General features: G+C 61.8%; 42 protein-coding genes and 3 tRNA genes (2 of these 45 cut by a window edge). 17 read left to right on the forward strand and 28 right to left on the reverse strand.

What is annotated here, in order from left to right; all coding sequences use genetic code 11:
* Positions 1-96, reverse strand: partial view of a hypothetical protein gene (locus FFA61_RS00235; protein WP_131247197.1) — the start only. It extends 171 nt beyond the left edge of the window; only the first 96 of its 267 coding nucleotides appear in the window; the start codon lies at positions 94-96; its stop codon lies beyond the left edge, outside the window.
* 753 nt (positions 97-849) lie between these two features.
* Between FFA61_RS00235 and FFA61_RS00240 the strand changes: the two genes are divergently transcribed.
* Entirely contained in the window at positions 850-1434 is a 585-nt protein-coding gene (locus FFA61_RS00240) for a hypothetical protein (protein WP_005962519.1), read from the forward strand.
* Between the two features lie 247 nt (positions 1435-1681).
* Here FFA61_RS00240 and FFA61_RS00245 read toward each other — a convergent pair whose 3' ends face one another.
* Positions 1682-2827 carry an acyl-CoA dehydrogenase family protein gene (locus tag FFA61_RS00245; RefSeq protein WP_005962518.1) on the reverse strand — a complete coding sequence of 382 codons (1146 nt, stop codon included), beginning with the start codon at positions 2825-2827 and terminating at the stop codon, positions 1682-1684.
* Positions 2828-2952: 125 nt separating this feature from the next.
* On the opposite strand from FFA61_RS00245, the gene FFA61_RS00250 reads away from it, so the two are divergent.
* Complete coding sequence (locus FFA61_RS00250) at positions 2953-3624, forward strand: LytR C-terminal domain-containing protein (RefSeq protein ID WP_005962517.1); 672 nt, start codon at positions 2953-2955, stop codon at positions 3622-3624.
* An 812-nt stretch (positions 3625-4436) separates the two neighbouring features.
* Here the strand turns inward: FFA61_RS00250 and FFA61_RS00255 are convergent.
* The 6 genes from FFA61_RS00255 to pgm form a co-directional block, all read right to left on the reverse strand.
* Entirely contained in the window at positions 4437-5825 is a 1389-nt protein-coding gene (locus FFA61_RS00255) for an App1 family protein phosphatidate phosphatase (protein ID WP_005962516.1), read from the reverse strand.
* A 75-nt stretch (positions 5826-5900) separates the two neighbouring features.
* Positions 5901-7118 carry an MFS transporter gene (locus tag FFA61_RS00260; RefSeq protein WP_005962515.1) on the reverse strand — a complete coding sequence of 406 codons (1218 nt, stop codon included), beginning with the start codon at positions 7116-7118 and terminating at the stop codon, positions 5901-5903.
* Between the two features lie 337 nt (positions 7119-7455).
* Positions 7456-7812 carry a DUF2283 domain-containing protein gene (locus FFA61_RS00265; protein WP_131247195.1) on the reverse strand — a complete coding sequence of 119 codons (357 nt, stop codon included), beginning with the start codon at positions 7810-7812 and terminating at the stop codon, positions 7456-7458.
* A gap of 26 nt (positions 7813-7838) precedes the next feature.
* Entirely contained in the window at positions 7839-8078 is a 240-nt protein-coding gene (locus FFA61_RS09555) for a DUF4258 domain-containing protein (protein ID WP_131247193.1), read from the reverse strand.
* 6 nt (positions 8079-8084) lie between these two features.
* Entirely contained in the window at positions 8085-8483 is a 399-nt protein-coding gene (locus tag FFA61_RS00275) for a DUF6941 family protein (protein ID WP_005962513.1), read from the reverse strand.
* Positions 8484-8846: 363 nt separating this feature from the next.
* Positions 8847-10517, reverse strand: coding sequence for a phosphoglucomutase (alpha-D-glucose-1,6-bisphosphate-dependent) (gene pgm / locus FFA61_RS00280; protein WP_005962512.1), 1671 nt, complete (start codon positions 10515-10517; stop codon positions 8847-8849).
* Positions 10518-11087: 570 nt separating this feature from the next.
* Between pgm and FFA61_RS00285 the strand changes: the two genes are divergently transcribed.
* From FFA61_RS00285 to FFA61_RS00295, 3 genes are all read left to right on the forward strand, one after another.
* A complete protein-coding gene (locus FFA61_RS00285) occupies positions 11088-12428 on the forward strand; it encodes an AGE family epimerase/isomerase (RefSeq protein WP_005962509.1) in 1341 nt (446 codons plus the stop codon).
* A 368-nt stretch (positions 12429-12796) separates the two neighbouring features.
* Positions 12797-12886: transfer RNA gene (locus FFA61_RS00290), tRNA-Ser, on the forward strand.
* A gap of 114 nt (positions 12887-13000) precedes the next feature.
* Positions 13001-13088, forward strand: a tRNA-Ser gene (locus tag FFA61_RS00295).
* Positions 13089-13250: 162 nt separating this feature from the next.
* Here FFA61_RS00295 and FFA61_RS00300 read toward each other — a convergent pair.
* The 6 genes from FFA61_RS00300 to FFA61_RS00325 form a co-directional block, all read right to left on the reverse strand.
* Positions 13251-14417, reverse strand: a complete 1167-nt coding sequence (locus tag FFA61_RS00300) for an IS1249 family transposase (RefSeq protein ID WP_131247423.1) — start codon at positions 14415-14417, stop codon at positions 13251-13253.
* Positions 14418-15314: 897 nt separating this feature from the next.
* Positions 15315-15911, reverse strand: a complete 597-nt coding sequence (recR, locus tag FFA61_RS00305) for a recombination mediator RecR (protein WP_005962507.1) — start codon at positions 15909-15911, stop codon at positions 15315-15317.
* A 3-nt stretch (positions 15912-15914) separates the two neighbouring features.
* A complete protein-coding gene (locus FFA61_RS09560) occupies positions 15915-19400 on the reverse strand; it encodes a DNA polymerase III subunit gamma and tau (protein WP_005962506.1) in 3486 nt (1161 codons plus the stop codon).
* A gap of 496 nt (positions 19401-19896) precedes the next feature.
* A complete protein-coding gene (locus FFA61_RS00315; RefSeq protein ID WP_005962505.1) occupies positions 19897-20697 on the reverse strand; it encodes an ABC transporter ATP-binding protein in 801 nt (266 codons plus the stop codon).
* Positions 20697-21644 carry an ABC transporter permease gene (locus FFA61_RS00320; RefSeq protein WP_005962504.1) on the reverse strand — a complete coding sequence of 316 codons (948 nt, stop codon included), beginning with the start codon at positions 21642-21644 and terminating at the stop codon, positions 20697-20699. Before FFA61_RS00320 ends, FFA61_RS00315 begins: the two co-directional genes overlap by 1 nt.
* Positions 21645-22214: 570 nt before the next feature.
* Positions 22215-23210: an ABC transporter substrate-binding protein gene (locus FFA61_RS00325; protein ID WP_005962503.1), complete on the reverse strand. Its 996-nt coding sequence runs from the start codon at positions 23208-23210 to the stop codon at positions 22215-22217.
* A 359-nt stretch (positions 23211-23569) separates the two neighbouring features.
* Between FFA61_RS00325 and FFA61_RS00330 the strand changes: the two genes are divergently transcribed.
* Both FFA61_RS00330 and FFA61_RS00335 read left to right on the forward strand, forming a co-directional pair.
* Positions 23570-24886 carry an aspartate kinase gene (locus FFA61_RS00330; RefSeq protein ID WP_040313833.1) on the forward strand — a complete coding sequence of 439 codons (1317 nt, stop codon included), beginning with the start codon at positions 23570-23572 and terminating at the stop codon, positions 24884-24886.
* A 197-nt stretch (positions 24887-25083) separates the two neighbouring features.
* On the forward strand, positions 25084-26133 hold the full coding sequence (locus FFA61_RS00335) for an aspartate-semialdehyde dehydrogenase (protein WP_005962501.1): 1050 nt from the start codon (positions 25084-25086) through the stop codon (positions 26131-26133).
* A gap of 364 nt (positions 26134-26497) precedes the next feature.
* Here FFA61_RS00335 and FFA61_RS00340 read toward each other — a convergent pair whose 3' ends face one another.
* The 10 genes from FFA61_RS00340 to FFA61_RS00380 form a co-directional block, all read right to left on the reverse strand.
* Positions 26498-27790, reverse strand: coding sequence for an ABC transporter ATP-binding protein (locus tag FFA61_RS00340; protein WP_005962500.1), 1293 nt, complete (start codon positions 27788-27790; stop codon positions 26498-26500).
* The gene (locus FFA61_RS00345; RefSeq protein WP_083879453.1) at positions 27783-29918 is read right to left on the reverse strand and encodes an extracellular solute-binding protein; all 2136 of its coding nucleotides are present in this window, start codon (positions 29916-29918) and stop codon (positions 27783-27785) included. The genes FFA61_RS00340 and FFA61_RS00345 overlap by 8 nt, the downstream gene beginning before the upstream one ends.
* A complete protein-coding gene (locus FFA61_RS00350; RefSeq protein WP_005962498.1) occupies positions 29816-30286 on the reverse strand; it encodes a type 2 periplasmic-binding domain-containing protein in 471 nt (156 codons plus the stop codon). Before FFA61_RS00350 ends, FFA61_RS00345 begins: the two co-directional genes overlap by 103 nt.
* A gap of 274 nt (positions 30287-30560) precedes the next feature.
* Positions 30561-30704, reverse strand: a complete 144-nt coding sequence (locus FFA61_RS09355; protein ID WP_005962497.1) for a hypothetical protein — start codon at positions 30702-30704, stop codon at positions 30561-30563.
* A complete protein-coding gene (locus FFA61_RS00355) occupies positions 30664-31836 on the reverse strand; it encodes an MFS transporter (RefSeq protein ID WP_005962496.1) in 1173 nt (390 codons plus the stop codon). The genes FFA61_RS09355 and FFA61_RS00355 overlap by 41 nt, the downstream gene beginning before the upstream one ends.
* A gap of 264 nt (positions 31837-32100) precedes the next feature.
* A complete protein-coding gene (locus FFA61_RS00360) occupies positions 32101-32814 on the reverse strand; it encodes a response regulator transcription factor (RefSeq protein ID WP_005962494.1) in 714 nt (237 codons plus the stop codon).
* Entirely contained in the window at positions 32811-33596 is a 786-nt protein-coding gene (locus FFA61_RS00365; protein ID WP_005962493.1) for a sensor histidine kinase, read from the reverse strand. The genes FFA61_RS00360 and FFA61_RS00365 overlap by 4 nt, the downstream gene beginning before the upstream one ends.
* Before the next feature lie 157 nt (positions 33597-33753).
* Positions 33754-34116 (reverse strand): thioredoxin, encoded by a 363-nt coding sequence (gene trxA, locus FFA61_RS00370; RefSeq protein WP_005962492.1) that lies wholly within the window; start codon positions 34114-34116, stop codon positions 33754-33756.
* Between the two features lie 335 nt (positions 34117-34451).
* Positions 34452-35144, reverse strand: coding sequence for a TetR/AcrR family transcriptional regulator (locus FFA61_RS00375; RefSeq protein WP_005962490.1), 693 nt, complete (start codon positions 35142-35144; stop codon positions 34452-34454).
* A gap of 198 nt (positions 35145-35342) precedes the next feature.
* The gene (locus FFA61_RS00380; protein WP_005962488.1) at positions 35343-35780 is read right to left on the reverse strand and encodes an NUDIX domain-containing protein; all 438 of its coding nucleotides are present in this window, start codon (positions 35778-35780) and stop codon (positions 35343-35345) included.
* A gap of 498 nt (positions 35781-36278) precedes the next feature.
* Here FFA61_RS00380 and FFA61_RS00385 point away from each other — a divergent pair.
* From FFA61_RS00385 to FFA61_RS00400, 4 genes are all read left to right on the forward strand, one after another.
* Positions 36279-36349 (forward strand) — tRNA-Gly (locus tag FFA61_RS00385).
* 919 nt (positions 36350-37268) lie between these two features.
* The gene (locus FFA61_RS00390; RefSeq protein ID WP_005962486.1) at positions 37269-38330 is read left to right on the forward strand and encodes a permuted SH3 domain-containing protein; all 1062 of its coding nucleotides are present in this window, start codon (positions 37269-37271) and stop codon (positions 38328-38330) included.
* Between the two features lies 1 nt (position 38331).
* Positions 38332-39054 (forward strand): ABC transporter ATP-binding protein, encoded by a 723-nt coding sequence (locus tag FFA61_RS00395; RefSeq protein WP_005962485.1) that lies wholly within the window; start codon positions 38332-38334, stop codon positions 39052-39054.
* Positions 39051-40490: an ABC transporter permease gene (locus tag FFA61_RS00400; protein ID WP_005962484.1), complete on the forward strand. Its 1440-nt coding sequence runs from the start codon at positions 39051-39053 to the stop codon at positions 40488-40490. Before FFA61_RS00395 ends, FFA61_RS00400 begins: the two co-directional genes overlap by 4 nt.
* Positions 40491-41237: 747 nt before the next feature.
* Here FFA61_RS00400 and FFA61_RS00405 read toward each other — a convergent pair.
* The gene (locus FFA61_RS00405) at positions 41238-42149 is read right to left on the reverse strand and encodes an HhH-GPD family protein (RefSeq protein ID WP_005962483.1); all 912 of its coding nucleotides are present in this window, start codon (positions 42147-42149) and stop codon (positions 41238-41240) included.
* A gap of 591 nt (positions 42150-42740) precedes the next feature.
* On the opposite strand from FFA61_RS00405, the gene dcd reads away from it, so the two are divergent.
* The 4 genes from dcd (at position 42741) to FFA61_RS00425 (ending at position 49463) form a co-directional block, all read left to right on the forward strand.
* A complete protein-coding gene (dcd, locus tag FFA61_RS00410; RefSeq protein WP_005962482.1) occupies positions 42741-43322 on the forward strand; it encodes a dCTP deaminase in 582 nt (193 codons plus the stop codon).
* Between the two features lie 583 nt (positions 43323-43905).
* A complete protein-coding gene (locus FFA61_RS00415; RefSeq protein WP_131247191.1) occupies positions 43906-44967 on the forward strand; it encodes a PRTRC system protein E in 1062 nt (353 codons plus the stop codon).
* A 480-nt stretch (positions 44968-45447) separates the two neighbouring features.
* Entirely contained in the window at positions 45448-46497 is a 1050-nt protein-coding gene (locus FFA61_RS00420; RefSeq protein ID WP_040313568.1) for an ICP22 family protein, read from the forward strand.
* Positions 46498-46730: 233 nt separating this feature from the next.
* Positions 46731-49463 carry an N-acetylmuramoyl-L-alanine amidase gene (locus FFA61_RS00425; RefSeq protein WP_005962479.1) on the forward strand — a complete coding sequence of 911 codons (2733 nt, stop codon included), beginning with the start codon at positions 46731-46733 and terminating at the stop codon, positions 49461-49463.
* A 215-nt stretch (positions 49464-49678) separates the two neighbouring features.
* On the opposite strand, the gene FFA61_RS00430 is transcribed toward FFA61_RS00425, so the two are convergent.
* Positions 49679-52438, reverse strand: a complete 2760-nt coding sequence (locus FFA61_RS00430) for a (Fe-S)-binding protein (protein WP_005962477.1) — start codon at positions 52436-52438, stop codon at positions 49679-49681.
* A 469-nt stretch (positions 52439-52907) separates the two neighbouring features.
* Between FFA61_RS00430 and purF the strand changes: the two genes are divergently transcribed.
* Both purF and purM read left to right on the forward strand, forming a co-directional pair.
* Positions 52908-54479 carry an amidophosphoribosyltransferase gene (purF, locus tag FFA61_RS00435; protein ID WP_040313825.1) on the forward strand — a complete coding sequence of 524 codons (1572 nt, stop codon included), beginning with the start codon at positions 52908-52910 and terminating at the stop codon, positions 54477-54479.
* Positions 54480-54791: 312 nt separating this feature from the next.
* Positions 54792-55937 (forward strand): phosphoribosylformylglycinamidine cyclo-ligase, encoded by a 1146-nt coding sequence (purM, locus tag FFA61_RS00440; protein ID WP_005962473.1) that lies wholly within the window; start codon positions 54792-54794, stop codon positions 55935-55937.
* A gap of 1196 nt (positions 55938-57133) precedes the next feature.
* On the opposite strand, the gene FFA61_RS00445 is transcribed toward purM, so the two are convergent.
* Together FFA61_RS00445 and FFA61_RS00450 are read right to left on the reverse strand one after the other, a co-directional pair.
* On the reverse strand, positions 57134-57388 hold the full coding sequence (locus tag FFA61_RS00445) for a DUF3073 domain-containing protein (RefSeq protein WP_005962472.1): 255 nt from the start codon (positions 57386-57388) through the stop codon (positions 57134-57136).
* A gap of 198 nt (positions 57389-57586) precedes the next feature.
* Positions 57587-57671 carry the 3' portion of a DUF3618 domain-containing protein gene (locus FFA61_RS00450; protein ID WP_005962471.1) on the reverse strand. The gene runs 218 nt beyond the window's last position, so only the last 85 of its 303 coding nucleotides appear in the window; its start codon lies off the right edge, out of view; it ends in the stop codon at positions 57587-57589.

Consider the following 57671-nt stretch of genomic DNA (forward strand, 5'->3'; position numbering starts at 1 on the left):
GACCGGCGGTCCATCTTCCCGGCCGTCGCTTCTCAGAGGCCCGAGTCGGACAACACTCCCCAGAAGAGCAGCGTTCCCGATGCGGGGCCTACTCATCCGGGGCCAGGCGACGCGCTTGCGGATCTTGAACTCACTTATCCGCGGCCCGCTCCCATGACCCCCGAGTCTGCGCTTCCTGTTCGAGGGCCAGATCCCGTCACGCCTGATTCTGTTCTGGTCTACCCAAATCATCCCGAAGTGGTGCCCAATCCGTCTGCAGTGCCGACTCCGCCTGCCACGCCCACGGGGCCGGATTCGACGCTGAGCTATCCTCCTGTCCACCCTCCCACACCGAATCCAGGTCTTGCCTACCCCCCTGTCGGCCTTCCTGCACAGAATCCAGGGGTGGCCCATCCCCCTGTTGGCCCTGCTGCACCTGTTCATTCAGGTCCCACCGATGTGCCCTCAGGCCCTGAGCTCACTTATCCGCAGCGTGCTCCCATGCTGCCCGATCCGACGCTCAGCTATCCGTCTGCTGCGTCCAGGGGGCCGGATTCGACGCTGAGCTATCCTCCTGTGCGCCCTCCCACACTGAATCCAGGTCTTGCCTATCCCCCTGTCGGCCTTCCTGCACAGAATCCAGGGGTGGCGCATCCTCCTGTTGGCCCTGCCGCGCCGAATTCAGGGCCTGCCCATCCCCCTGTCGGTCCCACAGCGTCCACTCGTGCCCAGACCTATCCGCCAACGCTTCGTACACAAGCTCCTTCTGCTTCACCGTCTCCTGCCTTTGCGCCTAGCTCCGCCATAGCGTCTTTCCCCGAGTTCAGCACTCCCCCTCAAAAGAAAGCTGCGTCCCGCGATAGGAAAACCATGTGGATCCTGATCGGACTTGTTGTGGCTCTGCTCGCGATCCTCGGTTTTATCTTCTTTGACTTCTCCAGTGGCGAAGGAGATTCCACCTCCCCAAACTCTACGGATTCTCAAACAAATCAGACACAGCCCACGGCACCTGAAGCTGAGAACAAACCTCAACAGCCCGATACCGCCCAGAGCACTATCGTTTTCCCGGCTCCGGCCACCGCGAAGACCATGCCCGGATTCTCCTCACCTTCGGGCAACATTGTCTGTTTCTTGTCGGATGATCAGGCCACTTGCAAGATCGCCCAGAACTCCTGGGAGGGCACCGCATATCAGACCTGCCGAGGAGATGAGGGCGTCGGAGTCCTCTCCCTCAAGGGGAACCGTGCGGAGGCATCCTGTGTCGCCCTGGACCTCGCGCAGGCACCGGTGCTTGCTTACGGCGAGTACGCGAAGAATGGGCAGATCGCCTGTACCTCCACGATGGACGGCATCTCGTGTTGGAACCAGGTCAATGGCAAGTCCTTCGCCCTCGCGAGGGGCGGTTGGATGACTTCCTCCCAAGGTGAGATCACACCCGACGCTTTCACCTGGTGAAGCTCCCTGCCTGGGCACAAGTCGGACAATGGCACCCCCGCTGGAGTGCGCGCACCATCCGCGACGAGACTGAAGAGTCTTTGATCAGGGAAAACAAAACCGTCAAACGGTGCTTGACGCAGCCATTGTCCGATTTGTGTCCAGAGGGCGAGTAAAGGCAGGGGTCGCCCAGCGCGGGGAGGCAAGGCAGGGAGTGTCCAGAGGGCGAGTAAAGGCAGGGACCACCAAACACCAGGACAATCCAGGACTATTCGGTGACGGGTCCGAGGACCACCTTCGCCCACGCACCGTGCAACGACTCTTGGTCGCTGGGCTGGAACAGCCCAGCCAGAACATCCCGGTAAAGGCGAGAAAGCTCGTGTCCGTTGTAATAGGCGCCTCCGCCGCAGGCCCGGATCGACTGCTCAACCGCACGCAGACTCGCCTCCGCAGCAGCATTCTTCACAGCAGACAGCTGCGGCATCCAGATCGGACCCCGATCTACGCCCCCTTCGATGTCTCGGGCGAGTTCGCGGATCTGCGGGCCGACGGCATTCATGGTGATGGCGGCCTCGGCGATCCTCCAACGGATATCAGGATCATTGGCGTACACGCTCTGGTTCTTCACGGAGCGACGGGTCTTGACGTGCTCAGCCGCAACCTCGATCGCGCGTTCCCCAATGCCCATGTAGGTTGCGGCGAGAAGAATCTCGAAGTGCGAGAAGATGCCGAAGACGACCGGGTCTTTCGAGGGGCCGGGCTCACAGCGGGTGAGGATGTGATCCTCGGGCGCGTATGCGCCTTCGAGGATCGTCGTATTCGACTGGGTGGCGCGCATACCCAGGGTGTTCCAATCGTCCTTGATTGAAAAGCCCCCGTCCTCGCGCTTGAGAATCGCGAATACCGAGCGTGGCCCGTCTTCCCCCGAATCATCGCGGCCGAAGGTCATCAGGCGCGTCCACACCGGAGCGAGGGAGGTGAAGACCTTAACTCCTTCGAAGGAATAGCCGCCCTCAGAGTCGGGTAGGGCCTCCGTGATGGAGCCGAAGAGGACGAGGTCGTTGCCAGGTTCAGAAATACCGAAACCGTAGAGCTCACCGGCAACGGCGTCGCGCAAAATGATCTCACCACGAGGGTTCCCATTACGAAGGAGATGGCGCCCCAGGCCGACAATGATCTGGTGCATGTTGATGCCCAGGGCGGTGCCCGGAGCCGCTTTCGCGAGGCGAGTCTGCTCGGCCGCGATCTCCTCCAGGCTCAGTCCTGCGCCTCCGTACTCTTCCGGCACGAAAGCTGAGAGGTACCCCGCTTCTCGAAGATCCTTGAGGTCATCCACGGGGAACTCATTTGCGAGGTCGTGAGCGCCAGCGCGCTCGTGAATGCGCGTGAGAAGATCGTTGCTCAGGAAACCCATGCTGGTCCTTTCAATGAAGTTCGACGGATGGGCCAACGCTAGCGCGCCAGGTCAAGGAGTGCCCGAGATGGGTGCAGGATGTGTCGCACTCCCGGTGTTGACTCCGGGTGAAGTAGGTTGGTCTTGTGACTTCGTATCCCCTCACTCCGCGTCAGCGTTTCCTCAAGCAAAGGCAGCGCCGACAGAACATCGTCTTCGCTTCCACTGGAGCTGTGATGCTCGCCCTCGCGCTGATCAGTCTCCTCGTTTTGACTGGGCTGATTCCTGTGCCTTTCGCGAATGACTTCTCCAAGGGCACGAAGTACGCGACCCCGGGGACGATCCCGTGTCCGGCCGAGGGCGCAACTCCTGTTGATCCCTCGACGATTCAGGTGCGAGTCCTCAATACGACTTCGCGTCAGGGCTTGGCCAGTGAGGCGACGACTCTGCTCGTCAATGCCGGTTATGAGCCTCTCGAGCCGAGCAATGCCAGCCCTGAATACGCTGGAGTGGTGCAGATCGACGTTGGCCCGGCCGCAGTGGATGAGGCGTATACGGTTGCTCGTTTCTTCCCGAAGTCGAAGGTCGTTCTCAGTGAGTCGACTGATAAGACGGTGACGGTCCTCTTGGGGACTTTCTACGATTCTTCCTCCGTTTCCGATGAGGTTGGCCGTATCGCAGAATCGAAGGACCCCTTGAAGGGGCCTTCGGGGTGTCTTCCCCTTTCGGAGGAGAGTCTGAAGAAGGCCGAGCAGGCGGCTGCGCAATCAGGTTCTGTGGAAGGACAGTCGGACGCCGATTCGCAATCGGAGAACTGAAGTTCGAACTGCGAGTTGAAAACCACGGCAGGGGATCGGGCTGCTTGCGGCTTTGAGCTCTCAACTTGCTCGAGGGGTGTTGAGGACAGTTGCGGACTTTGAGCTTCCCCGGCTGCTTGGAGACCTGAATAGGGTTGAGCTGTTGTACAGGGAGTGTTGAAAGGGAAACACGCTGCCCGGAGGCGTTCCCAGGGTGGAGCAGAGTTCTTCGCGCGCTGGAGACGAGGTGTTCACCGGGTCAGGCTGCAGTGTCCATGTCGGCCAACGAGGCATCACTAGGGGCAGTGCCCTAATTCCATGTCCACCGACGAGGTGTTCACTGGGGCAGGAGGCAGAGTCCATGTCAGCTCAGGAGGTATTCACGGGGACAAGCTGCAGATTCTGTGTCCTCCCGTGAGGCGTCAGCAGGCGGAGAAAAAGCGTTCCCCTGGGGTGGAGAAGTGTTCTCAGAAGAACCGGGGTCCCTAAGAACCGGGGTCCTCAAAAAGGGGTCTCTAAGAACAAGGTTCCCCAATAACGCTCCCTCATTGTCAGGGCCCTCAGAAAACGGAGCAGAAGAAGCATCCCCGTTGCCGGTGCACAAAGGATCGGTAGTCAGGGTCCGCAGAAAACGGGGCAGGGGAAGCAAGGCGGGGGAAACACCACAGCGGGGAAAGCAGAGCATGGATGCCGGGGAATCGCTTTCGAGGAGCACCTTTGAGCAGCGCCTCCTTCAATCCGAAAGATCCCCTTCGAGAAGCGCCTCTTTCGAGCCGAGGAGTCCCCTTCGAGCAGTCCTTTACCGTGCAGCCTTCAGCCCCGCACCCTTCATTTCAAGGCCTCTCATTCCGGGAGATCCCACCCTCGTGGATCTCCTTGACGAGGGCGTCCCCATCTGAACCGAACCACACTGGAATCCTGCGGGGAACGGTCCATAGGGCATCGGGAACAAGAGCCTCAAAGGTGCCGTGCGAGAGGAATTGTTCGATCTCGGAAAGCGAACGAATCGCGATCCCCGCAACATTGAGTGGGAACTCGCGGGCGAACTCGGCATAGATTTCAGGGTCGTGCTGCCCATCATCGCCCACGAGGAACCACTTCATTGTCGGGAACATACGGGCGAGCCGACGCAATTCACGCCGCTTATGCTCGGGGCCAGAACGGAACCAACCGGTGTTCGATGGTCCAAAATCCGTCATGAGGAATCCGCCGCGCGGGTAGCCGAGGCGTTGCAGGAAATCGCGCAGGGTGGGCACGACATTCCACGCTCCGGTCGACAGGTAGATGACGGGAGCACCGAAGGCAGGCGCATGTTCAGTGGCTACAGCGCGTCCGCGAGCTCCCCTCCGGGCGAGGCAGCGAAGAAAGTTCGCCATTCCGGGCACGGCTTCGCGCGCGGAGACGCGGTCGACGAAGGAGTGTTTCGCTGCGACGAGGGGACGCGGCAGCATTGTCACCATGACGGTGTCGTCAATGTCTGAGACGACACCGATCCGTTCCTCGTCGCCGACAATGCGCAGCGCGACGGACACTGGTGTCCCCGCGCGCACCCTGCCGACACGATGAGTCGCAGGGGACTGATAGTCACAGGGCTCATGCGGGCAGGGCTTGTCCGCGCGAGGTCCAGGAGTGCAGGCCTTGTCCGGCCAGATCTCGCCAGGGAGGGGCCCACCCAAGCAAGGCTCAAGCGCGAAGACCCCATTTGAGACCTTGTCGCCGGGGAGAGGCTCTTCTAGGGGGCGCTCCTTGACAAGGCCCTTCTTCGTAGGGGCCGAGTAGAGGGCATCGCCCTCGTGAAGACCAGCAGCGCGCACATCGCCCTCGTGAAGAACCTGCATCCACGCGCTGTGCCACCCCGCCGCAAGACCGTGTCCTGAAACGGACAGGTCGATATAGCCGCCCCGATCTGCGAAGGCGATGCGCTTTTGATCCCCAACGGTGACGAGGACGGGCTGGCGGGGGACTTGCGCGTCGAAGAATTGACGCCACCCGCGCCGTTGCGCCAGCCAGGAGCGTTCATCACCGGAGCGCTCCATGATGACGCGGCCGAGGACGCGCGCGCGGTGAGTGGAGCCGTGGCCGCCGAAGCCAACGATCCCCGGGTGAAAACCCCATTCACTCAGGAATCTGGAGAGCGCTTTCGAACCCGCTTCCCCAAACGACGAACTCAGGGTGAGAAGCAGGGACGGTGACTCATCGTCAATGAGCGGTCTGGCGAACATGGGCCTCCTAGCAGGACACGCCTATTCTGCCCGAATTTGCGATGAAGAGAAGACAGGGCCCCTCATGCACGGGCCTTATTCTTCAATCCTGGGGTGCAGCGAGGTGGTCGCCCGACGCAGGGAAGGAAGGCCGAGGACCATGATCGCAACCATCACCCAGGCTGCGCCCACCATGACGAAGTAGCCGGAGCGGGCCCCACCGGCATCAATCACAGGGCCCGCCATGGCCGAGCCGAGGGACAAGCCAATATTGAGAGAGGTACCAACCCAGGTCAGGCCCTCAGTGAGGCGCTCAGGTGCGACGATCCTCGCGATCACAGTGTTGACATTCGTCATTGTCGGCGCGCAGGTGATCCCCGTCAGGGTCATGACGAGCGCCATGACGGGAATCGAATGGGCCAAGAGATAGGTCGAGGTGCCGATCGCCAGAAGCACGACGCCGAAGGCGAAGAGACTCCACAGTGGCTGCGTCCACCTGCGCGAGCCGTACCACAGGCCCGCGAGCAGTGACCCGATGGAGAAAAATGCGAGGAGAACGCCCGACATGGAGGGGACGCCGAGGGCGGCGGCGAAAGCGACGACAGCGACATCGTTCGCACCGAACATGGATCCCATTGCGATGTAGGTGAGGACCATGACGACCACAGCGGGATTACGTAGAACCGACTGGCGACGCTCTCCTTCGGCTTTGGGGCGGGGAGCGGGTTCGGATGCGCTCTGCGAGAAGAACCAGAATCCTCCGATCCCGAGGAATAGGCAGATGAGGACGAGGCCGACACCGGGGTGGAAGAGGGTACCGAGGACCGTTGAAAGGACAGGGCCGAGGATATAGACGAACTCGTCAATGGCGGACTCGAGAGCGAAGGCGGTCGTCAGGCCTTTGGGCTGGTCTTTCAGTGCGTTCGTCCATCGGGCTCGCACGAAGGCTCCGGGAGCTCCCCACGTTGCGCCCGCAATAACAGTGATGAGAGCTACGAGGACGGGGGAGGCGTGCATGATCGCCGCAAGGAGGAAAGCGACGTTCGCCGCGACCTCGATTGTGAGGAGCGGACCCATGACCTTGCGCTGGCCCAAACGATCGACGTAGCGGGCGATGATGGGAGCGCAGAGTGCAGTCGCGATGACGTTGAGGGCTGCCATGAGGCCCGCGAGAGAGTAGTTCCCGTAGCTTGCTTTGATGAGCAGAACGATGGAGATGGAGGTCATCGACATCGGTAGGCGCAGGATCAGTCCGGCGAGGGAGAATTTCCAAGAGCCGTCGAGTTTCAAGACGTCGAGATAGGGGCCGAGCACCCGTTGATCCTATCGACCAGCAAGTGCGAAAACCTCACTCCTTCGTGTCAGATCGCGCACCCGCAGCTCGGCTGAGCTTGAGCGCCTCCCCGCCTTGTCGAGACTCTGCCGATCCTCAGTTGGTGACCGTGGAGCCGCTCAAAACGAGCTGCTGTTGGCTATGACGGTGTTGGCGCAGTCTTTAGTGGTAACGAGGGTTAGGTGGTGTGTCCCTGTGCAGAAGTCTCCATGTAGTACTTGCTGTGCGGTACGCGACCACCCTCATCATCGGAGGTGACGTGATCGCAGGATCCGCGATCCCTGTGGCCTCCGAGACTGCCCTCGGCGGACTGTCGCACTAATGCTGTGCAAGCCGGGAGGTGTTCTTCTGCATGGTGATGGTCTGACCGTGGCCAATCACCGGGTCTGCCACGACGGTGAACAGAGGAGTCTTGGTGACGCTAGGCAAAAGGTGAGCGATCATCGCCGCTCTCTTCTCACGGATATGAAACTGTCGACACAAGTCACTCAGCGGAATATCCCGATCCAGGTCGAGAATCTCAATTCCGACAACCTCGTCCATATCATCCAGATCAACGAACAGACACATATCGTCGTCAAAGGGTTCTGTGCGTGCGACGGTCGCATCCGACAGACGGATGTAGCACGCTCGCGCCGTCCAATCCAGCTCGACCTTGATCGTCTGTGCGTTCATGCCCTCCACCCTAGTGTCTGAGAAAGTCATTTTCGCCAGCAAGTGACCACTACGACGCCGTCAGTCTCGTCCGGAGGCCAGGATACAACGACGCACACTCGGCTTCCGTCAGCATGTACATACCCCTCGAAGAGCATTCTGTCGCCATTAGCTGCCGGTCTCGACAAGGAGTAGTCGTTCAGAACCTCAAGGAGTTCTTGCTCGCTGATCTGCCGTTCGGCCGCTCTTCGACGACCGTGATAGCTGATGCGTTTAATCCGAGGCATGGGCGTTTAGAGAGAAACGGCCTCAAACTTGAGGACGCGGTCCACTCCCTCAGTCTCGAGGATGTCAACCTCAATCACGTAGGTTCCTAATTCCATGAGGGGAAGACTGAACTGTAGTGCAAACATTGCTCCGCGTTTGCCTTCTCCATACTCGGGTAAGTTCTTCAGGTCGGAAATCCTCAAGGTTCCATCCAACTGATAGCTCTGCTGCGGAACTGTGGCTCTGATGGCGAGATTGAGTTCATCAATATCCGTCGATACCCGAACTCGACCGGCAACACTGAGCATGATTTGGCTGGGTATCTCGCGCACTACCATGCGAGTGAAGCTCGCTCCTACTGCGGTCAGCTTTGATTCCTGAATCGCAGCGTAATCAGCCAGGAACGCGTAATCCAGTTCAATCACGTTTCGAATCTAACACGCCCACGTAACCCTCGAAGGGATACTTACCTTCGGGGCGCGACAAAGACCGCCTTCCAGTCATCACAGCCCTCCTTAAACTCGGGCGCCATGAACTCAGACGCGAGCGGCTCGAGGGTGACCATTACTGCTCTGCTTAAACCCGCGCGCCACACCTTCCAGAACTACAGATCCCGAGCTGCCGCTACGCCCTCATCGGTGAATAAGCGTATTTCCATGGGCATGGAAGGGGACATCCCCCACCCTCCGCTCCGCGTGAGTGTAGGTGTTCGAAGACTTGGCCTCGTCCTCGTCGATCGTGACGAGGACGGGGCCGAAAAGTCGGGGGACACCCCAGATCAGCGTGTCTTAGCCGAGGGCGTCGGAGACGACCTTCTTCGCTTCCTCCTGGACTTCGGCGAGGTGCTCGGCGCCCTTGAAGGACTCGGCGTAGATCTTGTACACGTCCTCGGTGCCCGAGGGGCGTGCAGCGAACCACGCATTCTCGGTCGTGACCTTCAAGCCGCCGATCGCAGCGTCATTCCCAGGCGCGCGGACCAGGCGAGCAGTGATCGGCTCCCCTGCGAGCTCAGTCGCGGTCACGTCCTCGGGTGAGAGAGCGGCGAGCTTCGCCTTCTGCTCGCGGTTCGCGGGGGCGTCGATGCGCGCATAAGCGGAGGCGCCGAAACGCTCAACCAGTTCAGCATGCAACTGCGAGGGGGTCTTGCCGGTGACCGCGAGGATCTCCGAGGCGAGCAGCGCGAGGATGATGCCGTCCTTGTCCGTCGACCACACGGTGCCGTCCTTACGCAGGAAGGAGGCTCCCGCGGACTCTTCGCCGCCGAAACCGACGGAGCCGTCGAGCAGACCGGGAACGAAATACTTGAAGCCAACGGGGACCTCGATGAGCTTGCGGCCCATTGAGGCGACAACGCGGTCGATGAGGGCGGAGGAGACGAGGGTCTTGCCGACCGCAGCATCGTCCTTCCATCCCGGGCGATGCTGGAACAGATAGTCGATCGCGACCGCGAGGTAGTGGTTCGGGTTCATGAGACCGTCGGGCGTCACGATCCCGTGACGATCCGAGTCGGCGTCGTTGCCGGTCGCAATGTCGTAGGGGGTGTTGCCGTTCTCGTCCGGTGTCATGGCGCGACGCAGGGAAGCCATGGCATTCGGGGAAGAGCAGTCCATGCGGATCTTGCCGTCCCAGTCGAGCGTCATGAAAGGCCAGGCCGGATCCACAACGGGGTTCACGACCGTGAGTTCGAGGCCGTAGCGTTCCGCGATCGCCGCCCAATAGTCGACGGAGGCTCCACCGAGGGGGTCTGCGCCGATGCGGACCCCGGCCTCGCGAATCGCATCTATGTCGATGACCTGGTCAAGCTGATCGACGTAGTAGGTGAGGTAGTCGAACTTCTCCAAGTGCTCGTCTTCGAAGAGCGGCGCGCCGATGATGCGCGGAATCTTGCGCCAGCCCTCCTCGAGGATCTCGTTGGCGCGGTTCGCGATCCATCCGGTCGCGTCCGTGTCGGCAGGTCCGCCGTGAGGCGGGTTGTACTTGAAGCCGCCGTCGCGTGGGGGATTGTGCGAGGGGGTGACGACGATACCGTCGGCGAGACCAGGCCCGGAGGTTCGCAGCGCCTGCGGGGCTCCATTTGCGCCGAGGATCGCCACGGACACGGCGGGGGTCGGGGTGTAGGAGGAGTGCGAGTCGATCTTCACACTCACTCCCGCAGCAGCAAGAACCTCGAGGGCGGTGCGCCAGGCGGGCTCGGACAGTGCGTGGGTGTCACGGCCGATGAAGAGCGGGCCGTCAATGCCCTGGCTCGCTCGGTACTCGACGATCGCTGCGGTGATCGCGACGATGTGTGCTTCGTTGAACTTGCCGTCGAGCGAGGATCCGCGGTGTCCGGAAGTTCCGAAGGAGACGCGCTGGTCGATGATGCTCGGGTCGGGTTCGATGTCGTAATAGGCGGACAGGACCTCTTCGACGTTGATGAGGTCTTCGGGAAGGGCAAGTGTGCCAGCTCTCTCATGCATGCCCACAGTGTTTCACTTTGGGTGCTTTCGCGGAAGGGATTCTCGAAGTCCGGCTTTGCTCTTGTGAAGCAATGGCTCCGTTTGCGCGAAGCGGGCCCATCGTCGAAGACATCTGATCCGTCGAGCATGAAAATGGCTCCGTTTTCGCGAAGCGGGCCCGTTCTTCGTTTGACTCGTCGTCCGTGATTCGGCATTTCTTGAGCTGGGTGTGCTTGGTTCGGCTTTCTCGAGTGTGGTGTCCATTGCGCGGCCTTTTCGGGTGTGGTGTCAGTGGCGCGTCGTTCTCGGGCGCTACCTCCGCGCCGCCGTCCTCGTCTTCCGTCTTTCTTGGGCGCGGCCTCGGCCTCGTCTCCTGTTCTGCTTTGACTGTCCCTTCGCAGACTCTCCTTCCGCGCCCCCGTCCTCCGTGGGTGCTACCTTCGCGGGTTCTCCTTCCGCTCCCCTCGTTCTCTTTGGCGTCATCGAGGCGATGATCTTGGCCAATGGTCATATGAGATGGCGAAATATGCCGCTACGCTGTGTTAGGCCGGTCACTCACGGTGCAACGATGATGATGCGAAGGAGGCTCTCGTGGGGTGGTTTGACTCCGTTGAGCACAACAGATGGCTATCGACGCAAATGCAAGCGCTGATCGCCGAAGCAGAAGGAGCGATCGTCCCCACGGGTTTCGCTCATCTCACCGAAGAGGGCGAACCGGATCCTGAACGAGGCATCGACCTCGCCGTCACCGGGCGCATGCTTTACGTCTTCTCCCTCGGCGTCCTCATGGGGCTGCCCGGAACGCGGCGCTACGCGGACCACGCACTCAAGAGCATCGGCACCTACTTCAAAGACCCAGTCAATGGGGGCTTGTGGATTTCCATCAAACCCGAGCCGGACGAGGACGGTCACGGCATCCCCTGGGATGAGGAGGGGCGCTCGAAGTCCCAGTACCACAATGCTTATGTGATCCTCGGCCTCGCTGCGGCGACGGTCGCGAACCGTCAGGGAGCCTACGAGCTTCTCAACGATGCCCTTCACGATCAGGAGCGTCATTGGATCGAGCCGAATGGGCTTGTGCGAGACCAATACGATGAGGCTTTCACTCAGGCCTTGCCTCTGCGCACTCTGGGGACCCTTTTGCACACGGCCGAGGCGTACCTGGCGGCAGCGGAGGCGACGACCGACCCCGTGTGGATCGACCGGGCCGAGCAGATGGCGGCCTTCGCAAATAAGATCGCTTCTGAGAAGAGCTCTCGCCTTCCCGAGTACTACGACGATGAGTGGAAGCCCCTAGGCGAAGAACCCGCAGGGTACGTGGACGGGCGACGCATCTATCACGGGTACGTGACTGGGCACGCCATGCAGTGGTCGCGCATCATGCTGCAGCTGCGCGCCGCTTTGCGTTCACTTGGCCGACCCCAGCCCGATTACCTCATGGAGTGCGCTGTCGACCTGTTTGAGCGAGCTCGCGTCGATGGGTGGCGCCGTAACAATGGGGAACCCGGTTTTTCCACTTCAGTCGACTGTGAGGGCAGCCCCGTCACGGGCGAGGACGAACACCAACAGTGGGTCGTGTGCGAAGGGATCTGCGCGACCGTCGCAATTCGTCGTGCGATGCTTGACGATGGTGCCACACCCGGCGAAATCGAACACTTCGAGCACTGCTACCGTTCCTTCCTCGACTATGTGAACGACTATTTGATTCTCAAGCCCGGCCGGTGGCTGCGCAGTCTCGACGCGAATAACAAGAGGTACGCGACTCTGAAGTGCTCGCCCTGGGATGTTTACCACTCCATCCAGACGACGCTCGCCGTGCGGGTGCCCCTGTGGCCACCCTACGCTTCGGCGCTGTCGCGAGACCTGCTCGATAAGCCGAAGGAAGCGCCCTCGGACAAGAAGTCGTGGAACAGTTTCTTCCGTCGCCACTGATTCTCTGCCCTGCCTCTTTTCCTCAGTGAGGTTCTTGGCGAGCTACGAGGCGCGGTGCGGGTCCTTCCCGTGTAGGAGCCTCGACTTGCCCCACGTGTGAAGCTCGCTGTGGACTCTTCCTGCGTACGAGGTTCGGTGCGGCTTCTTCTGTGGGTGCGCGCTGTGGTGCCGAGAGTCCCGAGGACGAAAGCACGACCAGGGTTTTCCTCAGGTGTGAGATGTGGTGCGACGCGAGTTTTCTTCAAGCTGATAACTGGGCGTGGCGGGTGCTTGTAGCTGAGTGCGGCGTGTGAGTGCCGTCTGTCGTGACAGACACAACGGACGGTGCTCTGCCTGAGTGGTGTCAGTCGGGTAAGATCAACGAGTCTGGAGGGCTGACCGAGTGGCCGAAGGTGGCGGTCTTGAAAACCGCTGTGTCAGCAATGGCACCGGGGGTTCGAATCCCTCGCCCTCCGCCAGGCCGATTTCGTCGGGAGCTCTTGCTCTTCGAGCCAGGCTCCGGCTGAGCCCTGTGTGGTGTTGGGGTCCACGATTTCAACGCTCGGGGTTCATGCTTTAGGCTTGTCGGTACTGGAGACGTGCCTGAGCGGCCGAAAGGGGCTCCCTGCTAAGGAGTTAATCGTGTTGCGCGATTCAGGGGTTCGAATCCCCTCGTCTCCGCGGAATAAACCCCGGGATCGTGAAGATCCCGGGGTTTTTCGCTTCCCGCGCTCGAGCCTTGGGTAGTTGGCTAGAGCCTTGGGTAGTTGACTCGGGCTTTGGGTAGTTGACTCGGGGGTTACCGGCAGGAAAGTGTGGCATCGCTCGGGCGTGTCGTGGGGGTTATGTGCGTCCGGCCCAGCCTTTTCGGGTGTGGAAGCCGGTGTCGGGGCTGTAGGCGTTGTCGTAGTGTGTGGGCCCGTCTGGCCGGGGTTGTTGTTTGTGTGTTGTGGGGATGATCGTGTGGGGTTGCCTGGCGTGTTTGTCCCATTCGGCGAGCACTGTGGCGGCGTTGATGGGGTGTTGGTGGTGGGCGAGGAACCAGTGAATTGCGGTGATTTGGCGAGTCGTGTTCCAGCCTGCATGGGCGCGCAGTAGGGCGCGGATTTGAGCGTTGAGGGATTCGATGGGGTTGGTGGTGGATGCGAGGTTTGGTCGGCCAGGGTCGGTGAGGAATGTGAAGAGCTGTTTGTTCTTGAGGAGGCGTTCGAGCCGGTAGTACACGCGCCTGTCGCGTTCGTGGGTGTACCACCATTTCTTGCCTGTGGCTGCTGCCTTTTCGGGGTCTTGGGACGCGTAGGTGCGTTCTTTGAGGTAGTGGGCGTATTCGGTGTGGAAGGCGGCGAGCAGGCTCGCCCAGTGTGCGGCTTCATCCATGGTGGTGACGCGCAAGAGGGAATGGGACAGGCCTTTGAGGGCTTTCCCGGCGGGCGTGTGGGGGTTGTGGGTCAGGTCCACGGTGTTGTTGCGGTGGACATGCACGAGGCAGCGTTGGACCGGTTGGTCTGGTCCCCACAGGGTGCGGATCGCTGCCAGGGCGCCGCCTGCCCCGTCGGTAGTGATGATGCCCGGTGGGGGAAGTGGGCTGAGGAGCTGGGTGTAGGCCGTAGCGTTTTCTCGTCCGGCGGTAACCCAGTTCAACGGTGTGCGCCCGTCGGTGGCGATGAGGATGACCCAGGAGTGGGAAAGGAAGATCCCGTCAATGAACACCTGGTCATGAATGACGCCGTCCATGACTGGGAGGGGTGGTGGGACTTGCCAACACCACGAGGTGCGCTGGCGGAAGGATCGGCCGGTGAGTGTGCCGTCGCGTTCGGCTTGGCTGGTCTTGCCGGTCGCGTAGTTGATGAATGCTTCCAGGTCGTGGCGGCGAGTTACGTCAGGGCGCTTGAGAACTGTCGAGAATGAGCAGTTCCGGCAACGCCACCGGGGCGTACGAGAAGACGTTTTCCCGTTCGCGTTCATCGGCGCTCGGCAGATCGGGCACTTGGGGCGCTTGTCAACACTCACCCGCTCATATAGGCCCCACCCCTATGGGGAACGCGACTTTACGCGGTCAGATCAACGAAAAGTCCGGGTCGATGCCACACTTCCTTGCCGGTATCCCTGACTCGGGCTTTGGGTAGTTGGCTCGGGCCTTGGGGCGATGACTTGAGCCTTGGGGCGATGAGGGGATACCGGGATCCGGGCCAGACTGTGCGGCATCCTCGGGCGTGTCGGTAACCCCGCTTGGGGTTAGGAGGGGAGCGGCTTGCCTGCGGGCGAGGAGGTGTCCGGGTTCTTGACCGACAGCACCCCAAAACTACTGAAGACCCCTCTCAAAGGACCCCAAACATGATTTCGGTGCTAGCGAGCACCCCCAAGTCCTGCCGAAACGGCAATTGGGGTGGCTGAGCACCTTTCAATTTTTCGTTTGGATGCCCCCTCAACATGATTTCGGTGCTAGCGAGCACTCCCAAGTCCTGCCGAAACGGCAATTGGGGTGGCTGAGCACCTTTCAATTTTTCGTTTGGATGCCCCTCAACATGATGTCGATGCTGCCAGTCACCCCTAAGCCTTGCCGAAAGCGCATTTGGGGTAGCTGGACAGGGGCACCGCGAGAATGCATGGCATTCCCGGGTGTGTCGCTTGGGGTTTTGGGAGCGGGAGGATTCTACGCGGCCTGTGTGCCGCGCTAATGAGGCTCAGGGCTCGCTTCGCGAGGAGGCGCGGTGGCGGCGGTTGTGGTGAGCTCCTTGTGACTGGCCTCCACAGGGGCTGAAGGATACCCGCTGGCTTGCTCTGAAGGGGATGTGGAGGATAGCGGCTGTGCGGCTTCCACAGGGTGAGGACTACCGGCTGTACGGCTTCCACAGGGCCTGAGCGATATCGGCAGGGATGTCGACAAAAGCTGTGTTTGTGGCGCTCTTAGGCCATGGAGCGGCGGCCTTCGAGGGCACGCCCCAGGGTGATCGAGTCGGCGTACTCCAAGTCTCCGCCCATGGGTAGGCCCATCGCGAGTCTCGAGGTCGTAATGCCGATCGTGGCGAGAGTGCGCGCCAAGTACGCTGCGGTGGCTTCGCCCTCCACGTTCGGGTTGGTCGCAATGATGACTTCGGTGATGCGATCGTCTTGCAGGCGGGTGAGGAGCTGACGGATGCGGAGCTGATCGGGGCCGATGCCGTGAATCGGGTCGATGACTCCGCCGAGCACGTGGTAGCGCCCGTGGAATACTCGTGAGCCTTCGATTGCCTGGATGTCTTTCGGTTCTTGGACGACGCACAGCGTTGTCGGATCACGCCGGGGGTCTCGGCAGATTGAGCAGGCTTCTTCCTCGGTGAGGTTTCCGCAGATCTCGCAGTGGTGAACGCGTTTGCGAACCGCTTGGATCGCGTCGACGAGTCGAGCGACTTCGTCCGGTTCAGAATCGAGAACGTGCATCGCCATGCGCTGCGCGGACTTCGGGCCGATGCCGGGGAGGCGTCCGAACTCGTCGATGAGATCTTGAAGAGCTCCTTCGTACACGGCTCAGCGGCTCCCCTCGTCGTAGATCTCCTCGATGACTGTACCCCCGAGGATATCGAGGACTGCGGGCACACCGAAATGCGTGCTCACTTCCACGTCCTCATCATCCAGTGAGGGTGAATCGTCGAGTGCGGGTGACGAGGTCGGGGCTTGCGGCGATGCTTCGGATGGGCGGGGACCTGAGGTGTTGTCGAAGCCGCTTATCGAGGTCGAGGGGGAGTCTGCCGAGGTCGAGGGGGAGTCGTCGAAGGAAACGCCGGTGGGTGTGGTGTGGTATTCGCTCCATCCGGACATTGGGGCTTGTGCGGGAGAAGAGTGCGGCTCCCAGGGCGTCGAAGGTCCGGGACCCCAGGTAGATGGAGCTTCCTCATTGGGCTCCCACGAAGTGGAGGGTTCGGGGGTCCACGGTGTGGAAGGTTCGGGGGTCCCGGGGACGGAGGGTTCGGAGCCCCAGGGCGTGCCAGGATCGGGGCTCCAGGGTGCTGAGGTGTCTGGGGTCCACCCCGAATCGTCTTGAGTTGTGCTGCCACCAGGCGCAGCAACAGGGCCCCAGGCATCCGCTTCAGATTCCGTCGTGGGCGCGGAATATGAGGCTGCTGGGGAATCTGGTGCGGATGCGTGTTCCTGGGAGTGTTCCTCAGGTGAGGGCGTCGAAGCGGAATCGAAGGCGGTCGGAGTGTTGTCCGGGGCGGGCTCATCGTAGGTGAAGACCGAGATGGCTCTCCGCTTCGGGCCATTCGTGTAGCCGACGTGAGCCTTAGAGGCCGCGGGCGTGGCCGCGGGGGCATGGTGCGGCGAGGCAGGGGCGGCCGAGCTGGAAGGCCCCGAGACGGGGGAATCCGAAGCTGGGGAGCTCGCAGCGGAAGGCTCCGAGATGGGGGAGCTTGAGACGGCGGATTCCACAGCAGGAGAGTCCGAGGCAGAAGGCTCTGCGAAAGAAGCGCTGATCTGAGCAGGATCGGGAGAGACGGGCTCAGGAGCCGCAGTCAAAGGATCCCTCGTCTCAGCGTCGCTAAGGGGTGCAAAGCCAGACTCGGCAGGTTCCGGGACGGATTCGGGGGCGGGGCTATGAAGGCGCTTGGCGGTGTCGTCTTGGGGTGAGTCTTCTCCGGCATCAAGGGGATAGGAGGCGGTGGGGGTCCGATCACCTTCAGCGACGGGAGCCTCATCAGGCTCAAAAGGGGGCGGCTCCGAAACCCAGCCGCTCTGTCCCTGGGGTGCAGGCGCAGAAGTCTGTTCTTGAGTTCCGCGCGCTGAATCCTGCTCCTGGATCGCGCGCGCAGAGGTCTGATCCTGGGGTGCTCGCTCAAAAGCGTCTCTTTGGGAGGCGTGATCGGAAGTGGGTGAGGAAGGGACAGCGGAAGCATGTGTGGAGGATGAGGCGATTGCCGGCTCAGTGCCGACTTGCCAGGTTTGGGCGCTTACCGTCACACGTATCCCAGTAACCTCAAAAATGGCGTCCGAAAGAGCTGTCACGCGGTCCTCGCGAGAGAACTGCGAGACGAAGCCCGCATGTTGGAAGAGCAGAACGAGCTCGGAGCCGTGCACGGGACCGAGCTGAGCATTTTCGGAGACAAGGGTTCCCACGAATCTGCTGATGGACCCGAGGCGGGAGAGGACCTCATTCCAGCGTTCACGGATCGTGTCTGCTCCCTGGTCGCTGTGAGGAAGAGTTGTCCCAGGCGGCACCTCAAGGGGTGCGCTCGGTGGCGCGGGGGTGTTCTCTTGATCGAAGCCTGTGGGGGTCGAGGTATCGGGGCCCTGGGTTTGCGGTGCGGCTGCCGGGTGTTCGGGCTCTTGAGCGGAGCGAGCACGGGAGGGGTGAGCCGTGGTTTCGTTCGGGTTGTGAGTGTGAGTCTGAGCATCGCTGACGGGGGCTGCGACCTCGGGCCAGTCGCTATTCGCGCTATCCGAGGGAGAATCGTTCGCAGGAAGCCAGGAGGGACCATCGGGCGCGTCGGCAGCAGTGCTTGCGCCAGTAATCCCATGCGCGCCGGGGTCCCTGCTTGCGTCGGGAGTGCCAGGCGCGTCGGCAGCAGCGCTTGCGCCGGGGACGGCTGCCTCCGGCCAGTGTGTTGCAGCGGCGGGACTGTTCGCTGGGGCGGCACGTCCACTCTCTGGGCTTGGTCTGCCAGGGGCGGCAGGGCTGACGTGCTGAGCCGAGCCTTCGCGCTCGCGAGCAGCATGAGGCTCACCTGCAGGGCTGCGCTCACCTGCAGCACTGCGCTCACTCATTCCGGCTCGCTCACTCGCGCGACTGCGCCGTGAGCGTTCCAGTGCTTCCCGGGCTTCACGAGCCCCGAAGCGCCCCTGAGGGCCATTCTCTTGAGACCCATCAGCTGAAGAAGCTAAATCGGCGGCGCCTTCGAGCGGCTGGGCGCTCGGAGGAGCCGGGGGAAGGAGGATACGGCCGATGAGGAGCTCGAGTTGGAGTCTCGGTGAGGTTGCGCCAACCATTTGGCGCAATGCCTCATCGGCGAGGTCGGCGGCCCGAGACAGGCCATGCGCCCCCCAATTCGCCCCCTGGCGGCGCATGCGCTCGAACTGGTCTGCGGGCACATCCGAGAGGACGTCCCCGGCTTTCTCGCCTGCGATTGCAATGATGAGAAGATCGCGCAGCCGCTGTAGGAGGTCCTCGACGAAACGGCGTGGGTCATGACCGGACTCGACCATTCTTTCGATCACGCGATATGCGTCGGCCCCATTCCCGCTGGCGAGGGCGTCAATAGAGTCATCCAAAAGGGCGGTGTCCGTGTAGCCGAGGAGAGCGACAGCGGTCTCATAGGAGAGCTCATTGTCGATAGAACCTGCCATGAGTTGGTCTAACACGGAAAGAGTGTCGCGAACGGAGCCTCCGCCGCTGCGCATCACCATCGGTAAAACGCCCTGAGCGATGTGCACATGCTCTTCCTGGGCGAGTTTGTGCAGGTAGGGGCCCAGAACATCCGGAGGGACCAAACGGAAGGGGTAGTGGTGGGTGCGTGAACGGATCGTGCCGATCACTCGCTCGGGTTCGGTCGTCGCGAAGACGAATTTCACGTGCTCGGGAGGTTCTTCCACCAGCTTGAGCAAAGCGTTGAAGCCCTGGTTCGTCACCATATGGGCCTCATCAATGATGAAGATCTTGTACTTATCGCGCACCGGAGCGAAAGTCGCTTTTTCGCGCAGCTCACGGGCATCATCGACACCACCATGCGAGGCCGCGTCGATCTCGACCACGTCGAGTGAGCCGGCGCCACCTGTTGCCAACTCGCGGCAGGAATCGCAAGAACCGCAAGGAGTGTCCGTCGGACCCTTCGCGCAGTTCAAACAACGCGCGAGGATGCGGGCCGAGGTCGTTTTCCCACAGCCCCGAGGTCCGGAGAAGAGATAGGCGTGTGTCACCTTGTTCGCGCGCAGAGCAGCCCGAAGCGGCCCGGTCACGTGATCCTGGCCGATGACATCGGCAAAGGTGTCGGGACGGTAGCGGCGATACAGTGCAGTGGTCACTGGATTACCCTACGTGGCCCCGTGGGCATTTGTGGCCCTGCCCCCAGAAAACGAACGAGTGCGGGGCAGAAGAGACTTGTCCGTGCACAAGTCGGCCGACGCCGTATTCGGCCCACGAGCCTCGAAACTCCCCTATACCTCCTCGCACAAGGCCCTCCTCTCACATCCCCGAGTTGTCTCGCACAACGCCCAGCCCCGCACCTCGTGAAATGAGCTGGATTCAGCCTCCGCACTCCGCTCGCCCCTGGCAAGAACCCGCAGTCGTGCCACGTTTTACGCGTGCCCCTGGCAAGAACCCGCGGTAGTGCCTCGTTCTACGCGCGCTCCTTGCCAGAACCCGCGGTAGTGCCTCGTTCTACGCGTGCCCCGCTCGCCCCCTTGTGAGATCCCGTTCCCAGGTTCTGCACCTCGTGCCAGATGGTGTGCGCTTTGTGTCAATTGCGAGTACACGCATCGAAGGGGCCCGCACCTCGTGCAACAAGGCGAGCACAGGGGCTCAGGCGAGCAGCATCCTGTCGGACAGACCCTGCTCCTCCTTCCCGCGGAGCTTGTCGAACTCAGCAAGCAGAGAAGTGACCGTCGCCCTCTTCTTCTCCTCGCCAGCCAACTCGAAGATGATCCGTCCCTCGTGCATCATGATGAGCCGGTTACCCATGGACAGGGCCTGTTCCATATTGTGCGTGACCATGAGGGTGGTGAGGTGCTGGCGCTCAACGGCCTCGCGGGTGATCTGCGTGATGAGTGCGGCGCGCTTCGGATCAAGGGCTGCGGTGTGTTCGTCGAGGAGCAGCACCTTCGGTTTCGAGAAAGTCGCCATCGTGAGGGAGAGGGCTTGGCGCTGGCCGCCTGAGAGCAGACCGACCTTCGCGTGCAGTCGGTTCTCCAAGCCCTGCTCGAGGGGTGCGAGGACGTCGCGGAACATCTGACGCTTCTTCTGGGTGAGTGCGGGCCCGAGTGTGCGCCCCCTGCCTCGTGACCATGCGAGCGCGAGGTTCTCCTCGATCGACAGATGTGGGGCGGTGCCTGCCATCGGGTCCTGGAAGACCCTGGACACGTATTTCGCAACCTTGTAGTCGGGCAGTTTCGTCACGTCCTCGCCCTCGATCTTCACGCGTCCGACATCGGCCTGATAGCGGCCGGACACAATGTTGAGCAGCGTCGACTTTCCTGCGCCATTCGAGCCGATGATCGTGACGAAGTCCCCGGGGTCGAGGTGCAAGGAGATGTCGCTCAAAGCGACTCGTTCATTGACGGTCCTGCGGAAGAAGGTTTTCGTTACGGCCTCGATGTCCAGCATCAGAACACCACCTTTTCATTGTCGCGTTCTTCGGGCGTGTGCGTGATATCCGGCTCTGGGACGAGGCTGCGGTTGCGGCGGCGCTCGCGGATCTTCGAGAAGATGCCGATCCGGGGAATCATGAGGGCTGCGAAGACGATGATCGCGGAGATGAGTTTCATGTCGTTCGCCTCAAGGAACTCGACGCCGAGCGCGAGTTGGATGATGACGCGGTACACGATCGACCCGATGACGACGAAGAGGGAGGTGACCCACACCCCCTGCGAGCCGATGAGGGCAGTGCCGATGATGACCGAGGCGAGGCCCGCGACGATCAAGCCGATGCCCATCGAGATATCCGCGTAGCCCTGGTATTGGGCGATGATCGCCCCGGAGCTTGCGACTAGGCCATTCGAGAGGGCGAGGCCGATGATCTTCATCGTCCCAGTCGATACTCCCTGGGCGCGGGCCATGCCTTCGTTGTCGCCCGTGGAACGCATCCCCAGGCCGATCTGGGTCGAGAGGAACCAGTTGAACAGGGTGGTGACGATTGCGATGAGGGCGGCGAAGATGAGGATTGAGATCCAGGAACCGAGCAGCCCCTTGTCACGCAAGGGCGTCAAAAGGGTTTCGACGCCGCGGAGCAGGGGCACGTTTGCTTTGCCGAGGATGCGCAGGTTGATGGAATAGAGGCCGATCTGGGTGAGGATGCCGGCGAGCAGGGGGTGGATTCCCGCGTTCACATGGAGGAGGCCGGTGACCGTTCCCGCCACACAGCCCGCGAGGAAGCCACCGAGGGTGGCGAGCCAGGGGTTCTGCCCGGCGGTGATCATCACGGCTGCGACCGCCGCGCCGGTCGTGAAGGATGAGTCGACGGTGAGGTCGGCGATGTCGAGGACTCGGAAGGTGAGGTACACGCCGAGTGCCATGAGGCCGTAAATCAGGCCGAGGTCGAGAGCTGTGAGCACAGTGTTTCCTTTTGGGTGGGTGTGCTTGTGTTGTGGCTGGGGATGTGTGCGCCCGGGGTGGGAGCAGGGAGGTTTGGATCGGCGAGGCCCGGATTGGGGATGCAGACCTCTGGAGCGGGGATGGACGAGCTTCGGGGTGGTTCGTGCCTCCGGGTGAAAGCAGGGAGGTTCGGATCGGCGAGGCCCGGATTGGGGATGCAGACCTCTGGAGCGGGGATGGACGAGCTTCGGGGTGGTTCGTGCCTCCGGGTGGGAGCGGCAAGGCTCGGGGCTGGCGTTCGCAGGTTCGGTGCCGTGCTCGTATCCGGTGTGTTTCTTGTTCTGTTCCGACGCGCTCCGTGTGCCCGGTGCGCTGCATGCCCCCGGAGGGGATGTGCGAGTCGGAGGAAGGTGTCATCACCGGGCGCGAGCCAGACGATGACGTCATCACCGACGCGAGCCGCCACGGGTCCAAGGAGTCGTCACATGTCCGAGCCATCACCGGATCCGACTCATCACGGATCCGAGCCATCGCAGGCTCGAGCCATAGCCATCACGGGCGCGAAGTGAGGAGCTCGATAGACTCTCCAATCACTCGATGGTGACCGCCCTGTCCTTCAGGGACGCGGGGAGTTCCAGGCCGAGGGCCTTCAGAGTCGTCGTGTTGACCGTGAGTTCGTAGTCCTTTTGCGCTTCGACGGGGAGGCTTGCGGGCTCAGCTCCTTCCTTGAGGATCCTGATCGCCATTTCACCGGTTTGGTATCCGAGCTTCGAGTAGTCGATTCCGTAGGTTGCGAGGGCCCCTTGCGCGACCGAGTTGGCTTCTCCGGCGATGAGGGGGATCTTCGCGTCCTCGGCCGCTTGGACGACGGAGGCCAGGGCCGAGACGACGGTGTTATCGGTCGGAACGTAGATCGCATCGACTTTGGAGGCGAGATCTTGGGCGGCCTGCTGGACTTCGGCGGAGTTCGTCACTGCGGATTCGACGACCTGGAGACCGTCTTTCGCGGCAGCTTCCTTCGCAAGTTCAACCTGCACTTCGGAGTTGACTTCGCCCGAGGAGTAGATGATGCCGAGGGTCTTCGCTTTGGGTGCGAACTCTTTGACGAGGGAAATCTGGTCGGCGACCGGGTTCATGTCGGTTGTGCCGGTGATATTCGAGCCGGGGGCTTCCAAGGAATTGACGAGTTGCGCGGACACGGGGTCGGTGACTGCGGTGAAGAGGACCGGAACCTTCGTGATCGACTGGGCGGCGGCCTGGGCGGAGGGGGTCGCGATTGCGAGAACGAGGTCGAGGTCGGAGGATGCGAACTTCGAGGCAATCGAAGTGGCGGTCGCCTGGTCGCCCTGAGCGTTCTGTTCGTCGTACTTCACCTGGATGCCCGCGTCCTCGAAGGCTTTCTTAAAGCCTTCTCTGGCACTGTCGAGGGCGGTGTGGGTTGTGATCTGGGTGATGCCGATTGAATAGGCCTCGCCGGCGGGTGAAGCGGGGGTGCTCGCGTCGGTCGAAGTGGCAGAGCCGGAGCAGCCCGCGAGGGCGAGAACGGCGGCGGCTGCGGTTGCTGCGATGAGGGACGTGCGCTTCATGGGAGGCCTCCACGTGTTGGGAATGGCCGGTCGGCTGATCGGTCATCTGCCTTCGACGCTAACGAGGACGAGGGACGGGCGGACAGGAGTGTTCGCTTCGTGAACATATTTCGATCATTTTAATCTCAAATTGCGAGATGTGATCTGTTTGTGTGGAACTTCAGATCGAAGAGCAGTGAAAGAAGAGCTGCGAAAATAGAAGAAACATGTCGCAGATGCCCGAATATCGGGCGTTTAACGCTATCGGCCAAGGCCTCCTTAGGATGAAGAGGCGCGGCGCTCGCAGCATGAGTGCCCCTGGAGCGCTCACGCCAGTGGACGCTGCAGATGGTGAAGGCGCACAGAAGGAATGGGGACTCGTGGCACTGATCGTGCAGAAGTACGGCGGCTCATCAGTCGCCGACGTGGAAGCGATGAAACGCGTCGCGCGTCGCGTCGTCGAGACCCATGACGCCGGCCATCAGGTCGTCGTCGTCGTTTCAGCGATGGGTGATACCACAGACGACCTTCTCGACACGGCAGCCCAGATCACCTCCAAGGCTCCCGAGCGTGAAATGGACATCCTCTTGTCTGCAGGAGAGCGAATCTCCATGGCGCTCTTGTCAATGGCCGTTAATGAACTTGGCGTCGACGCTCAGGCCTACACCGGTGCCCAGGCGGGCATTAAAACGAACTCGAACTACGGTCGGGCCCAGATCATCGGTATGGTGCCCGAACGCATCGCCCGCACCATCCGCGAAGGCCAGGTCGCCATCGTCGCAGGCTTCCAGGGCATCTCCGAAGGAGAGGATGTCACGACCCTGGGTCGCGGAGGCTCCGATACGACCGCCGTCGCCCTGGCCGCCGCCCTCGGTGCCGATGTGTGCGAGATCTACACCGACGTTGACGGATTGTTCTCCGCGGACCCGCGCATCGTTCCCAAGGCGCATCGCCTCCGCACGATCACGCAGGAAGAGACCCTGGAGCTCGCCGCTCATGGTGCGAAGATCTTGCACCTTCGGGCTGTTGAATTCGCACGCCGCTACGGCGTTCCACTCCACGTCCGTTCGTCCTTCTCAGAGAAGAACGGCACCTGGATCTCGGACCATCCTGCAAACCCCGAGCTCAAGGGCCTCGTCCCTTCGGCAGCCCTCCTCGACCCCAAGGAGCAGCACATGGAGCAGCCCATCGTCTCCGGTATCGCGCACGACCGTTCTCAGGACAAGATTACCGTCACGAACCTCCCGAACAGCCCCGGTGTCGCGGCCCGAGTCTTCTCCATCTGCGCTGAGGTCGGGGCGAACATTGACATGATCGTGCAGAATGTGCCGGTCTCTGATCCGACGAGGGCGAATATCACCTTCACCCTTCCCGAGGGTGATGCGAAGGCCACCCTTGATGCACTTGAAGCCGCTCAAGACGAGATCGGATTCGAGGAGCTGCGATACAACCCGAATATCGGCAAGCTCTCCCTCATCGGCACGGGAATGCGAACGAACCCTGGAGTTTCCGCCCGACTCTTCAGCGCCCTGTCAGCGGCGGGCATCAATATTGATCTGATCTCCACCTCCGAGATTCGCATCTCCGTTGTCACCAAGCTTGACGACCTCGATCGAGCCGTCCAAGCCGTGCACTCGGCTTTCGGCCTCGACTCGAGTGAAACGGAGGCAGTTGTCTACGGCGGCACCGGCCGCTGACTCGCCCCTCAGTGCCCACCAGCCCTGAGAGCCTACCCACCCCGGAAAACTGCCAGCCATGGAAAGACACCACCCCCACCCGATCGCAAGTCTTGAACGCATACTGAATCCTTTTTCTCCACGCGCGGCGTGCAGCAGATGAAGGAAAACCGGGTCCCAAAAGACAGCGCGAATGCGCCTAACAGAAGGAAAGAATCATGAGCGGATTGAACGTCGCCGTCGTCGGAGCCACCGGACAGGTCGGCCGCGTCATGCGAACTCTTCTCGCCGAACGTGATTTCCCCGTCGAGACCATCCGATTCTTCTCCTCATCGCGCTCTTCGGGCACCACCTTGGAGTGGAAGGGCCAGCACATCACGGTCGAAGACGTTGCGACCTCGGACTTTTCCGGAATTGACATTGCAGTCTTCTCCGCCGGGGCGAGTGCCTCACGCGAGTACGCTCCGAAGTTCGCCGCTCAAGGCGCGGTTGTCGTCGACAACTCATCCGCCTGGCGTAGAGACCCTGAGGTTCCCCTCGTCGTCTCCGAAGTCAATCCCGAGGACGCGGCGAAGCGCCCGAAGGGCATTATCGCGAACCCGAATTGCACGACGATGGCCGCAATGCCTGTGCTCCGTCCGCTGGTCGATAAGGCTGGTGGCCTTGAGCGCCTTTTCGTGTCCAGCTACCAGGCCGTTTCCGGTTCGGGCATCAAGGGCGTGCAAGAACTGGTGAGTCAAACCCGCTCCGGTGTCAGCCAGGACCTCGCTGCCCTCGCCCTCGATGGGCGCGCGATCACCCTGCCTGAGCCCGAGGTCTACGTCGCCCCCATCGCTTTCGACGTCGTCCCCCTTGCCGGTTCAATCGTCGAAGACGGGAGTGAGGAGACCGACGAGGAGCAGAAGCTGCGCAACGAGTCTCGCAGAATCTTGCACATTCCGGATCTGCGCGTGTCCGGGACGTGCGTGCGCGTCCCTGTTTTCACCGGGCACACCCTAACGATCCACGCCGAGTTTTCTGGCGCGATCACAGCGGATGAGGCCCGCGAGGTTCTCGCTTCAGCCCCCGGTGTTCGCCTGGTCGAGGTGCCGACACCGCTTGAAGCGGCGGGACGCGACGAGGTGCTCTGCGGCCGTATCCGCCAAGACCAGGCCGTCGAGGGAAATAGGGGCCTTGTGCTCGTCCTGAGCGGTGACAATCTGCGCAAGGGCGCGGCTCTGAATGCGATCCAGGTCGCCGAGGTGGTGGCGAAGGAACTGCTCGGCTGAACGCCACAGTCCCGGGCTCGGGCCCCTCGCCCTGTCCGGGGCTCCAATTTCTGAGCTGGGCTTGGGGTGTGTTCGGCTTCCGGGGCTTGGGGTGTATTCGGCTTCCGGGGCTTGGGCGTTCGTGTTTTCTCGGTTTTGGGGGCGCTCGCGGTTGCTGAAGTTCGGGGCGCTCGCGGTTGCTGAAGTTCGGGGCGCTCTTGGTCCCCAAAAGCTTTGGGCCGGCGCCTCCACCCTTTGCGCCATGCTCCCATTCCCTGAGTGTCAGAGAGTAGGTACCCTGCTCCCGAGCAATAGTGCTCTGAGCCCCCATTCCCTGAGTGTCAGGGAGCAGGAGACCCCGGGGCTGGGCACTCAGTGTGAATTGTCAGTGTTCAGGGCTCCGAGTTGTTCCCTCACGGGGAATAACCCAACCTCCTCTGAACTCGAACTCGACATGATCGCCGAGCGTGAAAGGCTCTCGCACTGAAGAGTCCCTTGCGACGAGGGTGCCGAACTCGGTTTCGAGGTCATAGACCATGATGCCGCGCACGAAGAAAGCCCCGATTACCTGCGCGTGTCGTCCAATGATCGCCGAGGGCGGGGCCGCCAAGAGTTCGATCGCCTCACCGGGCATTGCGAGAAGTGCAGGGCCCAGGGAAAGGAGACTTCGCTTTGCGAACACCACATTGTCGCCCCCGGAATCCTTGACGCCGCCAGCGTCCCCGGAATCCTCGATACCGCCAGCGTCCCCGACCTCGTCCCCTGAGGTCTCGTCCTCGCTCCCCGAGGCTGCACCCCTCGAGGCTATGTCCTCTGAGTCTGCACCCCCACATTCCTTCACACGTGGTGCGGGCACGTGGAAGGAGGCCGAGCCGCAGCGTACGAGCGCAGTTTGCTCGCTCACGATCTCCTCGACTTCGCATGCGAGAACATTCGCAATGCCCATGAGGCGGGCGACCGCTTCTGAGTTCGGACGCTCGTAGAGCTCGCGCGGAGCACCGATCTGGCGGACCCGCCCAGCGTCCATGATGAGAAGGCGATCGCCGACAAGACACGCCTCCTCAACATCGTGCGTGACATAGAGGGCCGCGATTTTGAGCCTGCGGATCTCACGCAGGAGAGTTTGACGGATCGCTGCAGCGAGGGAGGCTCCGACGTGGGCGAGAGGCTCATCGAGGAGCAGCACCTTCGGCCTTGTCACCAAGGCCCGGGCGAGGGCCACTCTTTGCGCCTGTCCCCCCGATAGGGCATCAGGATAGCGATCAGCGAGGGCGATGATCCCCATCCTCGTCATCGCCGCTTCGACGAGGTCGTGCGCGTGCTTTGCACCAAGCGCTTTGCCATGCAATCCGAAAGCGATGTTCTCCCTCACGCTCATACGCTCGAAGAGAGCGGGTGATTGGAACACCAGTGAGCTTGGGCGTCGTTGGGGAACCACTCCCTGAAGGGAAGTCCCCTCGACTCGGATTTCTCCGCTGCACTCCTCGAAGCCCGCCAGGGCGAGCAGGAGAGTGGACTTTCCACAGCCGGAAGGCCCGACGACGGCAAGGACCTCACCGGGTGCGAGGCTGAAGGAGACATCGTGAAGGAATCGGGCTTCGCGCTGGAGTGCGAGGCCGTGCACGTCCAATAGAGGCTCAGCATGAGGTGTCGTCACCTCGTGGATCAGCTCAGACATGCGGTCTCCTGAGAGTCGGGATGAGGGCAGCCGCCGCCAAAGCGAGCATCGTGAGGGCGGAGGCTCCACCGAGGATCCCGAAGGTGAGGACGTGCCCTGTGGAACCGTGAGCTGCATAAGGAATGAGGGCGACTGCGGGAAATGCTGAGCCTGCGGGCACGACGAACACGGCCGGAGCGCTCATTGACATGACGATTGCGCTCAGCGCAGCCAGGGCGGCGAGGATTCGTCCTCGCCTCATTGGGATGACGACGTGAACGATGGTGCGCGTTCGGCTCGCCCCCGAATCCTCGGTGGCACGACGCACATCACGGGTGCCTGAAAGCGCGAAAACCATGAGGAAGTGGGCGGCGGGAAGGGCAAGCAGGAGATACGCGATAAGAACGGCAATGAGGCCCCCTGCAGGGGAGCCTCCGCCGACGAGCGGGGGAAGGAGGACGTGGCCTGCGAACTCGAGGGGACGTCGGTGAATGATGTGGACGAGGATGCCACCTGCGACGGGCGAGGCGAGTAGGCCCAGGAGCGCCACAGTGTTGAGCGCCTTCATGCGCCGCAGGTTCGACAGGGCGGTGATGAAACCAATGAGTGCGGCGATCGGGACGACAAGGAGGAGGACGAGGAAGGATTCTCGGGCGGCATTGAACAGGAGGGTCTGGGGGGAGCCTGAAAGGAATGCCACAACAAGTCTGTAAATGACAATGGCGATGAGCCCCAGGGCGGCGAGCCCCGCCAGGACGAGGGCGGCTCCAAGTGCGCGTGAGACGCGCCCGAAAAGCTCAGGCGCGTGCGCACTCGGAGCGAAGGGGGAAGCAGATGCTCGCTTCAAGCGCAGAACACGGGTGAGGCTGAGAGCCGTGATCGCGCTGGCAGCGAGGTAGAGAGCGAGGATCTTCAGGGCGAGGGAATGATCGGAGCTCGCGTTGAGTGCATGACGCGCCAGGGGAGCGAGGTAGGGTTCGCGGCCCGCGTTCACAGTCGAGGCTGATACATCGGACGCGGCCATGAGGCTTGCGACGGCGAAGGAGGGGAACACAGTGGACACGAGGGCGGGAGCGAGGATCCTTCGGGCGACGCGTGGTCCCCGAGCCCCGAGATCCTTAGCGGCGAGGAGTTCTTCACGAGATACGGAGGACAGCCCGAAGACCATGATGACTGCGGCGAACGGTGTTGCATTGAGGGCCACAGCTCCCAGGAGCGTCCAGATCGAGTAGGCGGGTGCCTCCAGGAGCATGAGCGTCTCGGCACTTACCGCCGGAGGGACCAAGCCCGGCAGGAGGATGAAAGGCATGAAGATAAGGCTCCGCCTTGGGGCGAAGCGCAGAGCCAGTGCGATGAAACTCCCGAGGAGGACAGCGATCCCACCTGCTGCGAGTGAAAGAAGGCCCGTCCTGGCAATGCTCGGGCCCAATACGATTCGCGTGAAGTTCGAGTCGCGTGCGGGAACGCTTCCGCACGCGGGGGCGGGCGAGTCGGTGATCTCATCGGGGGTGCAGCCCCTGGGGGCGTACACCTGGGCCTGCCATGCTCCGATCTCAAGGCTGCGGTTGAGGGATTCAACCTCGGGATCCGCTCCGTACACGGCAATGTCGAGTGCGGTGAGGCGCTGGGACAGGTTATCGGCCAGGCGACGCGAAATCGGCACCTGCCCTGCGATCGAAGAGGCCAGCGCCTGTCCCTCGTCCGACACGACCCATGCGAGGAAATCCTCTGCCTGCTTGCGTTCCTCTGCTCGCTTGGGAAGGGAAACTGCCCCGACTTCGAACCCTGTGCCGTCACTCGGGTAGACGGTCACGAGTTCGGCACCGAGTCTTTGTTCTTCTTCGCAGTAGGTGTCGAAGGTGATACCCGTCTGAGCACGGCCGATGGCGACGAGGTGAGCCGGGTCCGTACCCGAATCGGAGTAGGTGACGACCTGGGCATCGAGGGCGCGCAAGAAGGGAATCGATTCGGGGACCGAGCCGAAGCGCCCCGTCTGGACTCCGAGCATCGTCGCAGCGGTCCCTGAAGTGAGGGGCAGAGGGACGATCAGGGGAAGGCGTGAACGTACGAGTGAGTTCCAGGAGGTGAGCTGCTCACTCGCCTGAGGGGTTGCGCAGATCGAGAGGATCCCCCGTAGAAGCCGAACCAGGAGGCGGAGTGGTAATGCTCGGGCAGGCCCGAAACGTCGATGCCTTCAACGGGGCGGAGCAGTCCGAGGCGCTCGGCTTCGGCGTGCGCTTCAGCGGGGCCGCCGAGCCATACGTCGAATTCGGAATCCCCGTGGGTCGCCGCAAGGTGGGAAAGTGCTTCGGATGTGGGGACTCGGACGACGTCGACGCTGGTTCGAGTGTGTTGCTCGTAGTGTTCGGCGAGGGCGTCGCACACGCTCGCCGTGTTCGAGCAGACGACGAGGAGATCTGCCCGACTCGGTGCGAGCAGTGCAAGGAGGGACGTGAAAGCGGCGATGACGAGCACAAGCCCCGCGATGGGCAGGATCGGGAGGCGAAGGGTCGTCATTCATACACACTAGCGCCGACGATCCGGATAGGTACAGATCGTCGGCGCTAGCGGGATTGTGAGAGCCGGGCTAAGCCTTAGGGGCTCGTACCTGGTGCTCTGAGAATGGGGCCGGGCTTCCGGGCAAGAGGAAGCCCAGCCTCAGGAGAACTCATCCTTCCTGGAGTGCGGTGGCGTGGCGGGCCTCCATGAGGCGACGCTCGTCCTTGCCGACGATGAACATCAGCACGACGGCGGCGATGGCCACGACGACGAGGAAGCCGTAGGCGACGTTTCAGCCGAAGTAGTGGATGAGGGTGCCGACACCCGAGGAGGCGAGGGTCGCGCCGAGCAGGTAGCCGAAGAGGCCGGTGAAGCCTGCTGCGGTGCCCGCGACGTTACGCGGCGACAAGTCGATCGCCTGCAGGCCGATCAGCATGACCGGGCCGTAGATCAGACCGCCGATGATCGCAATGAGGACGTAGAAGATCCAGATCGGAGCGCTGAGCGGCATCAGCCAGTAGATGAGCACGCTCACGCCGACACCACCGAGGAAGAGGATGCCCGCGCCCGAGCGCCAGCCCTTGAAGACCTTGTAAGAGACCCAACCGCACAGGATCGTGCCGACGATGCCCCGCGCCCTCGTAGATCGCGAAACCGAGGATGCCTTCCTTGACGTTGACGCCGTGGACCTGCTCGGTGAGGTAGATCGGGATCCAGGACAGGACGCCGTAGCGCAGGGTGTAGACGAAAACGTTCGTGAGGGCGAGCAGGACGACGACGCGGTTGGTGAGGACGTGCTTGAAGAGCATTTCCTTCCAGCCCATCGCATCGCCCTTGATTTCCACCTTGGCCGGGTCATTGCGGAACTTCTCGATCGGCGGCAGACCCATTGCTTCGGGACGGTCGCGGATGAGGAGGAAAGCGATGAGGGCAACGACGAGGGCGACGAGTGCGGGCGCCCAGAAAGCGGGAGTCCAGTCGGCCTCATTCGTCGCGAAGGTTCCGAGGGCCCAGGCGGAGATCAAGCCGACGCCAGCACCGCCGACGTTGTGGGCGCAGTTCCAAATGGAGGTGAGCCAACCGCGCTCGGAGGTGGAGAAGCAGTGGACGAGGACGCGGCCTGAGGGAGGCCAGCCCATGCCCTGGAACCAGCCGTTGATGAACATGACGACCGCGAAGATCCCAACCGTGGCGGACAGGGTGGGGACGAAGGCGATGAGGAGGTTCATGACGGCCGAGAGGGCGAGGCCGATCGGCATGAAGTAGCGGGCGTTCGCACGATCCGAGAGCATCGCCATGAAGAACTTTGAAAGTCCGTAGGCGAAGAGGACGGCGTTGGCGACGATACCGATGCCGACCGTGTTCATGATGTCGTAGTCCTTGAGGATGAACGACACCAGGGTCACGTTATTGCGGATCAGGTAGAAGCCCGCGTAGCCGATGAAGATGCCCAGGAAGACGTTGGTCCTCCACGTCTTGTAGGTCGGGGCGACACGCTCAGCGGGAAGCGCCGGTGCCGCGGGCGGCGCCGAGAGAAACCCGAGGGGGCGTGAAGGCTGTGGAGACATCGTTGTTTCCTTCAGGATTGAACACAAAAAGGGACACTCTGATGGTGGCGCGCAGCGGGTAACAGTCCGAGAGGGGATTGGTGGCGAAAAGAAACAGTTCTGTTACCGAGGGGGTGTGAATCCTCAAGATTCGGGCGGGGGCTGCAATCTGGGGGCTCAGGTTACCTCTTGCCAGTTCGGAGGGGATTTGCTCGTGTTGACTCTCGTTAGTGTGGAGACGGACGGCCATGCGGCAGCCTCGTCAGGAGGAGCCGATGTGAATCCTCAAGACTCGGGTAGGGGCTGTTCGCCCTCGTCAATGAGGAGGCGATAACCGCGCCCCCTCACTGGTTGGATGACACCCGGGTCCATGCCCACGCGTTCGAGTTGACGGCGCAGGCGGTAGATCGTCGTCTTGATCATGTTGTGGGCACCGGTTGCGTCAGTCGTTTCCCACGCCTCGTTGAGCAGGTCACGCCAGGCGACATCTTGGCCGACGCGAGCCACGAGGGTCGCGAGGACTTTCAACTCGGTCGGGCTCAAGGTGATGGGTTCGCCCTTCCATGAGGCGGCGTGCCGATCCACGTCGATATGCAGCTCGCCCGCGTCCAGTATTCGCTCTGGCGCTGCGGGCGTGGAGCGCCTGACAATCGCCTGGGCGCGCAGCGCTAACTCGCGCGGGCTGAAAGGTTTCGTCACATAGTCATCGGCCCCGGCCTCCAGGCCAGCGATCCGGTCTTCTTCATCGCCGAGGGCGGTCAGCAAAATGATCGGAACATCGTCTCCGCGGGCTCGGATTCGCTTGACGAGGTCGATGCCAGAACCGGTTGGTGTCATGATGTCGAGGACCACAAGATTGACGCTGTGGGCGGCCAAGTGCTCCCAGGCGCGTGCGGTGTTCGCAACGCTCAGGCATTCGAAGCCCTGGGTCTGCAAGGCGAACGACACGATAGACAGCATTTGGGGTTCGTCGTCGACGACGAGCGCTCGCGGGGTCATGATCGTTCTCCCGGAAGACGGATGTGGACGGCGGTTCCTCGTCCTTCGACAGAGTCGATCATGAGGCTTCCGCCGTGGGCCTCCACAATGCGGCCAGCGACCGCCATACCGATGCCCGTCCCCGGGTTTGGCGCAGAGTCGGAGATGAAGGGGGCGAGGACTGTCTCTTGTTCATCCTCGGGAATGTCCGTCCCCGAGTCTTCAATGGAGATGAGTGCGCCACCGCCTTCAGCCGGTGCGACCGACACGATCACCGCCTCGGAAGAGGCGTGGCGTAGTGAGTTGTTAAGCAGATTCCAGATGAGCTGTCGGATCATCGGCGCGTTCGCCGGGACGATGAGGACTCCGCCGGGGGCGTCCACTCGAATCGGGGTATCGCTGATCCGGCGCATTTCCCGGGCGGTGGAGGCCACGACCTCGCGAATATCCACGGGCTCTGTGGCGAGCGGGTCGGATGAGTGCAATTTGAGGTCGGTGAGCATGGATTCTGCCAGTGCGATGACGCGCTGAGTGTTCGTCATCATCGTGTGGAGGAACTGGCGTTGAGTGTCCGTGAGTTCCCCAGCCATCCCCTCGGATAAAAGTTCCCCCGCTCCGCGAATGAGGGCGAGCGGGGTTCGGATTTCGTGGGCGAGAACAGCGGGCGCATTCGCGGTTTCGAGGGCGCGGAGTCGGAGTGACTCGAGTTCCTTGCGCAAGTGTTTCGAGGTGGCGCGTTCGTGGAGGAAAAAGATGAGGAAGAGGACGCAGAAGGACCACCCGGTGAGTGCAAGGTACTCCATGCGGGTGGTCCTTCCGAGTCGAAAGAGGAGTGGCCAAAGGGTCCTGCTCGTCGAGGCTGAGGCGGGGTGAAGCCGCATGCTCGGCCTGGGTGATGAGGAGCGGAATTGTGACCTATCCTACTCTCTTACTCGTGGGTGGCCTATGGTCGCCGGGAAATCACTTCTCCGATTCGGCGATCTGCTTGCGGATCTCGTCCATGTCGAGCGCGCGGATCTGCGAGATGAGGTCCTCGAGGGCGGGGCCGGGCAGGGCGCCGGCCTGGCGGAAGATCGCGATGCCATCGCGGAAGGCCATGAGGGTCGGGATCGAGGTGATCGCGCCGGCGCGGGCGAGGTCCTGCTCAGCATCGGTGTCGACCTTGGCGAAAACAATGTCGGGGTTCTTATTCGAGGACTCTTCGAAAACGGGGGCGAACTGACGGCAGGGGCCGCACCAGGAGGCCCAGAAGTCGACGAGGACGATGCCGTTGTCGGAAATGGTTTTTTCGAAGGTGTCTGCGGTAAGAGCGACGGTGGCCATGCGGTCTCCTTGGGTTGTCGGGCTGAGCCCGGGGTCAGTCGGGCTGGGCCCGAGGTCATGAGCGCTGCGCCGGTGGCGTTGCGCATTCGGGCTCTCGCCCTTTCGTTGATTCCAACGATGCCCTATACGCGAGTATTCCGCGACAGCGGGAAAAGACCTGTGATCCGCGTCCCCTTTAGGCTTGTCTGTGTTCCTGTTCAGGCTTCTTCGTGATCCTGATCTCCTCTTCGCCCGGGCTGCTTCCTTGCACTCGTCCTCGTCTGTGGGCGCTGGTGTTGTGTCGAGCGGAATCGATGGGGTGCTGCTGGTTGGAGGGGGACGCCAGTGTGGATCTTTCAATTCGCAACAGGGCAGCGCATGTATGAGGTCTCGCGGTCTTCAGCCGATTCGAGGTTGTCGCCAGTTCTGATCGGGGAGGGGATCTTCGAGATCGTCGAGGCCGGTGAACCGACCGCGCGCAGAATGAAGGCTTCGATCTGGGTGATTCGAGTGCGGCGCTCAGGCTGGGAACTTGGTAGATGCTGGCCCGCGAGGCATGCCTGGATCAGTCTGATCAAGCCGTAGGCGTCTTGCGTTGGGATCAATTTCTGACGCATCGCGTCGCCGAGGATCCTCAGCAGCATCATGCCGATGACATTCGCATGTTCGTGCAGGTGACCGGAGTTTTGGCTTGAGACCTGGTCGCGCAAATGGATGCGGCCCGCCAGATGATAGCGGCTGGTCATTTCGAGGTGGGTGCGCACATAGAGGCGGAGTTGTTCAATGGGGTTGGGCTCATTCTCGACGGCGTTGGCGAGAATATTCGCGAACTCCTTGGTCGCTTCAGACATGTAGGCGAGGAGGAGGACTTCTTTGTCCTCGAAATGGTTGTATACGGCGGTGCGTCCGACCTTGGCGCGAGTGGCGATCTGCGACATGGTGATGGTGTCGAAGGGCTGCTCGGCGAGGAGCTGTCCGAGAGCGTCGAAGAGCTTCTTGCGCGTCAATGTGCGGTGGTCGGCGAGACTTTCCCCGATGATTTTCGGCATAGTGACATTCTGACACTTCAGGCTGGCGTGTCGTCAAATGGGTGGTGAAGCAGACCCTGGTGAAGTCGAATCTGGCGAAGCGAGTGGGAGCCTCGGACGAGAAGAGGACGGGAACGGCATGGAGAGAGTTCGGGAGTCGGAGTGGCAAGAGAGTCCGGGAGGCAGCGGCGGGAAAAGATGAGAGGCGGGGCCGTGCTGTCAGTTGATCCTTCGCATTCTCGCGCAGCGATTCGCGACGGCGAGCGCAATGAGTAAATCGTTTCCGATCCAATCGAGGAGTGCGAGTTCCTCAAGGGGCACCCAGCGGAGTTCGGAATGCGAGCCCCTCGGGGCCGGTTCGGGAGCGCCCTGCTCGACCTCGGCGATCCACACGCCCATACGGCGCTCCTGCATGATCGGCCACCACTCGCCCTCGGGGGTGAGAACCTCAGGTCCGATGGAGATCCTGGTCCCGAGTTCTTCATGAATTTCACGTGCGAGGGCGTCCAGGGGCTCCTCGCCCTCGTCGATCTTGCCGCCGGGCAGTTCGAATCCCCCAGCGAGCTCAGGCGGGTAGGCGCGTGCGGCACACAGCAGGTGGCGCGGATTGGCCAGGGAATCGACTATCGCGGCGGCGACGACTGGAGTGGGAGTCACGCGCTCAGTCTAGGAGCATGAAGCGCATGGATGAGTCGAGCTCGTGGCGATAGAGACTGTCTTCTTGGGCTGCTCCGAGGGATGTCCTGCCGCGTCGGTCTGGGGTATGTCTTGTCGGAGTGGTCTGTGGGGCGCGTGCCGGGTCGGTTTGGGTGTGTCTTGTCGGAGTGGTCTGTGGGGCGCGTGCCGGGTCGGTTTGGGTGTGTCTTGTCGGAGTGGTCTGTGGGGCGCGTGCCGTAGGAATCTGAGCTTCGAGGAGCCCGTGGGAACTGTGAGTTCATTGTGACTGGAACGTCTGTGCTCGCCGAATGCCCTCAAGAGATTGCGTTTCGGAGATCTCCCGGGCACAACTGTGTTCGTTCCCCCGCTCGTGGAGACGTGGGGGCTGCACGATTTCGGGCCTTTTGTATTCCTGGCGACCTGTGGTTTTGTGTTGACGTGGACGCTCGCGGCGAGTCCGGCTATGATTTGGTGAGTCGCTTCGCTGCTGCGAAGTTGGCGGGCGTAGTTCATCGGTAGAATGGAAGCTTCCCAAGCTTCAGAGGCGGGTTCGATTCCCGTCGCCCGCTCGATCAGGCTGGCCCGGCATTCGCCGGGCCAGTTGTGCATTCACTGGCACAGCGGCGACTGTGTCGGACTCGCCGCATACTGGCGCCAGTCCCTTCTTGCCCTCGGTGACCGTGGAGCCGTCATTGCATACCAGCAAGCAGGCCCCTCTTACGCGCTATGGGCTCCCGGCTGTCCTACTGTCGATATCGCATACGCTCTTACGCTCTTACGCTCTTACGCTCTTACGCTCTTACGCTCTTACGCTCTTACGCTCTTACGCTCTTACGCTCTTACGCTCTTACGCTCTTACGCTCTTACGCTCTGCCCTTCTTGCGCTCTCTGAGCGTCGAGCCGTCGTTGCATGCCAGCACTAGTCCCGGTTATAGGACAAAAAGGGGATGCGGACACTTGTGTCCTATAACCCGCGATCTCGGTGGTGGTGCGTGCGTTGGACCTGGCGTGAGATTGTGTTTGGGGTGTGGGTGCGGGTGTAGGGGAGGGTGTTGTCTCCCCTGGTTGTGATCTCGGTGGTGGTGCGTGCGTTGGACCTGGCGTGAGATTGTGTTTGGGGTGTGGGTGCGGGTGTAGGGGAGGGTGTTGTCTCCCCTGGTTGTGATCTCGGCGGTGGTGCAAGGCCGGGACCCGGTGCGAGATCATGTTTGGGGTGAGGGTGCAGGTCTAGGGGAGGGTCTTGTCTCCCCTGGTTGTGATCTCGGCGTTGGTGCATGCGTCGGACCCGGTGCGAGATTGTGTTTGGGGTGTGGGTGCGCAGGAAGAGAAACAAGAATCTGGGACCAGACCAGAAACCAGGGGACCCCGGAAGAACCCTGAGACTCCCCCGGTTCTTACCTGAGAATCCTCCTCGAGGGCCGTTTCCTCCTCTAATTTGAACGTGATTCCACGCGAATCCAATCGATTCTACGGATCTGAGGAGTTTCCATGTCGTCGTCGACCCGATCGAAGCGTGTCCTCGCAATTGCACGGACACTGATTTGGGCGATCATCGCGCTCGCCCTCGTGAAGTTCGCATTCTTCCCAGCGAACGGAGACGATACGGCCGAATCACTCAATCCGGATGCGAACTACACGCAGATCACGGTTACCCCCACGAAAGCTGACATCACGAACACAGTCCGCGCAAAAGGGACCGTCCAATCCGATCCTTCGGTGACAGTGAAAGCGAGCGGCGAGGGTGAGGTCACCTACATCGGGGCTCTTGACGGCACGGCTGTCGAGTCGGGAACCCCGATCCTCGAAGTTCGCAAGGAAATCCCCGGGGAGACAACGACGAGTGTTGACGCAGAGGGCACTCCGCAGATGCAGACCACTCCGACGACCTACAGCTATACGACGATCTACGCGAACGCCACGGGGACACTCCATCTGAATGCGCTGATCGGACAGCGCTTCTCGATTGGCGATCCGGTCGCCACGATCCAACCCTCGACCTTCTCAGCCTTCGCGACCCTGAATGCCGACCAGCTCTACCGCATTCAAAATGCGCCAAGCGAAGCGACCTTGACGATCACAAACGGCCCAGCACCTTTCACCTGCTCAGGCCTGGAGATCGTGACCCCCGAGAAAACCACGAAGTCCGAGGACCAGAACAACCAGCAGAACACCCAGACCGGCATTCAGGCGAAATGCCCGATTCCCGCTGAACAAACGGTTTTCCCAGGCCTTCAACTGACCATGGAGATCGTTTCGGGACAGGCGAGCCAGGTACTCACACTTCCTGTGAGCGCAGTCGAGGGCCGCTTCCAAACCGGCTACGTGTACCTCGTGGGCGAGGAAAGAACCAAACCACAGAAGCACCCGGTCAAGCTCGGTATCACCGATGGGAAGATCGTCGAGATCACCGAGGGCCTGAGCGAATCCGACTCCGTCCTCGAATTCACACCGAGCGCGAAGAAAGACAACACGAAGCGAGAATCCGACACAGGCGATCTCGGAGCCCCAATCGCAGGCAACAGTGCCACAACCTCGGAAGCGGATAGCTGAGATGTCCTTCATCGAACTCGAAGGGGTGACAAGGACAGTCACCTTGCCAGACGAATCCGACCTTCGGATCCTCACTGGAGTGGACCTGAAGGTGGAAGCAGGTGAGCACGTGTCGATCGTCGGCCGTTCGGGCACGGGCAAGTCGACAATGCTCAACATTATCGGAATGCTCGACCTGCCCACTGCGGGCAGATACACGATCGACGGAATAGATGTCGCCTCCCTTAGAGAGGGGCGGCGGGCACGCCTTCGAGGTGACACCGTCGGCTTCATCTTCCAGCAGTTCAACATTTTCAACGCTCGCACAGCCCTTGAGAACGTCGAGGTTCCCCTCCTTTACTCCAATGGCGCACGATTCTGGAAGCGCCGAGAGCTCGCTACCCGCATGCTCGAGCGCGTCGGCCTCGGCGATCGAGTGGACTCGCATCCGACCCAGATGTCTGGTGGTGAGCAGCAGCGCATTGCGATCGCGCGTGCACTCGTGCGCAGCCCGAAGATTATCCTCGCGGATGAGCCCACCGGCGCCCTCGACCCTGACACTGGTGGGAGCGTCATGGAACTCCTTGAGACAGTCGCCGCGGAGAATAATGCCGCGCTTCTCGTCATCACGCACGACCCGAAGGTCGCCGAACGGGCCGACCGGGTGCTTGAGCTCTACGATGGAACGCTTCACGAGGGGCGGGTCTCACTGCCTTCGAGCGAGTCAAGGGAGGTGAAGGCATGATGTCGCCTGAGCAGATTCTTGGTCCAATCGTCGAGGCGTGGGGGGAAGTGAAGGCACAGAAAGCCCGCGTCATCCTCTCCCTCGTCGGTGTTGTCGCCGCAGTTGCTGCCATGTCGACCGTTATCGCCCTCGGTGATCTCGTCCTCCAAGCGAGTCGCGAGATGATCGACGCGGAGATGGGGCGCTCCGTCACCTTGCACGTCAGCGCCTCGAAGGTTTCCGAGGACGAGGGCGAAGGCACTGAGGTATCGGTTTCTGAGCACAACTACGGCGGATCTGGAAGCAGCAATCCGATGAACGCCGCGAGCCCTGATCCACAGGGACAAGGACAGAATCCACAGGGACAAGGACAGAACGAGGGCGCGAACGTAAGTCCGGGAGGGATTTCCGACCCGATGGGTGAGGCCATGGAAACGCTCGCCTCTCGATTCGAGATCCCCTACTGGTCTCGCTTCGAAAAAGGATATGTTTCCTTCGAAGAGGTCTGGAAAGCTGAGGAGACAGGGCAATTCCGCGGCTACCCGACCATTAAGAACCGGCTCGAAGGAAACGGTGAGATCGGTGTCTACGCGGTTGACCCGAGCTATTCGACGATCTTCCGCCTCCAGCCCTCACACGGCCGCTGGATAGAAGAGGGAGATGCTGATCAACGCCTCGTGCCGGTCGTCATCAACTCGATCCTGTGGAACTCTTTGGGACGCGCACCGATCGAGGACCCGATCATCCTCACCTCCGATGATGAGGCGAAAACCCGCTACAGGGTCGTCGGCGTCATCGACGCATCCTCCCAGTGGGACGAAGCGAAGATGTACGTGGACTACCGGGCGTGGCAGTTCGTCAAGCTCGGAGGTCCGAACTCTTCAGGAACAGGCTCTTCAGCTCGCCCTTCGGTCGAGATGCTCGTCTGGAGCGGTGAGGAGCAGGCCGAACAGGCCAGGGAGGTCCTCCCAGATGCTCTCGCCGCCATTCTCGGTAAGGGGTGGAAGGGCTCGGTTTATGGTGGCGAGAAGGTTGAGACCGGTGAATCCGCCCTCCAGACCGCGCAGACCGTGGTCATGATTGTTGGTGGGATTGTGATTCTCCTCGGTGCACTCGGGCTTTTGAACGTGGCGATCGTGACCGTCAGGCAGAGGATCCGCGAAATCGGCATTCGTCGAGCAATGGGAGCCTCAGCCAAGCGCGTCTTCTTCGCGGTGTTCATGGAGTCGGTGGTCGCGACTTTCGTTGCGGGTGTCATTGGTGTTGGGCTGGCGATCGTGATCGTGAGGTTCTTGCCGCTGGAAAGCCTCGACATTGTGCTCCAAGGCAAACCGGCTTTCCCGGTGAATGCGGCGATTTCCGGTGTGGCGATTTCGACGGCGATTGGCGCGCTGTGTGGGATTATCCCGGCTTTTGCTGCGGTGAGAGTCAAACCGATCGACGCGATCCGTTACTGAATCGAGGTGCTTCGAAGGAGGTGCAGGCTGCGGGTGTTTCTGAGGATTCGCCCGCAGCTTGCGGCTGTTTTTGTGAGAAGCGCATGAGGCTTTTCCGGGGGAACGCATGAGCTTCGAGGGGGCGAGAGGGGCGTGAGGCCGCACCCGCCCACACCTTCGCGTCAGCGCGAGAGGCTTCCGGATGCGAGGGGGCGTGAGGCTCCGGATGTGAGAGGGCATGAGCCTTCCGAATATGAGGGGGCGTGAGTGCCCGGGCATCATGCCCGTCTCCACACCAGAGAGCCTTCCAGATGCGAGAACGCATGAGGCTCGAGGCATGAAAGCGCGTGAGGTGGTGCCTGTGAGACTTCCGGATGCGAGCGGACGTGAGAGAATCACCGACACCCTGCGCAAACGCGACGACGAGACTTCCGGATGCGAGCGGACGTGAGGCTTCTGGCGCAGGGGCCGTCCGGAAAGCTCGCACAACACCGGAAAGTTCGGGCGACATCGGAAGAGAAGGCCAGGTTCGCGCAAACCCCGAAGATTCGCTATGCATACAGCTAGAGTCCCTCGCTATGTCGCGCGCCTCGCCCGGAAGACTCCCTGCGCGTGGCCCTCGCTATGCTGCGTCCTTGCCTCGGCAGGAACGCCCCCACGCCTCCAGCCAAGGAAAGGAGAGGTAAAGAGAAGGGGTTTTTCGAAGAGGCTCGGATCATGCTGCGAAAACCGCGCAGCATGGTGTCAACCGCGCAAGACAAGGGAGGATCAGCTGCTCGGCAGTGCGATTCGATCCTCGTCCTGGATCACCACCAGTCCATCCGTGATAAGGCTCGCGAGAACCCGGGGCGCCTGATCCGCGTCCGCACCGGGAAGTGCCGCAGCTTCAAGAGCCTGCGCTCGTGAAACCGAAGGGGATGCATCCTCTGCTCTAGCCTCATCCGGGCTGCGATGAAGCGACCTCAACAGCGCGATCACTCGTCCTCGTGCCTGACGGTCCGTGCCCGCCCACGCCTGAGCCCTGCCTCGTCGTTCCGATGCGGGTTTACCTGCGAGGAACCACCTGCATGAGGAGACGAGCGGGCAAGAATCGCACGCGGGCGAGCGTTGGACGCAGTGCAGCGCACCGAACTCCATGATCGCGACGTTCCAGCGCGCGCATTCGGCGCCCTCGACGGGCAGAAGGGAATCGGCCAGAATGCGCTCCTGCTTGGATGGGGCAGAGGACGAGGGCCGCTCGCATCCCAGCACAGTACGTACGAGCACTCGTCGGATATTCGTATCCAAAACCGCGATTCGGGCGTGGAACTGGAAGGACATGAGTGCGGAGGCCGTGTAGGGGCCGATCCCCGGTAGGGAGCACAGCTCCTCGTAATCCGCAGGAACCCGGCCTCCGGGCCGCTTCGCGATCGCGATCGCACACTCGCGCAGGCGAAGCGCCCGCGAGGGGTAGCCGAGCCGTTCCCATTCGACGAGAACCTTGGCAGGACTCGCCGCCGCAAGGTCTTGCGGGGTCGGCCACAGCTCCATCCAACGCTGCCAGATCGGTTGAACGCGCGGCATCGGCGTCTGCTGGCTCATGACTTCGCCAACCAGCGTTCCCCAGGGCGAATTCCCTGGTGCGCGCATGGGCAACTCGCGTTTGTTCGCGTCGAACCAGTCGAGGATCTTTTCGCGCATGCTCGCGAGTTGTGTGTGCGAGGGCGGGGTCGGCCTCGTCGTGGATGTCGGCACGGGCACAGCCTAAAGGAATCCGAGGAGGGGAAGGATCGGGGGTGCGGGTGTGAGGAGGGTGGGGGTGCAAGCCTGGGCACAGGGGTTTCTGTGGGGAACTGGGCACAAATCGGACAGTGGGTGCACGCTTTGGCGCGGGGCTGGGGCACAACCTGGTGTGGGACTGGGGCGCAACCTGGCGCGGGACTGGGGCACAAGTCGGACAGTGGGTGCGGCCCTGGCGCGGGACTGGGGCACAAGTCGGACCATAAGAGAACGAATACAGGTGATTGCCCAGGTGGGAGAGCTGAAGTTCCCACAAAAGGGTTGAGGTTGTGCGGCTTGTGGCCAGGCACCCCTCGGCAGAGGCTTGAGGTTGTGCGAGTTGTGGACGGACACCGCCGCTGCGCGTGGCCAGGTCCCCCTGCCTGCGGTCAGGCACCCTCTGCTTGTGGCCAGGCACCCCCGATGCAGGTGGACGCCGAACCCTGCTTGTAGACGGAAACCTTCAGCGCGACCCATGCCCCGTCCTTGAGGTGCTCATGAGAGAATCAGGCCATGCTGCTCTCCGATCGCGACATTCTTGCCGGCCTCGATTCCGGACGCATTCGCTTAGATCCTCTGGACCGTTCCCTGGTCCAGCCGGCGAGCATTGACGTTCGTCTTGATCGTCTGTTCCGCCTTTTCGACAATCACCGTTACGCCGTGATCGATCCTGCTGTTGAACAGTCTGAACTCACTCACGAGGTCGATGTTGGACCGGATGAGCCTTTCGTTCTTCATCCGGGAGAGTTCGTCCTCGGGGCGACTTACGAGTGCGTGAGCCTCGGCGATGACATCGCCGCACGCCTTGAGGGCAAGTCTTCTCTTGGCCGTCTTGGTCTGCTGACTCACTCGACTGCTGGATTCATTGATCCGGGGTTCTCTGGTCATGTGACTCTTGAACTGTCGAATACTGCGACAATGCCGATTCTGCTTCACCCGGGGATGAAGGTCGGACAGCTGTGCTTCTTCGATCTGTCCTCACCGGCTGAGCACCCTTACGGTTCTGAGGGCTTGGGTTCTCATTATCAGGGGCAGCGAGGTCCTACTCCCTCGCGTACCCACTTGCGTTTCAGTCGCACGAGAATCGGAGACTGACAGGCGAAGGATGGTGGCACATTCAGTTCCAGGGAACGAGGGCGGGGTCCCGCGTCGGACATCAATGCGCGAGCGGATGTCGCAGGCGGACGCGCGAGCTAGGGGACAAGCTCCTCGCTCTCAGAGCGCATATTCCGAGGGACAGGTTCCCCATTCCCAGGACCCACGTTCCCGGAGCACCCATTCCTCGGGGCAGGCTCCCCAATCCCAGGACCCACGTGCCGAGGGCACTCATTCCCAGGGGCAAACTCCCCAATCCCGGGGCACTCATTCCCAGAGCACCCCTGCCCAGGGTGCACAATCCCAGGGTGGACGTTACCAGCGGCAGGCTGCCCAATCCCGTGTTGAACACCCACCGGTTGCTGCGCGCCTTCAGGTTTCGGATTCCACAGTTGCACCCCCGCAGGCTGACGGACGAGCCGAGGGGAGAGAACCGCATTCCCAGGGGCAGGCTCGTGGGCGGGCAGATGAGATCGACTTCTTCGCTCCACTCGGAGACCCCTCGGATCTGACTTCCACATCTTTGCGTGCCCTGTCCTCCCTCGCGGATTTCTCCACGTCCTTCGTCGTAGGCGAGGGGGGTGTGCAACGCGCTGATGCCCTTTCGCCGATCGCTGCGAGCCTGTCGGCTTCAGAACCTGAAAGCGTCATCGGCTTGGATGATGCGCATTCGCATCATTTGCTCCTTCTTTCTGACGAGGTCGACCAGGCGGAGATCGAAGCTCTCGCACTTTCAATTTGGGATGATGCTCGTTGGGAGGGAGCGGGTCGGCTTCGCTTGACGAGTGGCGTGCTTTTGGAAGGCCCGTGGCGCCTCGACCTTGCTGCGCGAAAAGAGCTGAGGACCCCCGCGGTGTTGACGAAGGTGTGGGTTTTGCGCTGTCCGCATACTCAACGTAGCCCCGTGCCGCAATGGGCCATTGGGGTTGACGAGTGGGCGAAGGTGTTCCCAGAGGGGATGCCAACGGGTCTTGAGTATCGGGTGCTTGAAGCTGTGAAGCGCATGGCTCGCCGCCTCGGGGGCGCGCTCCGGATTGCGGATTCAGGGGAACTTATCGCGCCGGACCCGGATTCTGCGGTGTCGTTGAGCGTGTTCAGCCCACGTTGGTTGAACGCGGGAGAGTTGGTGGCTCTCCTGTCTGAAGAGTTCCCGCAGATCCGTGATTCACGTGAACTTGCCGTCCGGCAAGCCAAGGCCACTCGGGCTGAGGATGCAGCACTCGAGAGGGCGCTGGAGGCAGCAGGCCTGACTCGTGCGGAGATCGAGATGAAGATTCTTCGGGCACAGAAGAGCGTTTCTCCTGAGGTGGGTGGAGAGAACCACTTGCTCGAGGGCTATACGTTACTCACCCCGATTGCGAATCGCTCAGATCTTGCGATTGAGGTCTGCTTGGTGCCGACTCCACCGCAGGTACTCCGCTGGGAGTCGTGGACGACGGGGTTCGTTGTCGAATACTCCTTGCGTTGGTTGCAAGCCGCTTCGCTGCAGGCGCCAACTCGGCCTTCACGCACCGCTCGCCTTGAGCGGATCCGCTCCTCTCATGACATCGAAAGAGCTGCGAGCCTGATCGCGAGGGCTGTTTCTGGTTCCGTCATCGACGAGGACGGGTTCCTCGTTGCTCTCGATGACGCTCTGGCCGACTGAACCCCCATTGACGTTGTCGCAGCCCTTTGGGGGAGCACATGAATCGTGTACTGAGGGGGCTCCAGTGCGGAAAAGTCGCAAGTCTTCGGCGTGAGAAATTCAGGAGACTTCAGGGGGAGGTTCTGGAGACTCCAGGGGCGCAAGATTCAGGGCTTCCCTAGCGCACTGAGGGGCATTGGATTCTCGAGACTTGCGGCGCGCGAGCTTGTGGAGGCTTCGGGGGCGGGAGGTTCGGGGCTCCAGTGGAGGAGAATCATTGGGTCTCAGGGGATCGCCACAGCGCCTCGCCTTGGGGGCCCGCCTCTCCTCGGTCACGTAGAGAGAGGACCATGTTGAGGACGCTAAAGCTTGACAGTGCCTCGCTTCGGTGGCCCAGGGATGGTATCGAAAGGCGAGCAGCCCTGGAGTCGAGGCTAAGGAAGCGCTCAGGATTGTCTCAGAGGCACCCGCTGGGATAGGGGTGACATGAAGGAGAAGCGCATGAGCGAGCAGGACGCCGAGGAGCCCCGGGAAGTCGAGCTCATCTTCGAGGACGAGACACCGAGCGATGCAGAGGTGCCGGGCGACGCAGAGGCGTCGAACGATGCAGAGGCGCCGAGCGACGCAGAGGCGTCGAACGATGCAGGAGCCCCCGAGGCCCATTCTTATGAGGATTCGAATGCCGAGGCACAAGCGGGAACTGAAAGAAGCATAGGTTCCCTTCCGCGTTTCACCCAGTCCTCAACAGGGCACGACTACGAGTCTCGGCCCGCAGGAATACGCTCCTATACTCCTTTCGGTTCTGAAGGAGGATCCTCGCGTTCCTACTCGCCTCCCCGAGGGGCTGTCCCGTCCTCGTCTCATGGACTCTTTGACGAGGCTTCGTCTGATTCTCCTGAAGCGACTGAGTCCATTCACGCGCTCTGGACCGGGCCCCTTCCTACGGCGCTGCTTGCAGGCTGCGCCATGGCGATCGGCGTTTTCGGTGTTGTTGCGAAGAATGTCGGCGGCGCTTTCGCCTTTGCAGGGCTGAGCGTTCCTCTTACGGGTGCCGAGGGCGCCCTTGTCTTTATTGCGAGGGGGATCGGGTATCTTTTCTCCTTCTTGGGAGCGTTGCTTCTGGTTTTTGCCGTCTGGGCTCTTCTTCGCCGTCGTGGTGAAAAAGCGGCAGCATCAGCTCTTCTCGTCAGCATGTGGACTGCCGGGCTTGTCTCGAGTGCCATGGCACTACTGGCTTTGGGGCCGGTGCCGTATATCGTCTCGGCGATCGCTTTCCCTGCAGCTCTTTCAACTGTGTCGCTCGTGCTTGTGAAGCAAAGGCCGAGTGGTGCTTTCCGTAAAGGCGAAGTGCTTTCGGTTTTTGTGCTTGTCGCGCTGACAACTGTGTTCATCGCCGCTGGTAGGGCAACTCTCGTAGGTTCTATTGCCTCGCTCCTCCTCGGCACTGTGGGGGCGTTGCTTGGCGTGCGATTGTGGAATAGGTGGTGGGCACCGATCCTCGATGCCCGGGAGTACTTTCGTTCGAGGAGACATAGGAGCTTCGATCGATAAGGGACGGGGCTTTTTCTCGCTGAGACACTCGGACTTGTTCGACAATGGTGCGGCGCTCCTTTCGGTAAGGGGAGCACCCTTTTCGGGTGAATCCTCCGATTAGCCCCTGCGAGGAGTGGAGGTTATCAAGCTCGGACCCTGTATGCTGCTCCTTTTCTTCAGGAAGGTCCTATCCTATCGTGTCAGTTCGTGCTATTTTCTTTTGAGTTGTCACATGAGTCTCAGGAGTATCAATGTTGTCCTCGGCGTCACTGATCGGCGCGGTCGTTTCCGCGGTCCTCGCCCTCGGCCCCGTGTCGGCGCCGACGAAGGGAACAGACAGAGCGGATGAACCCTCCCACCCGGTGATGAGGATCGCGCTCACGACATCAACGGGAAGCCCAACTGAGCTTGCCAGCGCGGGTCTCGACAAACTGCCGCTCTCTTCCGGCCAAGCATCGGGAAGACCACTCAACCCCTTGAATCTGTGGCTCTCTGCGCAAAACGACGCGAAAAAAAGCAGCGCTGCAACACCAAGTGCAAAAGAAGGAAGGAAAGAAACCCTCAGCACGAAAGAGGGGGCCACTCAATCCCCCAGTTCAACACAAGGAGTAGAAGGAGAGTCTTCATCGCTCTCGCCCCTCTCGTCCTCGCCAGACGCGCTGATCAAAGACACGAAAGTCTTAACCGAGCCCCTGGAGGTTTCAGACTTCTTCGTCGCAGGTTTCATTTGGGATGACTCCGCTGCTTCAACTGATGAACGGACCTTCCTCATTCGCGTCCGAGAGGGTCAGACCTGGTCCGACTGGTACGAGATTGAACGCGATAGCGACACTCGCCCCGATGACGCACAAGAGGCGTCAGGCACTGAGCCTTTCGTGACCGCAGGCGCAACAGGAGTACAGATTCTTGTCGCCGGCGCGGAAGAGATGCCGAAGAATCTTGAACTGGTGCTCGTCCCGGAAAATGCCGAGGGCGAGAAGATCCTTGAAGAATCTGAGATAGAGACGACAAACGCTGGCGGAACGCCCCTGAATGAGCCGCTCGACCAGTCGAATGATGAAGGACTATACGATTCCTTTTCCGAGGCTTCGGGCGCGGCCTCGTCCTTGAGGCAGGCAGCTTCTTCCTCCGAGAACGCGTCTTCTCAAGAATCCGGTGCGGCCTCGGCTTCTGACGATGCGACACCCGTCCTCGAACCCTCATGGGGTGCGCCGAAACCCACGGGCAGGGGAATCGGAGCCAAGAGCTCTGCCTTCTTGCGAAGCCTTTTCCCTGCGACGACGACCGCGAATGGCCTTCCGATTCCCGTCGTGACGCGCAGCGAATGGGGTGGGAGCGCATCCGAACCTTACGACTGGGGGGCCGAATACTCGTATGCGCCTTTCGTGGTCGTCCACCACACGGTGGGGACGAACAATTACACATGTTCTCAGTCGCACTCGATCGTCCGGGGCATCTACCAGTACCACGCCTATTCCTTGGATTGGGGGGACATCGGCTACAACTTCCTCGTCGACAAATGCGGTCAGGCCTTCGAGGGCCGCTGGGGGAGCTTGAACTCCTCGGGCGGCAACATGGTGGCCGCAGGTCATTCGCTGGGCTTCAACACCGGAACAATGGGCATTTCAATGCTCGGAAACTACACCTCGGTCGCTCCGAGTAATGAGACTCTTTCAAGCGTCGGCGCTCTCGCAGGCTGGCACCTTGATAAGGCGGGGGTGTCTCCCTCCTCATCGGGCGTGTACGTTTCACGGGGGAATGGGAAGTACCCGAAGGGCACGGCGGTGACACTTCCCCGCATCTCCGGTCACCGCGATAACGGCTACACCGCATGCCCGGGCGATGCCGCCTACCCGCTGTTGTGGAAGGTTCGCCAGGCCGCCTTGGAGGTTTCCTCGAGCGCTATCGAGGGTACTCCCGGCGCGCCCATCGCTGTGACGGGCCAGTGGGTTGCCGACGGCGAAACCTGGTATTTCCGCACGAGCTCTTCGAACTCTTACGTGTCGAATACTTGGGCCCTGATCAACAACGAGGTCTACTTCTTCGATTGGTCCGGCAGGGTGCTCACCGGCTGGTATGCCTTCAGAGGGAACTGGTACTACCTTGATCCCTCCGGTGCGCTGCACAAGGGCGAGCTGTCCATTCAGTCCGGCACGTACATGCTCGACGAGAGTACGGGTGCCATGTTCACCGGCTGGAAACAGGAAGGAACGGGCTGGCGCTACTACAAGCCCGACGGTGCACGCGCATATGGTTGGACCGCCGTGGGAAGCAATTGGTACTACCTCGACCCGGCGAGCGGGATCATGCAGACCGGGCAGCAGACGATCAAGGGCAAGACCTACCTGCTGTATTCGAGTGGCGAGATGGCGAGCGGATGGGTCAAGGACGAATCCGGCTGGCGATATTACGGGGCCGACGGTGCCCAAGTAGGAGGCTGGGCGAAAATCGGCGGCGAGTGGTACTACCTCGATCCGCAGACCGGCGTGATGCAGAGCGGACGTCTGAGCATCAATGGGGTCACGTACTTCCTCGCTGCAAGCGGGCAGGTTCAGTACGGTTGGTACGCGCACAACGGAAATTGGTTCTACCTGCATCCCAGCGACGGGGCAATGCTCACCACCTGGGTGGCCGTGAACGGAACCTGGTATTACATGGAGCCGGACAGCGGCCAGATGCGTACCGGCTGGCTGCAGCTCGGGGATGTCTGGTACTACTTGGACGGCTCGGGTGCGATGCGTACCGGTTGGTTGCAGCTTGGGAACCGGTGGTATTACCTGGATGCTTCGGGCGCGATGCGTACCGGTTGGTTGCAGCTTGGGAACCGGTGGTATTACCTGGATGCTTCGGGCGCGATGCGCACTGGGTGGCTGCTGCTTGGCAACACCTGGTATTACCTGGATTCTTCGGGCGCAATGGTGACCGGAACACAGAGCATCGACGGAGTGTCGTACTCTTTCACAGCTTCAGGGGCGCTTCGGTAGCTTGCCGACCAAGAGGCGGACGAGGCCCGATGGTTGTGCATCCTCAACGAGGACGAGGGACGCCCCTTGAGATCAGCGGAAAACACCGAAATGGAGCAGCTGAGAACAGCGAATCTGGAAAGCTGAGATCACTCGAAGCGAGCGAGTAGAAGACCTCTGTGCGGAAAACTGATCCTCAGCACCCCACTTGGATTCCGCTGGGTGTCTCCGATTGCTCACTCCCCTTCGACAGGGGGCTGCGCTTGTCCACGGCGCACGGATTCGAGCAGCATGATCGCAACATCCTTCACGAGCGGGATTCTCTGTGCGCCTGCGTCGGCACCCGTAGCTGCGCTCGCTCCCGCGCCCGCGCCTGCTGAGGCACCTGCGCTCGCGCTCGCATCCGCGCCTGCTGAGGAACCTGCACTCGTGCCCGCGCCCGCTGAAGCTCCTACCCTGGCGCCGCCAGACTTGCCTGTGCCCGCGCCAGGAGCAACGCCAGTCGAATCTGAATCCCCCACGCCAGCGGAGGCAGAAGAAGCGGGAGCAAGCACGGGGAACAGCCCGGCGGATGCGCCAGAAGCGGAGCCGAGCATCTGGGAGCAGAAGGGGCATGCGGTCGCGACAACATCTGCGCCGGTGGACGCGGCCTCGGCGATCCGGGCATCTGCGATGCGGGTGCCGCGTGACTCCTCGAACCAGGCGTGGGCACCACCCGCGCCGCAGCACATGGCGCGATCTGCATGACGGGGCATCTCCACGAGTTCCACTCCGGGAAGGGAAGCAAGGAGCTCGCGGGGAGGCGCGAAGATCTTATTGTGACGCCCGAGGTAGCAAGCGTCATGGTAGGTGACGTGCAGGGGAGTTCCGAGCGCCTCGCCTTGCTCACCGGGCTCGGCAGCGACGGGGGTGGTAGCACCGCGGTTGGCAGTGACGGAGGCGGCAGCACTGCGCTTGGCTACGCCGGGGGCAGCGACAGGGGTGAGGCGTCCCTCCCGGACCAAGCGGTTGAGGAGCTGAGTGTGGTGAACGACCTCGAAATGGCCGCCGAGTTCGGGGAACTCGCCTGCGATCGTGTTGAAACAGTGCGCGCAGGAGACGACGATCTTCTGTGGCTTCGCTTCGTTGAGAGTCTCAATGGCTTGGGCGGCAAGCATCTGGAACAACACTTCGTTCCCGGCTCGGCGCGCAGGATCGCCCGTGCAGGACTCACCAGAACCGAGGACCGCGAAGGACACTCCCGCAGTGTGGAGGAGCTCGGCGATCGCGGCGCTCGTCTTCTTCGCCGAGTCGTCAAAGGCTCCCGCACACCCGACCCAGAACAGGTAGTCAACCTCAGAAGCATCCTCGAGGTCCTCGCCGACGACGGGAACATCGAAGTCAAGATCCTTCGCCCAGTCGAGGCGCTTGCGCGCGGGCTGATTGTAGGGATTCTGTTTGGACTCCATGCCGCGGAAAGCTCGGGAGAGTTCACGCGGGAAAGCGGACTCCATAAGGACCTGGTGGCGACGCAGGTCGAGGATATGGTCGATGTGCTCGATATCGACAGGGCACTGGTCGACGCATGCGCCACACATGGTGCAGTCCCACAGGGCTTCCTCGGAGACAACCTCGGGAACGAGGGGAGCATCAACATCGGCGACGCCCATCGGGCCTGTTGCCCCCGATGCGGCTAAGACCTTCAGTAGGTCGAGGGAGTGGGGACTTGGGTCGACCCCCTTGTCGAGCATGATCTCACCAGATGCTGCGAGCTCTTTGGCGCTTCGCTCCCCGGGCACTTGAGCGTCTGAAATCTGCTGAGAGACGATCTCCTTCTTCGATGCGGATTCCATGTGGTCGCGCATTGACATGATGAGGAGCTTGGGGGAGAGGGGCTTAGCGGTGTTCCACGCCGGGCACAGCTCCTGGCAGCGGCCGCATTCAGTGCAGGCGTACAGGTCAAGACGCGCTTTCCAGGACAGCTCGGCCAGGCTCGAGGTTCCGAGCACTGTGTCCTCGTCCAGGTCATCGAAGACGTCCGGGGAGGTGACGGGCTTGCCGTTGATGAGCATGTGGTCGGCGGCGCCCAGGGACTTGCTTCCGTCGGCTTTGCGGCGCGCATACACGTTGATGACGGCGAGGAAGCGGTGCCAGGCGATGCCCATGGAGGTCTGAACGCCGACGACGATCATCCACAGCATTGAGGTGATGATCTTCAAAGTTGCGACGAGGACGACGCCGTTCGCGATGCCCGTTGCATTTGCGCCCGCTCCGATCAGGAGAGTGCCAATCCACGAAGTGAGGGGGAAATGCCAGACCAGTCCTACTCCGAGGGCAGCCCCGGGCGTCACAGATTCGAGGGCGAACTCGAGGCCTCGCAGTGTGATGATGCAGGCGCAGACGATGAGCACGACCCACTCGACGAAAAGCGCCTGCCAGCGGGTTGAACCGAGGAAGCGGGAGGCCGTGCCCTTGGGGGAGCCGTCGCGCGGATGCGGGCGCGACAAATCTGAGGGGAGTTCGCCCTTGCGGGCGCCGAGGGATGCTGCGGCCTGATCGGGCTCGTCATTCGAAAGGGCCGCTTCTGCGGCGGAGCCTCGGCCTGATCTGGCGCGGATGATCATCAGGGCGATGATTCCGAAGAGCCCACCCCATGCGAAGAACTCCGTCAGCCACTCCCAGGGGATGAAATGGCCGATCAGGGGCAGTGTGAAGTGTTGATTGCGCAGCTGCCCGTAGCCTGTGATGAGCGTGAGGAACAGCAGTGGGAAGGAGATCATGACGAACCAGTGCGCGAGCCTCACCCAGGGGCGCCCCTTGAACTCGCGGTGGCTGAGTGCAGTCGTGAGCAGCATCCACGTGCGTTTCCCGACGGGGCGCATGCGCCCGGGCTCGGGCGTGCCCTCGCGGACTCGTCGTACCAAGGAGATGACACCGCGCGTCAGAGCGAGAATGCCGATCAGGGTCACGAGCAGTGAGAACGCCCAACTCACGACGCTGAGGACGGGCGAGGCCATGGGCTTCCTCCAAGGGGTTTTCGAGTCGGTTCGCGCGGGCGTGCGCCCCCTCAATTATGGCGCTTCGGATTGGTGGGGTGGGTGCCGGCCTGTGCATGAGGTCGAGTTCGCAAAGTTCGAGGGGTGGAGTTCGGCTCCTGGCGTTCTTTCCGTTGTCAACGCCGTCGCCCGCTCCGTGTGAGCGATGGTGTTCGCCATATGGGGCGATGGGCTCCGGCCCGTGCTGTGCCGTCACCTCACCCTCTGCCCGGACTTTGCCTTCGCCCTCGTCCTCGTCTGCCGATTTACTCGTGCATGTCGATTCAGTCGCGCTTTTCTCCGCGGTCGTGCGTTTCGCTTCACTCGCGCATCGCGGCCAGTCGTGCGTTTCGCTTCAGTCGTGTATCTCGCCTTCTTCCTCCGTGGGCGCCCGTAGCGTCATCTCGCCCTTGTGTGAGACAGTGGTCCCGTGCTCTCTGAATCCGTGAACATGGACCAGACACTGACCGACCGCGAGATCTTCGAGGACGACCGCCCACACGACCACTGCGGAGTGTTCGGCGTGTGGGCGCCGGGCGAGGACGTCTCGCGCCTTACCTACTTCTCCCTCTACGCCCTCCAACATCGTGGACAGCAGTCCGCGGGGATCGCGACCTCGAATGGGGAACAGATCCTCGTCTACAAGGACCAGGGCCTAGTGAATCAGGTGTTCACTGAACAGACCCTGCAGGGCTTGCAGGGGCATCTCGCCCTCGGACACGTGCGCTACGCGACAACGGGCGAGGACACGTGGAGGAACGCGCAGCCGACCCTCGGGCCGACACCGAGCGGCACTCTTGCGCTGTGCCACAACGGGAATCTGACGAATACAGTCGAGCTTCGAGACTTGGCCCGTTCAATCGCGGACGAGGGCGAGGACGTCGAAAGGGGCGCCTCCACCGACACTTCCGTTGTGACGGCCCTGCTCGGTCTTGCCGAACGGATTCCCGGCCCCGTCCCCTTCATCCCTCCTGCTGTCGCCCTCGCCGATCCGATCGGAGAGGGCGATGCGTCGTCTGCAACCCCTGGTGAGCAGCTGGTTTCAGTCAGTGTTGATGCCGAACCGGCCGCCCTCGTCGCCCCTGCACTGAAGGTCCTGCCCCGTCTGAAGGGTGCTTTCTCCTTGGTTTTCATGGATGAGGACACGCTGTATGGGGCGCGCGACCCGCACGGGTATCGTCCGCTGGTGCTCGGGCGCCTCTACTCGGGCTGGGTCCTCGCTTCCGAAACTGCGGCCCTGGACCTGTGTGGTGCGAGCTTTGTCCGTGAGATTGAACCCGGTGAGCTTGTCGCGATTGACTCTACTGGCGTTCATTCGCGTCACTTCGCGGTGAGGCGTTCGAACACGTGCGTTTTCGAGTACGTCTACCTCGCCCGCCCGGATACGGTGATCGGGGATCGCCAGATCGTTGCAGCCAGGCGAGAAATGGGGGCGATCCTCGCCCAGGAGTCGCCGGTCGATGCGGATCTTGTGATCCCAACCCCTGAATCGGGCACTCCCGCCGCCATTGGATACGCCGAAGCTTCGGGGATCCCTTTCGCTCAGGGCCTGGTGAAGAACGCCTATGTGGGTCGCACTTTCATCCAGCCGACTCAGTCCCTCAGACAGCTCGGCATCCGTCTCAAACTCAATCCTTTGCGTGAAGTGATCGCGGGCAAGCGTCTGATCGTCATTGATGATTCGATCGTTCGTGGGAACACGCAGCGGGCCCTGGTCCGTATGCTCCGCGAAGCCGGGGCCGCCGAGGTCCATGTGAAGATCTCCTCCCCGCCGGTCGCCTGGCCGTGTTTCTTCGGTATTGATTTTCCAACGAGGGCGGAGCTGATCGCCTCTTCAATGGATGTGGAGGGGGTGCGAGCCTCGATTGGCGCTGATTCCTTGTCGTATCTGTCAATGGAGGGGATGGTCCGCGCGACCCGTCAGGGTTCGAGCCTGTGCTTGGGCTGCTTCAACGGCGCATACCCGGAGCAGATCCCCAAAGGCACTCCGATCCCGGGCACGCCCGGCGCCTTCGCCTGTTGAGCCCGAGGCTGATGCCTTTCTGGTCATTGCGTTTTCTGTTCTCCTTATCCTGTCCTTCCGATCCTGCTGGCCTCTGGTTCTGCTGGCTTGTCGTTCGCGCTCTTTTTCCTTCGACTCGCACGTGTCTTTCCGATCCTGCTGGCCCACTGGTCATACTGCCCTTCTGCTCCGTCCCCTCTTGTCCGCTTCTCATTCGTCTTTCCAATTCCCCTATTTGTCCACCGCAGCGCCCCTCGTCTTTCACCCCACACTTCGTCTTTCCTTTCCTTTTATCCTGAGAATCTCCCCGCCTAATCCGATTAAGGAGCCCCGATGAGCGACGACACCCCCCTCGATTACGCCTCCGCTGGAGTCGACACCTGCGCGGGTGACCGCGCGGTCGAACTCATGAAAGAGGCCGTGTCGCGTACGCATGACGCGAGCGTCCTCGGCGCGACGGGCGGATTCGCTGGATTGGTCGATGCTTCCGCACTGCTGGGAATGGAGCGTCCACTTTTGGCGACTTCGACGGATGGCGTCGGAACGAAGATCGCCATTGCGCAGCAGATGGACATCCATGACACGATCGGCCAGGACTTGGTCGGCATGGTCGTTGACGACATTGTCGTCATCGGTGCGCGTCCCGTCCTCATGACTGACTACATCGCCTGCGGCCACGTGATCCCTGAACGCATCGCGGCAATCGTGACCGGCATCGCCCGAGCCTGCGAGGCAACGGGCACTCCCCTCGTCGGAGGTGAAACCGCGGAGCACCCTGGTGTCATGGACCCTGACGACTACGACATCGCAGGTGCTGCGACCGGCGTCGTTGACGCTTCGAAGCTCCTCGGCCCTGACCGGGTTGCGAACGGCGACGTCCTCATCGCGATGGCCTCCTCGGGCCTGCATTCAAACGGCTACTCCTTGGTGCGCTCAGTGGTCGCGAGGACGGGCCTTCCCCTGGAGGCGAAGGTCGAGGAGTTCGGCCGTACCCTCGGTGAGGAGCTTCTTGAACCGACTCGTCTCTACACGAAGCTCTGTCTCGACATGGTGGACACCTTGGGCGCGGGCGAGGGGGCGAGCGGGATTCACGCCTTCTCGCACGTCACCGGTGGTGGCCTGGGGGCGAATCTTTCGCGAGTCCTGCCTCTTGGTGCCGTCGCCGATGTCGACCGCGCTTCGTGGATCGTCCCGCCGGTGTTCGACTGGGTCCGTCGTGGAGGTTCGGTGACCTGGACGGGCATGGAGGATTCCCTCAACCTTGGTGTCGGCATGGTCGGTGTCGTCGGTGCACAGTCCGCTGAGGAAGTTCTGCGCATTTCCCGTGCAGCGGGGGTCGATGCCTGGGTGCTCGGCGAAGTCTCCTTCCCTTCTGAGCTCCCGGTGGACTCAGGGGCTTTTGAGGGGCGCGTCGTTTCGGGTACGAAGGGAGTCAACGGCGGCGCGGTGCGTTTGAGGGGCGACTACCGGGTGGGCTGAACGCAGGGGTTCGCTGGGCGGCCAGGTTACCCGGGTGGGGGTTCGCTGGGCGGCCAGGTTACCCGGGTGGGCGGGATTCGCTGGGCGGTCAGTTTCCCCGGGTGGGCAGGATTCGCTGGGTGTGTGGAATCGACCGAGTGGATGGTTGGCCCGTTTGAGTGCTGGCCGCCCGTACGCCCATCGCTTGTCGCGCGTGTGTCCGTTACTTGCCTCGCCTGCGCCACCATTTGCACCTGTATTCCAGGGTTCCCGTCTGATTCCTGTCGTATTGACGGTGTTTGCGCAGGGAAACCTGGAATTGGGGTTCGGCTGAGTGGTCGGGTTGACCGAGTGGTCGGGACCCTGAGGTGTCGGGCGGGCTGGACGGTCGGGGTTGCCCGAGCGACGGTGGGGATCGTCTGAGCGCTCAGTGCCCCCGCGCGGCAACTGTCGGACTGTCTGAAGAACCCTGCGCATCGACTGAAGAGCCTTCCGGACTGCCTGAGGGGCGTTTCGGACTGCCTGAGGGGCCTGCCGAGAGTTCTATGCAGAAATACCATCAAGTTTAAATCCTTATCCTTGATGAAAGCTGGCAGGTCGACAAGCTTAAGGCGAATCCTTGATCGACTCTTCCTTTCAGGAGGTCTTTCCTCGTGCTCGTCCGCCGCGCACGGGAGCTTGCCCACGTGAGTGGAGAGGATGCCGACAAGTGGAGGGGTTGTAAGCCCTCCTATTGCCGTCAAGCCCTCCACTTGTGGAGTTAGCGTCCGAGCAATGTCTCTTAGAGGACGTGGACCTCGAGCGGCCTTTCCCTGCCGGACATGCTCATAGGATCGCGTGTGCCAGGGGCGTTCCATATCGTTTCGACCACCAACCCTGCATACATCGACTGGTTCGCGTGTGCCTGAAGAGCTCTGTGTGATTTCGTTATGCCACTTCTCCAGACAAGGCCGTAAAGCTGCGCGCCGCATGTTCCGGGGACTGGACTGCGTAGAGCCCTTCGGCAAGCGGGCGACGACCTGCGCGCCGCATGCTCCGGGGACTGGAATGGCGCCATCTGATGGGCGCCCAGGTAATGAGAGAAGCGTGCTCCCGACAAGACAGGGACAGTCCGGTTAAAAGAGGGGGCAGCGCGACGAGACGAGGGCTGGGTCCACTCGCGTGCGCCCAGCCCCAGTCAATCTCAGCAGAGCAGTGGCTCTGCGATCAGCGTCAAATCACTTCTTCGGGGAGATCCAGAATTCCTCGTCCAATTCGGGAGAGTCGTCCTCTGGTTCCTCCTGCGCGAAGTCCGCGTACTTCGAGTAGAGGTCTTCGTCCTCTTCGGGGTTCTCGACCTCGTACTCTTCGTACGAGTGAGATTCCGACGACGCGAGTTCTCGCTGCAGCGCATCGAGATCGGTGTCGGGACTGAAGTACTTCAGCTTCCGTGCGACTTTCGTCTGCTTGGCCTTTTGACGGCCGCGCCCCATGGCGTCGACCCCCTCCGCGTCGTTCGGGTCCGCGCGAGGCGGTGCCCTGGATGATTAGAAATGTGTCGTGAGAACATCATAGCCATACCTCGAGCGGCGCTACGTACCCGAAGAGCGTGATCTGCGTATGGCACGGGGTGATGAACCCAGCAAGATCGGCTAAATCCTGGCGATCTGCGAGGCGCAGTGAATGTGAACTCAGTGCCTCGAACGGACAATCTTCACTACGACGAGTCCCACGAATGCGGCAACACCGGCAGCGACGTATCCGACACGCTTGAGC

It is taken from the genome of Schaalia cardiffensis F0333, from assembly GCF_005886435.1.
Classification (GTDB): Bacteria; Actinomycetota; Actinomycetes; order Actinomycetales; family Actinomycetaceae; genus Pauljensenia; species Pauljensenia cardiffensis.

Bases quoted from the DNA above. Each gene is read 5' to 3' on its own strand.
- FFA61_RS00240 (WP_005962519.1), top strand. From the start codon at position 850: ATGTGGATCCTGATCGGACTTGTTGTGGCTCTGCTCGCGATCCTCGGT.
- FFA61_RS00245 (WP_005962518.1), bottom strand. From the start codon at position 2,827: ATGGGTTTCCTGAGCAACGATCTTCTCACGCGCATTCACGAGCGCGCT.
- FFA61_RS00255 (WP_005962516.1), bottom strand. From the start codon at position 5,825: ATGTTCGCCAGACCGCTCATTGACGATGAGTCACCGTCCCTGCTTCTC.
- FFA61_RS00265 (WP_131247195.1), bottom strand. From the start codon at position 7,812: ATGAACGCACAGACGATCAAGGTCGAGCTGGATTGGACGGCGCGAGCG.
- FFA61_RS09555 (WP_131247193.1), bottom strand. From the start codon at position 8,078: ATGCCTCGGATTAAACGCATCAGCTATCACGGTCGTCGAAGAGCGGCC.
- pgm (WP_005962512.1), bottom strand. From the start codon at position 10,517: ATGCATGAGAGAGCTGGCACACTTGCCCTTCCCGAAGACCTCATCAAC.
- FFA61_RS00315 (WP_005962505.1), bottom strand. From the start codon at position 20,697: ATGCTGGACATCGAGGCCGTAACGAAAACCTTCTTCCGCAGGACCGTC.
- FFA61_RS00325 (WP_005962503.1), bottom strand. From the start codon at position 23,210: ATGAAGCGCACGTCCCTCATCGCAGCAACCGCAGCCGCCGCCGTTCTC.
- FFA61_RS00335 (WP_005962501.1), top strand. From the start codon at position 25,084: ATGAGCGGATTGAACGTCGCCGTCGTCGGAGCCACCGGACAGGTCGGC.
- FFA61_RS00340 (WP_005962500.1), bottom strand. From the start codon at position 27,790: ATGTCTGAGCTGATCCACGAGGTGACGACACCTCATGCTGAGCCTCTA.
- FFA61_RS00350 (WP_005962498.1), bottom strand. From the start codon at position 30,286: ATGACGACCCTTCGCCTCCCGATCCTGCCCATCGCGGGGCTTGTGCTC.
- FFA61_RS09355 (WP_005962497.1), bottom strand. From the start codon at position 30,704: ATGCTGATCGGCCTGCAGGCGATCGACTTGTCGCCGCGTAACGTCGCG.
- FFA61_RS00355 (WP_005962496.1), bottom strand. From the start codon at position 31,836: ATGTCTCCACAGCCTTCACGCCCCCTCGGGTTTCTCTCGGCGCCGCCC.
- FFA61_RS00360 (WP_005962494.1), bottom strand. From the start codon at position 32,814: ATGACCCCGCGAGCGCTCGTCGTCGACGACGAACCCCAAATGCTGTCT.
- FFA61_RS00365 (WP_005962493.1), bottom strand. From the start codon at position 33,596: ATGGAGTACCTTGCACTCACCGGGTGGTCCTTCTGCGTCCTCTTCCTC.
- trxA (WP_005962492.1), bottom strand. From the start codon at position 34,116: ATGGCCACCGTCGCTCTTACCGCAGACACCTTCGAAAAAACCATTTCC.
- FFA61_RS00375 (WP_005962490.1), bottom strand. From the start codon at position 35,144: ATGCCGAAAATCATCGGGGAAAGTCTCGCCGACCACCGCACATTGACG.
- FFA61_RS00390 (WP_005962486.1), top strand. From the start codon at position 37,269: ATGTCGTCGTCGACCCGATCGAAGCGTGTCCTCGCAATTGCACGGACA.
- FFA61_RS00395 (WP_005962485.1), top strand. From the start codon at position 38,332: ATGTCCTTCATCGAACTCGAAGGGGTGACAAGGACAGTCACCTTGCCA.
- FFA61_RS00400 (WP_005962484.1), top strand. From the start codon at position 39,051: ATGATGTCGCCTGAGCAGATTCTTGGTCCAATCGTCGAGGCGTGGGGG.
- FFA61_RS00405 (WP_005962483.1), bottom strand. From the start codon at position 42,149: ATGCGCGAAAAGATCCTCGACTGGTTCGACGCGAACAAACGCGAGTTG.
- dcd (WP_005962482.1), top strand. From the start codon at position 42,741: ATGCTGCTCTCCGATCGCGACATTCTTGCCGGCCTCGATTCCGGACGC.
- FFA61_RS00420 (WP_040313568.1), top strand. From the start codon at position 45,448: ATGAGCGAGCAGGACGCCGAGGAGCCCCGGGAAGTCGAGCTCATCTTC.
- FFA61_RS00425 (WP_005962479.1), top strand. From the start codon at position 46,731: ATGTTGTCCTCGGCGTCACTGATCGGCGCGGTCGTTTCCGCGGTCCTC.
- FFA61_RS00430 (WP_005962477.1), bottom strand. From the start codon at position 52,438: ATGGCCTCGCCCGTCCTCAGCGTCGTGAGTTGGGCGTTCTCACTGCTC.
- purF (WP_040313825.1), top strand. From the start codon at position 52,908: ATGGACCAGACACTGACCGACCGCGAGATCTTCGAGGACGACCGCCCA.
- purM (WP_005962473.1), top strand. From the start codon at position 54,792: ATGAGCGACGACACCCCCCTCGATTACGCCTCCGCTGGAGTCGACACC.
- FFA61_RS00445 (WP_005962472.1), bottom strand. From the start codon at position 57,388: ATGGGGCGCGGCCGTCAAAAGGCCAAGCAGACGAAAGTCGCACGGAAG.